Source organism: Ensifer sp. NM-2 (genome assembly GCF_003024455.1).
Classification (GTDB): domain Bacteria; phylum Pseudomonadota; class Alphaproteobacteria; order Rhizobiales; family Rhizobiaceae; genus Ensifer; species Ensifer canadensis.
On record NZ_PVZR01000001.1, the window covers coordinates 619477 to 677147 of the forward strand.

50 protein-coding genes and 1 tRNA gene (2 of these 51 only partly in view) are annotated in these 57671 nt (G+C 61.4%); 30 read left to right on the forward strand and 21 right to left on the reverse strand.

What is annotated here, in order from left to right; all coding sequences use genetic code 11:
* The 3 genes from C6558_RS03080 to C6558_RS03090 form a co-directional block, all read left to right on the forward strand.
* Positions 1-1038: the 3' portion of an ABC transporter ATP-binding protein gene (locus tag C6558_RS03080; protein WP_025425964.1), read on the forward strand. It extends 51 nt beyond the left edge of the window; 1038 of the gene's 1089 nt are visible here — the last part of the coding sequence; its start codon lies off the left edge, out of view; it ends in the stop codon at positions 1036-1038.
* A gap of 133 nt (positions 1039-1171) precedes the next feature.
* Positions 1172-1582 (forward strand): hypothetical protein, encoded by a 411-nt coding sequence (locus C6558_RS03085; protein WP_057212490.1) that lies wholly within the window; start codon positions 1172-1174, stop codon positions 1580-1582.
* 166 nt (positions 1583-1748) lie between these two features.
* The gene (locus tag C6558_RS03090; protein WP_025425966.1) at positions 1749-2114 is read left to right on the forward strand and encodes a GFA family protein; all 366 of its coding nucleotides are present in this window, start codon (positions 1749-1751) and stop codon (positions 2112-2114) included.
* Positions 2115-2211: 97 nt separating this feature from the next.
* Here the strand turns inward: C6558_RS03090 and edd are convergent, their stop codons facing one another.
* The 5 genes from edd to C6558_RS03115 form a co-directional block, all read right to left on the reverse strand.
* On the reverse strand, positions 2212-4032 hold the full coding sequence (edd, locus tag C6558_RS03095) for a phosphogluconate dehydratase (protein WP_025425967.1): 1821 nt from the start codon (positions 4030-4032) through the stop codon (positions 2212-2214).
* A gap of 177 nt (positions 4033-4209) precedes the next feature.
* The gene (pgl, locus tag C6558_RS03100) at positions 4210-4908 is read right to left on the reverse strand and encodes a 6-phosphogluconolactonase (RefSeq protein ID WP_025425968.1); all 699 of its coding nucleotides are present in this window, start codon (positions 4906-4908) and stop codon (positions 4210-4212) included.
* 8 nt (positions 4909-4916) lie between these two features.
* Positions 4917-6392, reverse strand: a complete 1476-nt coding sequence (gene zwf, locus C6558_RS03105; protein WP_025425969.1) for a glucose-6-phosphate dehydrogenase — start codon at positions 6390-6392, stop codon at positions 4917-4919.
* A gap of 202 nt (positions 6393-6594) precedes the next feature.
* Positions 6595-7881 carry an FAD-binding oxidoreductase gene (locus C6558_RS03110; RefSeq protein ID WP_107026831.1) on the reverse strand — a complete coding sequence of 429 codons (1287 nt, stop codon included), beginning with the start codon at positions 7879-7881 and terminating at the stop codon, positions 6595-6597.
* 16 nt (positions 7882-7897) lie between these two features.
* Entirely contained in the window at positions 7898-9334 is a 1437-nt protein-coding gene (locus C6558_RS03115) for a glutamine synthetase family protein (RefSeq protein ID WP_025425971.1), read from the reverse strand.
* A gap of 123 nt (positions 9335-9457) precedes the next feature.
* Here C6558_RS03115 and C6558_RS03120 point away from each other — a divergent pair, with 123 nt between their 5' ends.
* Both C6558_RS03120 and C6558_RS40255 read left to right on the forward strand, forming a co-directional pair.
* On the forward strand, positions 9458-10642 hold the full coding sequence (locus C6558_RS03120) for an NAD(P)/FAD-dependent oxidoreductase (protein WP_025425972.1): 1185 nt from the start codon (positions 9458-9460) through the stop codon (positions 10640-10642).
* A gap of 230 nt (positions 10643-10872) precedes the next feature.
* On the forward strand, positions 10873-11019 hold the full coding sequence (locus C6558_RS40255) for a hypothetical protein (RefSeq protein WP_164474899.1): 147 nt from the start codon (positions 10873-10875) through the stop codon (positions 11017-11019).
* A 104-nt stretch (positions 11020-11123) separates the two neighbouring features.
* On the opposite strand, the gene C6558_RS39560 is transcribed toward C6558_RS40255, so the two are convergent.
* Positions 11124-11375, reverse strand: coding sequence for a hypothetical protein (locus tag C6558_RS39560; RefSeq protein ID WP_146160867.1), 252 nt, complete (start codon positions 11373-11375; stop codon positions 11124-11126).
* On the opposite strand from C6558_RS39560, the gene C6558_RS03125 reads away from it, so the two are divergent.
* On the forward strand, positions 11368-13893 hold the full coding sequence (locus C6558_RS03125) for a methyl-accepting chemotaxis protein (RefSeq protein WP_025425973.1): 2526 nt from the start codon (positions 11368-11370) through the stop codon (positions 13891-13893). The genes C6558_RS39560 and C6558_RS03125 overlap by 8 nt on opposite strands.
* A 27-nt stretch (positions 13894-13920) precedes the next feature.
* Here the strand turns inward: C6558_RS03125 and C6558_RS03130 are convergent, their stop codons facing one another.
* Positions 13921-14133 (reverse strand): hypothetical protein, encoded by a 213-nt coding sequence (locus C6558_RS03130; RefSeq protein ID WP_057211550.1) that lies wholly within the window; start codon positions 14131-14133, stop codon positions 13921-13923.
* Between the two features lie 88 nt (positions 14134-14221).
* Here C6558_RS03130 and C6558_RS03135 point away from each other — a divergent pair, with 88 nt between their 5' ends.
* Positions 14222-15091, forward strand: a complete 870-nt coding sequence (locus C6558_RS03135; protein ID WP_025425975.1) for a LysR family transcriptional regulator — start codon at positions 14222-14224, stop codon at positions 15089-15091.
* A gap of 5 nt (positions 15092-15096) precedes the next feature.
* Here the strand turns inward: C6558_RS03135 and C6558_RS03140 are convergent, their stop codons facing one another.
* From C6558_RS03140 to aceA, 3 genes are all read right to left on the reverse strand, one after another.
* On the reverse strand, positions 15097-16203 hold the full coding sequence (locus C6558_RS03140) for a helix-turn-helix transcriptional regulator (RefSeq protein ID WP_025425976.1): 1107 nt from the start codon (positions 16201-16203) through the stop codon (positions 15097-15099).
* Between the two features lie 255 nt (positions 16204-16458).
* Positions 16459-16698, reverse strand: coding sequence for a hypothetical protein (locus tag C6558_RS03145; RefSeq protein ID WP_025425977.1), 240 nt, complete (start codon positions 16696-16698; stop codon positions 16459-16461).
* Positions 16699-16780: 82 nt separating this feature from the next.
* The gene (gene aceA, locus C6558_RS03150; protein WP_025425978.1) at positions 16781-18070 is read right to left on the reverse strand and encodes an isocitrate lyase; all 1290 of its coding nucleotides are present in this window, start codon (positions 18068-18070) and stop codon (positions 16781-16783) included.
* Positions 18071-18298: 228 nt separating this feature from the next.
* On the opposite strand from aceA, the gene C6558_RS03155 reads away from it, so the two are divergent.
* Positions 18299-19708 carry a short-chain fatty acyl-CoA regulator family protein gene (locus C6558_RS03155; RefSeq protein WP_025425979.1) on the forward strand — a complete coding sequence of 470 codons (1410 nt, stop codon included), beginning with the start codon at positions 18299-18301 and terminating at the stop codon, positions 19706-19708.
* 12 nt (positions 19709-19720) lie between these two features.
* Here C6558_RS03155 and C6558_RS03160 read toward each other — a convergent pair whose 3' ends face one another.
* Positions 19721-20674 (reverse strand): fatty acid desaturase family protein, encoded by a 954-nt coding sequence (locus C6558_RS03160; RefSeq protein ID WP_158071690.1) that lies wholly within the window; start codon positions 20672-20674, stop codon positions 19721-19723.
* A gap of 60 nt (positions 20675-20734) precedes the next feature.
* Entirely contained in the window at positions 20735-20923 is a 189-nt protein-coding gene (locus C6558_RS39565; RefSeq protein WP_128090405.1) for a hypothetical protein, read from the reverse strand.
* 89 nt (positions 20924-21012) lie between these two features.
* On the opposite strand from C6558_RS39565, the gene C6558_RS03165 reads away from it, so the two are divergent.
* The 4 genes from C6558_RS03165 to C6558_RS03180 all read left to right on the forward strand — a co-directional run bounded on the left by C6558_RS03165 (position 21013) and on the right by C6558_RS03180 (position 25088).
* Positions 21013-22107, forward strand: a complete 1095-nt coding sequence (locus C6558_RS03165) for a polyamine ABC transporter substrate-binding protein (protein WP_025425981.1) — start codon at positions 21013-21015, stop codon at positions 22105-22107.
* Positions 22108-22210: 103 nt separating this feature from the next.
* The gene (locus C6558_RS03170) at positions 22211-23353 is read left to right on the forward strand and encodes an ABC transporter ATP-binding protein (protein ID WP_025425982.1); all 1143 of its coding nucleotides are present in this window, start codon (positions 22211-22213) and stop codon (positions 23351-23353) included.
* A gap of 4 nt (positions 23354-23357) precedes the next feature.
* On the forward strand, positions 23358-24269 hold the full coding sequence (locus C6558_RS03175) for an ABC transporter permease subunit (RefSeq protein ID WP_025425983.1): 912 nt from the start codon (positions 23358-23360) through the stop codon (positions 24267-24269).
* 3 nt (positions 24270-24272) lie between these two features.
* A complete protein-coding gene (locus C6558_RS03180; protein WP_107026833.1) occupies positions 24273-25088 on the forward strand; it encodes an ABC transporter permease in 816 nt (271 codons plus the stop codon).
* Positions 25089-25141: 53 nt separating this feature from the next.
* Here the strand turns inward: C6558_RS03180 and C6558_RS03185 are convergent, their stop codons facing one another.
* A complete protein-coding gene (locus tag C6558_RS03185) occupies positions 25142-26965 on the reverse strand; it encodes an AsmA-like C-terminal region-containing protein (protein ID WP_025425985.1) in 1824 nt (607 codons plus the stop codon).
* A 176-nt stretch (positions 26966-27141) separates the two neighbouring features.
* On the opposite strand from C6558_RS03185, the gene C6558_RS03190 reads away from it, so the two are divergent.
* On the forward strand, positions 27142-29094 hold the full coding sequence (locus tag C6558_RS03190; protein ID WP_025425986.1) for an acetoacetate--CoA ligase: 1953 nt from the start codon (positions 27142-27144) through the stop codon (positions 29092-29094).
* Positions 29095-29556: 462 nt separating this feature from the next.
* Here the strand turns inward: C6558_RS03190 and C6558_RS03200 are convergent, their stop codons facing one another.
* Both C6558_RS03200 and C6558_RS03205 read right to left on the reverse strand, forming a co-directional pair.
* On the reverse strand, positions 29557-31131 hold the full coding sequence (locus C6558_RS03200; protein ID WP_371412232.1) for an ABC transporter permease: 1575 nt from the start codon (positions 31129-31131) through the stop codon (positions 29557-29559).
* Positions 31132-31441: 310 nt separating this feature from the next.
* On the reverse strand, positions 31442-35080 hold the full coding sequence (locus C6558_RS03205; protein WP_057211559.1) for a PAS domain S-box protein: 3639 nt from the start codon (positions 35078-35080) through the stop codon (positions 31442-31444).
* A 230-nt stretch (positions 35081-35310) separates the two neighbouring features.
* Here C6558_RS03205 and C6558_RS03210 point away from each other — a divergent pair, with 230 nt between their 5' ends.
* From C6558_RS03210 to C6558_RS03230, 4 genes are all read left to right on the forward strand, one after another.
* Positions 35311-35760 (forward strand): phasin, encoded by a 450-nt coding sequence (locus C6558_RS03210; RefSeq protein ID WP_025425989.1) that lies wholly within the window; start codon positions 35311-35313, stop codon positions 35758-35760.
* Positions 35761-35908: 148 nt separating this feature from the next.
* Positions 35909-35985: transfer RNA gene (locus tag C6558_RS03215), tRNA-His, on the forward strand.
* Between the two features lie 388 nt (positions 35986-36373).
* The gene (locus C6558_RS03220) at positions 36374-38137 is read left to right on the forward strand and encodes an adenylate/guanylate cyclase domain-containing protein (protein WP_057221819.1); all 1764 of its coding nucleotides are present in this window, start codon (positions 36374-36376) and stop codon (positions 38135-38137) included.
* A gap of 403 nt (positions 38138-38540) precedes the next feature.
* Positions 38541-39221, forward strand: coding sequence for a peroxiredoxin-like family protein (locus tag C6558_RS03230; protein WP_107026836.1), 681 nt, complete (start codon positions 38541-38543; stop codon positions 39219-39221).
* Between the two features lie 199 nt (positions 39222-39420).
* On the opposite strand, the gene C6558_RS03240 is transcribed toward C6558_RS03230, so the two are convergent.
* On the reverse strand, positions 39421-40302 hold the full coding sequence (locus C6558_RS03240; protein WP_025425993.1) for a LysR family transcriptional regulator: 882 nt from the start codon (positions 40300-40302) through the stop codon (positions 39421-39423).
* 116 nt (positions 40303-40418) lie between these two features.
* Between C6558_RS03240 and C6558_RS03245 the strand changes: the two genes are divergently transcribed.
* The 3 genes from C6558_RS03245 to C6558_RS03255 all read left to right on the forward strand — a co-directional run bounded on the left by C6558_RS03245 (position 40419) and on the right by C6558_RS03255 (position 44421).
* Entirely contained in the window at positions 40419-41915 is a 1497-nt protein-coding gene (locus tag C6558_RS03245) for a CoA-acylating methylmalonate-semialdehyde dehydrogenase (RefSeq protein ID WP_025425994.1), read from the forward strand.
* Between the two features lie 354 nt (positions 41916-42269).
* The gene (locus C6558_RS03250) at positions 42270-43376 is read left to right on the forward strand and encodes a YjgN family protein (RefSeq protein ID WP_025425995.1); all 1107 of its coding nucleotides are present in this window, start codon (positions 42270-42272) and stop codon (positions 43374-43376) included.
* The gene (locus C6558_RS03255; protein ID WP_025425996.1) at positions 43366-44421 is read left to right on the forward strand and encodes a M48 family metallopeptidase; all 1056 of its coding nucleotides are present in this window, start codon (positions 43366-43368) and stop codon (positions 44419-44421) included. Before C6558_RS03250 ends, C6558_RS03255 begins: the two co-directional genes overlap by 11 nt.
* 210 nt (positions 44422-44631) lie before the next feature.
* Here C6558_RS03255 and C6558_RS03260 read toward each other — a convergent pair whose 3' ends face one another.
* Positions 44632-45672, reverse strand: a complete 1041-nt coding sequence (locus C6558_RS03260; RefSeq protein ID WP_025425997.1) for a Fe(3+) ABC transporter substrate-binding protein — start codon at positions 45670-45672, stop codon at positions 44632-44634.
* 193 nt (positions 45673-45865) lie between these two features.
* On the opposite strand from C6558_RS03260, the gene rirA reads away from it, so the two are divergent.
* On the forward strand, positions 45866-46339 hold the full coding sequence (gene rirA, locus C6558_RS03265; RefSeq protein WP_025425998.1) for an iron-responsive transcriptional regulator RirA: 474 nt from the start codon (positions 45866-45868) through the stop codon (positions 46337-46339).
* 95 nt (positions 46340-46434) lie between these two features.
* On the opposite strand, the gene C6558_RS03270 is transcribed toward rirA, so the two are convergent.
* Entirely contained in the window at positions 46435-46824 is a 390-nt protein-coding gene (locus C6558_RS03270; protein ID WP_025425999.1) for a response regulator, read from the reverse strand.
* Positions 46825-46982: 158 nt separating this feature from the next.
* Positions 46983-47696: a helix-turn-helix transcriptional regulator gene (locus C6558_RS03275; RefSeq protein WP_057221820.1), complete on the reverse strand. Its 714-nt coding sequence runs from the start codon at positions 47694-47696 to the stop codon at positions 46983-46985.
* 657 nt (positions 47697-48353) lie between these two features.
* Between C6558_RS03275 and C6558_RS03280 the strand changes: the two genes are divergently transcribed.
* The 8 genes from C6558_RS03280 (at position 48354) to C6558_RS03315 (ending at position 56131) form a co-directional block, all read left to right on the forward strand.
* Positions 48354-49949: an ABC transporter substrate-binding protein gene (locus tag C6558_RS03280; protein WP_025426001.1), complete on the forward strand. Its 1596-nt coding sequence runs from the start codon at positions 48354-48356 to the stop codon at positions 49947-49949.
* 214 nt (positions 49950-50163) lie between these two features.
* Complete coding sequence (locus tag C6558_RS03290) at positions 50164-51168, forward strand: ABC transporter permease subunit (protein WP_025426002.1); 1005 nt, start codon at positions 50164-50166, stop codon at positions 51166-51168.
* A 10-nt stretch (positions 51169-51178) separates the two neighbouring features.
* Positions 51179-52087, forward strand: a complete 909-nt coding sequence (locus C6558_RS03295) for an ABC transporter permease subunit (protein WP_025426003.1) — start codon at positions 51179-51181, stop codon at positions 52085-52087.
* Between the two features lie 2 nt (positions 52088-52089).
* Positions 52090-52944, forward strand: coding sequence for an ABC transporter ATP-binding protein (locus C6558_RS03300; protein ID WP_025426004.1), 855 nt, complete (start codon positions 52090-52092; stop codon positions 52942-52944).
* On the forward strand, positions 52941-53768 hold the full coding sequence (locus C6558_RS03305; RefSeq protein WP_025426005.1) for a dipeptide ABC transporter ATP-binding protein: 828 nt from the start codon (positions 52941-52943) through the stop codon (positions 53766-53768). Before C6558_RS03300 ends, C6558_RS03305 begins: the two co-directional genes overlap by 4 nt.
* Positions 53769-54039: 271 nt before the next feature.
* A complete protein-coding gene (locus tag C6558_RS03310) occupies positions 54040-54387 on the forward strand; it encodes a RidA family protein (RefSeq protein ID WP_025426006.1) in 348 nt (115 codons plus the stop codon).
* A gap of 91 nt (positions 54388-54478) precedes the next feature.
* Positions 54479-54793 (forward strand): hypothetical protein, encoded by a 315-nt coding sequence (locus C6558_RS39570; RefSeq protein ID WP_144239133.1) that lies wholly within the window; start codon positions 54479-54481, stop codon positions 54791-54793.
* Positions 54794-55000: 207 nt separating this feature from the next.
* Complete coding sequence (locus tag C6558_RS03315) at positions 55001-56131, forward strand: AI-2E family transporter (protein WP_025426007.1); 1131 nt, start codon at positions 55001-55003, stop codon at positions 56129-56131.
* Between the two features lie 11 nt (positions 56132-56142).
* Here C6558_RS03315 and C6558_RS03320 read toward each other — a convergent pair whose 3' ends face one another.
* On the reverse strand, positions 56143-56940 hold the full coding sequence (locus C6558_RS03320; protein ID WP_025426008.1) for a response regulator: 798 nt from the start codon (positions 56938-56940) through the stop codon (positions 56143-56145).
* 164 nt (positions 56941-57104) lie between these two features.
* Here C6558_RS03320 and C6558_RS03325 point away from each other — a divergent pair, with 164 nt between their 5' ends.
* Positions 57105-57329, forward strand: coding sequence for a NepR family anti-sigma factor (locus C6558_RS03325; RefSeq protein WP_025426009.1), 225 nt, complete (start codon positions 57105-57107; stop codon positions 57327-57329).
* 123 nt (positions 57330-57452) lie between these two features.
* On the opposite strand, the gene C6558_RS03330 is transcribed toward C6558_RS03325, so the two are convergent.
* A protein-coding gene (locus C6558_RS03330; protein ID WP_025426010.1) for a glycine zipper domain-containing protein crosses the window boundary here: on the reverse strand, positions 57453-57671 show its 3' portion. The gene runs 30 nt beyond the window's last position; 219 of the gene's 249 nt are visible here — the last part of the coding sequence; the start codon falls outside the window, past its right edge — the gene reads right to left on this strand; the stop codon is at positions 57453-57455.

The following is a 57671-nucleotide window of genomic DNA, read 5'->3' on the forward strand; positions in this document are numbered from 1 at the left end:
GTCATTCACGGCATCAATCTCGACATCAAGCAGGGCGAGTTCGTCGTGTTTGTCGGTCCGTCCGGCTGCGGCAAGTCGACATTGCTGCGCATGATCGCGGGTCTGGAGGAGATTACCGGCGGCGACATGTTCATCGATGGCGAGCGCGTCAACGACGTGCCGCCGTCCAAGCGCGGGATCGCCATGGTGTTCCAGTCCTATGCGCTCTATCCGCATATGACCGTCTACGACAACATGGCCTTCGGCATGCGGATCGCCAAGGAGACGAAGGAGGAGATCGACCGGCGCGTGCGCGCGGCAGCCGATATCCTGCAGCTCACCAAGTACCTCGATCGTCTGCCGAAGGCGCTTTCGGGCGGCCAGCGCCAGCGCGTGGCGATCGGCCGGGCGATCTGCCGCGATCCCAAGGTCTTCCTGTTCGACGAGCCTTTGTCGAACCTCGACGCGGCGCTTCGCGTTGCCACCCGCATCGAGATCGCCAAGCTCAACGAGCAGATGGCGGACACGACGATGATCTACGTTACCCACGACCAGGTCGAGGCGATGACGCTTGCCGATCGTATCGTCGTGCTGTCGGCCGGCCATATCGAGCAGGTCGGCCCGCCGCTCGAGCTTTACGAGCGCCCGGCGAACCTGTTCGTCGCCCGCTTCATCGGTTCGCCAGCGATGAACGTCATCCCCGCGACGATCACCGCCACCGGCCCGCAGACGACGGTGAAGCTTTCTGGCGGCAAGTCGGTGACACTCGATATCGCCACGAACGCGTCGGAAAACGGCAAGACGGCGAGCTTCGGCGTGCGTCCTGAAGATCTCCAGACGGCCAGCGGCGAGGACTTCCTGTTCGAAGGAACGGTCGCCATCGTCGAGGCGCTCGGCGAGGTGACGCTGCTCTATATCGAGGGACTGGTGGAGAAGGAGCCGATCATCGCCAAGATCCCGGGCATCCTGCCCGTTCATCGCGGCGAAAAAGTCCGGTTCACGGCCGATAAGAACAAGCTGCATCTGTTCGACGCCGGCGGCAAGAGCTACCGCGTCTGACAAAGACCACCATCGTTTGTCTTCAACCCGTCCGATTTTCGGACGGGTTTTTCTTTGCGAAGGCCCTCAATCTACCCTCTGTTAAATTTCTTCCTCTAGCCTGACGGGCAGGGGATACTAAGGGGCCTGTAGAATGACGACCGCGGCACCGGTGATGCGGCAACACTTCCTGAACAAGGAAGAATCTTTCATGTACGATCGCGAAACCACGTTCCCGATGGAGGACACGAGGAACGAGGCGCGGATCGAATATACCGAAAAGGGCATGACGCAGCTGAGCTCCCGCCGCTGCGAAATCATCAAGCTGTCGAAAAGCGGCGCGGTTCTGGGTATCCTGACCAAGTACCAGCTGCCGCAGAATTTCTACCTCGACATTCCAAGCGCCCGCATCCAGATGGTCGGCTGCCTGCTCAAGCGCGTGCACGCCAACAACATCGTCGAAGCGCGCTTCCTGCGGCTCCTGACCGATCGCGACCTCAATCGCATCTTCGTCTACAGCACCCATCCGAACCACCGGAACCGCACACTCGACATCTACCGCTGAACCGGCAAGCGTTCGTGCGGGTGCCCCGTCCGGCCGAGACGGACTGGCGGGCGATGCGCCTTTGCGGCCAGGGACACCGTATTTCGAGGCCTCCAAACTATGCTTGACATGGAGTGTGGGCGTTGGATTGTTGTCGCCTGCACGCCAGAAGCGAGGCAACCGATCGATGAAACGACCCTACCGCCTTTCCTGCCACTGCGGCGATATCTGCATCGAAGTCGATGAGGAGCTCTCGGGGCTGGTCGAGTGCAACTGCTCGACATGCCGGCGCACCGGCTTCCTCCACTGGAAGATTGACGGCAGCAAGATCCGGTTGATCACCGAGAAGCGTCGCCTTTCCACCTATGTCTGGCGCGGCGTGACTGAAGGTCATCACTTCTGCCCGACCTGCAGTGTGGCGATCATGCGCAGCGGCTACCCGAACAATCGCGTCTCGCTCAATGCGCGCTGCATCGAGGATATCGACATCTTCACGCTGGAGGTCGAGCGTTACGACGGTCGAAACGACATGTATCCGGGGCCGCTGAAGTAGCGCTCGTCTTCGCAAGCGCGGCCCGCTACCGGCGGCGAGGGCCGGCAGCGATAGCTCGATGGAAGACAAATCCTCCGCGGTGACGCCGAGGTTCGGCTCAGTTGAACAGCACGCTTGCTCCGTGGTCGGCCGAGCCGGCAATGGCGCGGAACGGTGCGAACAGCTCGCGCCCCATGCCGAACTCGTTGTCCGAGAGATCGGCATGGGCGGGAATGCGCGTCTTGAGCGCGATATCCTCGACAAGCACTTCGATCGTGCCGGTGACGGCATCGATGCGCACGATGTCGCCTTCCTGAATGCGGGCGATCGGCCCGCCATCCTTGGCTTCCGGCGTAACGTGGATGGCGGCAGGCACCTTGCCCGAGGCGCCCGACATGCGGCCGTCGGTGAGGATCGCCACGCGCTGGCCGCGGTCCTGCAGGATGCCGAGCACGGTCGTCAGCTTGTGCAGTTCCGGCATGCCGTTCGCCTTCGGGCCCTGGAAGCGCACGACGGCGACGAAGTCGCCTTCGAGTTTGCCGGCCTTGAAGGCGGCGTTCAACTCGCCCTGGTCATGAAAGATCTTTGCCGGTGCCTCGATGACGTGGCGGTCCGGCTTGACGGCGGAAATCTTGATGACCGCCTTGCCGAGATTGCCGGTCAGCATCTTGAGGCCGCCCGAGTGCTGGAACGGCTGGTCGATGGTGGAGAGTACCTTCGGATCGGCGCTTTCGGCCGGCGTCGGCCGGCGCTCGACACCGCCGTCGGCACCGAGGCGGACGTCGATCTTGTAGGCCTCCAGGCCCTGGCCGACGACGGTGCGCACATCGTCGTGCAGCAGGCCGCCCCGAAGCAACTGGCTGATCAGAAAGCCCATGCCGCCGGCGGCATGGAAGTGGTTCACGTCGGCAAGGCCGTTCGGGTAGACGCGCGCAAGCAGCGGCACGATGTCCGAAAGTTCGGAAATATCCTGCCAGGTGAGCAGGATGCCGGCGGCGCGCGCCATGGCGACGAGATGCATGGTGTGGTTGGTCGAGCCACCGGTGGCGTGCAGCCCGACGACACCGTTGACGATCGAGCGCTCGTCGATCATTTCACCTGATGGCGTGAACTCGTTGCCCATGGCGGTGATCGCCAGCGCCCGCTTCGTCGCTTCCTTCGTCAGCGCGTCGCGCAGCGGCGTGCCGGGATTGATGAAGGAGGCGCCGGGCAGGTGGAAGCCCATGATCTCCATCAGCATCTGGTTGGAATTGGCGGTGCCATAGAAGGTGCAGGTGCCGGGTCCGTGATAGGACTTGGATTCCGCTTCGAGCAACTCTTCGCGGCCAACCTTGCCTTCGGCGAAGAGCTGGCGCACGCGCGCCTTCTCGTCGTTCGGCAGGCCCGTCGTCATCGGCCCGGCCGGCACGAAGACTGCCGGCAGGTGACCGAAGGTCAGGGCCGCGATGACAAGGCCCGGCACGATCTTGTCGCAGACGCCGAGATAGACGGTGGAATCGAACATGTTGTGCGACAGGCCGACACCGGCGGCCATGGCGATCAGGTCGCGCGAAAACAGCGACAGTTCCATGCCCGGCTGGCCCTGGGTGACGCCGTCGCACATGGCGGGCACGCCGCCGGCAACCTGGGCGACGCCGCCTGCCTCGTGCGCGGCTTCGCGGATCAGCGCCGGATAGGTTTCGAACGGCTGATGCGCCGAAAGCATGTCGTTATAGGAGGTAATGATGCCTAGGTTGGCGACGCGATCCCCGGCGAGCGCCACCTTCTCGGCGGGGGAACAGACGGCAAACCCGTGCGCGAGGTTGCCGCAGCCAAGAACGCTGCGATGTGGGCCGCTGGACGCCGCACGACGCACCCGATCGAGATAAGGCTCTCGGTGCGGCTTCGAGCGCTCGACGATGCGGGCGGTGATTGCGGCAATGCGGGAATCGGCGGACATGGCAAATCCTGTTCCGGAGTCTTGAGACTCCTCATCTTCATCCAGTCATCGATCCGGAGCGTTGCCTGCTTGGGAGAACGTGCAGGCCACGCCCCGGTATGAGCTCTTTCAACGCCTTCGCGTTCCGGTGGGGCGCCACCGGTTGAAAGCGTCCTGAACCGGCCGGTGATCCGGCCGTTATGGCGCCCAGTATATTTGCAGCGGCGAGGCCGCACGGCGCAGCATGGTGCGGATCGGCATCTCGGCTTCGTCGCCGGGACCTTCCGCCTTGGCAAGCACCACCTTCTTGCCCTCGCCTTCGATGTGCAGGACCAGCAGCCTGGCATCGTGAAGGCTGGAGAAGGTAAAGGTCAGGCGCGGTTCGCCAGCACCTTCGGCTTCCATGGTGATCACGCCGCGCGGCGTCGTCGCGTCGATCGCCCTTGAAAGTTGCGTGCCGCCCGGGAAGAACGACGCGGTATGGCCATCCGTTCCCATGCCGAGCACGACGACGTCGAAGGGCGTGCCGATCTTTGCCGTCGCCTTGCTGGAGAGCCCGGCCGCATCTTCTGCCGAAGCGGCGGCGTGGTAAAGCGGTAGGAAATGCGCTTTCGCCGCAGGGCCTTGCAGCAAATTGGCCGTGACCAACGCGTGGTTGGAGCGATCGCTCTCCGGTGGAACGAAGCGTTCGTCCACCAGCGTGACCGTCACCTTGTCCCAGGCGATATCCTTCCTGGCGAGCGCCTGGAAGAATGCCTTGGGCGTCGAGCCGCCGGAAACGGCGATGCTTGCTGTGCCACGGGTGGCAATGCCGGTGGCAAGTGCGGCGCTGACGGCGTCCGCCAAGCCCTCTGCCAGGGCGGCGCCATTGTCGAATGTGTGAAGCGTCGTGCTCATTGCCTTACCTATATCGCATCGTGCCAGGTGCGGCCGTCACGCTCGATGAGTGCGATCGACTGGCTCGGACCCCAGGTGCCGGCGGTGTAGCCCTGCACCTGCTGTCCGGTCTCTTCCCAGGCTTTCAGGATCGGATCGACCCACTTCCATGCGGCCTCGACCTCGTCGCGGCGTACGAACAGCGTCTGGTTGTTGCGCACGACGTCGAACAGCAGCCGCTCGTAGGCGTCGGCATTGCGCACGTCGAAAGCCTCGGCGAAGCTCATGTCGAGCGAAACGTTGCGAAGGCGCATGCCGCCTGGACCGGGGTCCTTGATCATCAGCGACTGTTTGACGCCTTCGTTCGGCTGCAGGCGGATGACGAGCTGGTTGGCGGAAATGCGACCGGCACTGTTGTCGAAGATCGAGTGCGGGATCTGCTTGAAGGTAATGACGATTTCCGACATGCGGCCAGCAAGCCGCTTGCCGGTGCGGATGTAGAACGGCACGCCGGCCCAGCGCCAGTTGCTGACTTCGGCCTTGATCGCTACGAAGGTCTCTGTGTTCGAAACGCCACCTTCGAGCTCTTCCAGGTAGCCCTTGACCGGGCCGCCGGCAGAGGCGCCCGCGCGGTACTGGCCGCGCACCGTCACCTGCTCGACATTGGATGCATTGACCGGCTTCAGCGCGCGCAGAACTTTAAGCTTTTCATCGCGCACGGCTTCCGCGTCCATTGAGGTCGGGGCTTCCATTGCGACAAAGCAGACGAGCTGCAGGATGTGGTTCTGCACCATGTCGCGCAGCGCACCGGCCTTGTCGTAGTAGCCGGCCCGGTTTTCGAGGCCTACGGCTTCCGAAACGGTGATCTGCACGTGGTCGATATGGGCGGAGTTCCACAGCGGCTCGTAGAGCGCATTGGCGAAACGCAGCGCCATCAGGTTCTGCACCGTCTCCTTGCCGAGATAGTGGTCGATGCGGAAGATCTGCTCTTCGCGGAAGACCTTGCCGATCGTGTCGTTGAGCTCGGTCGCCGACGCCAGATCGCGGCCGATCGGCTTTTCGACGACGATGCGGGTGGTCTTGGTGATCAGCTTGTGATCGCGGATCTTCTCGGAAATATCGCCGAAGATCGCCGGTCCGACGGCGAGATAGAAGGCGCGGATACGGTCTTTGCCTTCTTCCAGGATCTTCTTCAGCGTATCCCAGCCCTGGTCGGACTTGGCATCGACGGAAACGTAAAAGAGGCGGGCGGTAAACTTCGCCACTTCCTCTTCATTGTATTCCGCCGGCCTCAGGTGTTCCTTCAGCGCATCGGCGGCGAACTTGCGATATTCTTCATGCGTCAACGCGGCGCGCGAGGCGCCGATGATGCGGGTCGGCTCGGTAATCTGGCCTTCCATCTGGCGGTGATAGAGCGCTGGCAGCAGCTTGCGCTCCGCGAGATCGCCGGTGCCGCCGAACACGACATAATCAAATGGTTCGACGGGAATGATCTGGCTGCTCATGGGATAATCTCGATCTTGTTCAGGTCAGGGACACATATAATCTAATCGATTTAAACGCGCTAGGGTGCGACGCAATAAAATGCTGTCGCACACGCTTTCTCATGCATGTCGCCCGAAAATATGCCGCGGTTTCGGGGCGACGACATGCACGGAAACAAAGATCTAATGCACATAGTGTGACACCATCCTGACACAACGTGCCTTAGAGCCTGTCGCGCAGCGCATACCAGCTGAGCGCCAGGAACAGAAGCGCCGATCGGAAGCGTGTTCCGCCCGGAAAAGCCGGTATTTTCAAGGCTTTCAACAGCTCGAGTTCCGTCGGTTTGCCCAGCACAAGGTCAGCGTAGAGCTTGCCACAATAGTTGGAAAGCATGACCCCGTGGCCGGAATAGCCGCCGATCGAGGTGACGCCCGGCATCACCTCGCGACAGAAGGGCGTCCGCGGCAAGGTGATGCCAACGGAACCGCCCCAGGCGTGGGTGATCTCGACATTGCCGAGTTCCGGATAGATCTCGCTGATCTGCCGGCGGATATGGGTGGAAATGTCGCGCGGATTGTCGGCGGTGTAGGCTTCGCGCCCGCCGAATAGCAGCCGCCCGTCTTTCGATTTGCGGAAGTAGCGCACGACAAAGCGCGAATCGTCGACCGATTCACCGCCGGGAAGCACGTTGGGGTGAGCGGAAAGAACTTCGGTCGCGCCGATGAAGGAGCGGATGGGCATCACATGGCTGGCGCTGACCGGCTCGAGATTGCCGATATAGGCATTGCACGCGACAAGCACCCGCTCAGTGGTGATCGTGCCGCGATCGGTAGTGATGACAACAGCCGTTCCCTTGCGCTCGATCTTCTGCGCCTTGGTCTGCTCGAACAGATTGGCGCCGGCAAGGGCCGCCTGCTTCGCCAGTCCGAGCAGCAGCTTCATCGGATGGATATGTCCGGTGCCGACATCGCGGATGCCGAAGTGATAGCGAGACGATCCGAGCCGGCTCGCCGTCTCCTCCCGTTCCATGAACGAGAGATGCGGATAGCCGAAGCGGGTCGCCATCGCCTCGACGTGGTCGCGATAATCCTTCTCCAGGCTCTTCTTGTGGCCGACGGAGAGCTGCCCCGGCATGAACTCGATATCGATGTCGTGTTGGCTGGCGAAGTCGAGCACGTGCCGCTTGGCGTTCTCTGCCATATCGAACAGCAGTTGTGCCCGTTCCTGGCCAAGCGTTTCCTCGGTCTCGTCGGCCCAGGCGCGCTGGCCGGTGCCGAACTGGCCACCGTTGCGCCCCGACGCGCCGTCGCCGAAGCGGCAGGCGTCGATGAGCGTGACATCGACGCCTTGCCGAGCAAGGTTGTAGGCCGCCTGAAGCCCGGTATAGCCGCCGCCGATAATGGCGACATCCGCCTTCCTCGATCCCGGCATCTGCGGATATTCGGGTCGATCGGGAACGGTTGCCTCATACCAGGAGAAACCGGGCGAGATCGGGCTTTGCCAGGGCATTGGACTGCCTTTCAGGTCAGACGTTCAGCAGCAGGAACTCGCGTTCCCACGGGCTGATAACCTGCATAAAGGTTTCGAACTCGCCACGTTTCACGCCGGCATAGATGGCGATGAATTCGGGGCTCAGCACCTCGGCAAGCGACGGCGCCGACTCGAGCAGGGCGACGGCCTCGAGCAGCCCGCGCGGCAGATCGATTTCGCCTTCGTTGGCCGTGTCTTCCGTCGGTGCCGTCGGATCGCGGCCTTCGATGATGCCGAGATAGCCGCAGGCAAGCGAGGCGGCGAGCGCCAGATAGGGGTTGGCATCCGAACTCGGCAGCCGGTTCTCGATCCGCCGGGCAACCGGTTCGGAAACCGGAATGCGGAACGCGGTCGTGCGGTTGTCGTAGCCCCAAGCCGTATTCACCGGCGCCGACATATCGGGCGTCAGCCGGCGGAAGGAGTTCACGTAGGGCGCCATCATCACCAACGTGCGCGGCACATAGTGTTGCATGCCGCCGATGAAGTTGAAGAACTCCTTGGAGGCAGAGCCGTCCGGATTGGAGAACAGATTGCGGCCGGTGTTGATCTCGATCACCGACTGGTGGATGTGCATGGCCGAACCCGGCTGACCCTGCATCGGCTTGGCCATGAAGGTCGCGTAGATGCCGTGCTTCAGCGCCGCCTCGCGGATGGTGCGCTTGAACAGGAACACCTGGTCGGCAAGCTCGATCGGATCGCCGTGACGAAGGTTGATTTCGAGCTGCGCTGGTCCCTCCTCGTGGATCAGCGTGTCAATCTCCAGACCCTGCTTCTCGGAGAAGTGATAGATGTCGTCAATCAGCTCGTCGAATTCGTTGATGCCGGCGATCGAATAGCCCTGGCCGCCAAGGATCGACCGGCCGGAGCGGCCCTTCGGCGGATGCAGCGGATAGTCGGGATCGTCATTGGTGGCGACGAGGTAGAACTCGATTTCGGGCGCAACGACCGGCTTCCAGCCCTTCTGGCGATAGAGGTCGACCACGCGCTTCAAGACGTTGCGCGGCGTGTAGCTGATCTGTTCGCCTTCGGAGCCGACGATGTCGCAGATCACCTGCGCCGTTGGGTCGGTTTCCCAGGGGACGACCGAAAGCGTCGAAAGATCAGGGACGAGCTTGATGTCGCTGTCGCGCGAATCGTAGCGGAATTGTCCGGTCTCGTCAGGATATTCGCCTGAGATCGTGTGGCGGTAGACGGCGGAAGGCAGTGCAAGCGAGGTGTTGGAGGTGAACTTGGAGGTGGGCATCATCTTGCCGCGGGGAACGCCGGCAAGGTCGGGCGTGATGCATTCGATGTCTTCGATCCCGCGGATCTTCAGCCAATCCGTTGCTTCCTTCCAGGTCTTGACGCCTCGGAGGGAATGCAGGGCGGCGGGTATTTTCGAGGTTTTGCTGATTTTCGTTGTTTGTTGGGCAGCACTTCTCTTGGAGGGCATAAATCACCGGTTTTGGCTTCGGATAGCGCATCATAACCAGAGATTGGCAATTGGCTAGAGCGTGACGATTGACTTTCGCCGCCGTGACCGGAATGGAATGCGCAAAGAGCTCAAAGGTGTTTCGTGGCTGAGAAGAAGGATGTGGTGATCATTGGCGCCGGTGCGGCCGGCATGATGTGCGCCATCGAGGCCGGCAAGCGCGGCCGGCGGGTGCTGGTCATCGACCATGCAAAGGCGCCGGGCGAGAAGATCCGCATCTCCGGCGGCGGCCGCTGCAACTTCACCAACATCCATGCCGGGCCGAAGAACTTCCTCTCGGCCAATCCGCATTTCTGCAAATCGGCGCTCGCGCGCTACGGCGCGCGAGACTTCCTGGCGCTGGTCGAAAAACACGGCATCGCCTGGCACGAGAAGACTTTGGGGCAATTGTTCTGCGATCATTCGGCCAAGGACATCATCAGGATGTTGCTCGCCGAGATGCGCGATGCGGCCGCCGAGCTTCGGCTTGAGACGACGGTCGCGAGTGTCGAGCGCCATGGTGCCGGCTTCCGGGTGATGACCGGCGACGGACCGGTCGATGCCCAGTCGCTGGTGGTGGCCAGCGGCGGCAAGTCGATCCCGAAAATGGGCGCAACGGGGCTTGCCTATAAAATCGCAGAGCAGTTCGGATTGGCCCTGGTCGAAACCCGTCCCGGGCTTGTGCCGCTGACGCTCGATCCGGTGCAGCTTGAGACGATCGGCGAACTAGCCGGCGTCGCCGCCGACGCCGAGGCGCGCTCCGGTAAGACGGCGTTTCGCGAGGCGGTGCTGATCACCCATCGCGGCCTCAGTGGCCCGGCGATCCTGCAGATATCGTCCTACTGGCGCGAGGGGCAGGACATCGTTCTGAGGTTGATGCCCGATATCGACATCGCCTCGATCCTAAAAGGTTTGCGCCGCACCAATGGCAAGCAGGCCGTCCAGACGGCGCTCGGCGATATTCTGCCACGCCGGCTTGCGCAATTCTTTGCCGATGGCGCCAAGCTGACGGGACGGCAGCTCGCCGACCTCTCGGACAAGACCATCGATGCGCTATCGGCATCGATCCAGGCTTGGGCGATCAAGCCCGCCGGTTCCGAAGGCTATCGCACTGCCGAGGTGACGCTCGGCGGCGTCGACACCAATGGTCTCGATTCAAAGACGATGCAGGCGAAGGCTGTTCCCGGTCTCTATTTCGTCGGCGAATGCGTCGACGTGACCGGCTGGCTCGGCGGCTACAATTTCCAATGGGCCTGGGCATCGGGCTTCGCAGCCGGCCAGGACGTCTGATCCCTGGTTTTGCGGCATTTGGCTTCAGCCATTGTTAACGGATATGCCGGAACCTCTTTGGTGTCGGCACAGCCGGCGGTTGGTCAGAAAGAACTGTTCCGCAAACGGAAATCACACTGTTTCCATTTTTAGGGCTTTTCTCTGCCACGGCATGGCTGCAATATGGTCTGGACTGGCAAGCCGGTTTATCCGGGCCGAACGTTGCCGGTCAGTGAGAAGGACAGGATGTCATGAACCAGCCACGCCGTCGTCCCCGCGCCATCGCGATCGCTCGCACCGACGAGAGCCGCGTCCAGAGAGTAGCGTTGACCCGCATTGCTCTGATCGCGTTCTTTGCCGTTGCTGCCCTCGCAACGCTGCCGGCTTATTGGCTCTGATGCTGCCAGCCGGCCGCTAACGGCCGGACCTCGAGCGCCTCATGAGCCCAACGCCTTCGGAAATTCGTTGGCGAGTGCTCCGCGCTTATACAATTTTTAATCGTTCAAAATGAATATTGCGACGAAGTGAGTTCCGTCAGGACTTCGCTACCGGGGAGGTGGCGCGGTCCCGCAATGATTGCTGACGGACTGGCGGTGTGCGCCGCATGATTTTTCCGAAAAACATCAGCCTGTTTGCGCATCGGGTGGCTCTCGATCGTTTCGTCCTTTTCGCGGTTACGCGGAAGGCGGGACATGTTTCGAGCCGCCGGGGGAGGCGAATGCGAGCTGCGAGCCAAGGTGTTTTCCATGTTCATCGATAGAATTCTTGCCCGTTTCAAGATCCAGACGAAGGTGCTGTTCTTCATTCTGCCCTTCGTCGTCAGCATCTGTGCCGTCGGCATTACCGGCCTTTATGCGTCCGGCCTGCTTCAGGGCCGGATGGAGATTTCGAACAGCGTCCTGCAGACGCTGAGCGGCTTCAAGGATGTCTATGCGGGGATGAACAACTTCCTGCACTCGACCACCGAGGAAACCCGCGACGCCGTGCAGGGCAAGATCACTGCGCAGAAGGAAATTCTCGCCGAGACCGCCGCACAGGTTGCCGGCCAGAGCGGCCAGGACGAGTTGACGGCCGCTATCGCCGCGACCGCCGACATCGAAGCCCGCATCGACGGGCTCTGGAAGCTGCATGTCGGCGAGCAGGAGATGCGCGCAACGATGACGGCGAACCTCGATGCTCTCTTGGTCGAACGCGCCAAGATCAACGACGAGTCGAACCGGCTGCAATATGCCGTGCGCAAGAACGAGAATGCCGCCAAGACCATGCTGCGCGAAGCCGAAAAGCTGATGCGCGCCAGCCGCTTCTTCAACGAGTTCGGCACCGAAGTCAGCAAGGCGACGACGGTCGAGGATAAGCTCAAGGCCGTCAAGGAACGCTTCCCGATGATCGGCCGCACCGAGCGCGACATCTTCCGGCTGTTGCCGAAAGACGAGAAGTCGCTGACCGAGACGATCACCTCCGCATCGAGCGAGATCGGTGCGCTTTTGAAGGCGCCCGCCGGTCCTGAAACGCTTGCCGGTATCTCGAAGTATGTCGACCGTTTCCGCACCGCGAGCTTCCGTCTCGAAGCGGCTTCTGTCGGCAAGATGCGCGATGCCACCCGGATTTTCGCCGAACTCGATCAGCTTATCGTCAGCACCGAATCCGTTCTGACGGCCACGCGCCGGCTTTCGAGCTCGATCACCGACATCCAGATCTCCGCCGCAACCTTCATGGGGTCGACGACGGAAAGCAACCGCCAGAAGCTGCTCGACAAGTTCCTTGCAGTTCAGCAGAACATGGCAACGCTGCGCGGTGTTGCAAGCGAAGGTGCCTCCTTCGACGCCATTGCCGACACGCTGATGCCGATCATCACCGTAATGAAAAAGGACGCCGCGTCTCTGGTTGAAATCACCGTGAAGCGGACCGCCGATTTCGACGCCGCCGGCCAGTCGATCAACCAGATCTGGAGCGACCTGACCGGTTTTGCCGAACAGCAGAAGGTTGCCGCCGGCACCGAGCGCCAGGAAGCAAACCAGATCTCCGTGGCCGCGACTGTTGCAGGCGTCGTCATCGCCCTGCTTGCCGGCATCGCCCTGACGCTGACGCTGAAGAAGCCGATCGGTCAGATCACCGCCGCCATGCGTCGCCTGGCAGACGGCCGCCTCGATACCTCCATTGACGGCGACGCCCGTCAGGACGAGATCGGCGACATGGCCCGCGCCTTGGGCGTCTTCAAGGAAAACGCGCTTTCCAAGGTGCGCATCGAGGCAGAAAGCGAAGAACAGCGCGCCCGCGCCGAGATCGAGCGAAGCCGCAACGACGCCGAGAAGCGCGAGCTCGATCGCCAGATCGATCTTGCCGTCAGCGAACTCGCCGCCGGCCTCGGCCGTCTGGCGCAGGGCGACCTGTCGCGCCAGATCGACATTCCGTTCCATGGCCGCCTCGAACAGCTGCGCACGGACTTCAACGGCTCGCTGATCCGCCTGCAGGATACGCTGGCCCAGATCCGCGCCAATGCACAGGCGATCCAGCAGAGCGGCTCGGACATGCATCATGCCGCTGACTCGCTGTCGAAGCGGACGGAGGCCCAGGCAGCCTCGCTCGAAGAGACGGCCGCTGCGGTCGACCAGATCACCGTGACGGTCCGCTCGTCGGCGGAGCGCGCGAACGAGGCTAACGTCGCCGTCACGCAGACGAAGAAGAGCGCCGACAGCTCGGCAACCGTCGTCACCAATGCGATCGCCGCCATGGGCCGCATCGAAGAGGCCTCACGCCAGATCGAGCAGATCATCGAGGTGATCGACGACATTGCGTTCCAGACCAACCTCTTGGCGCTGAATGCCGGCATCGAGGCGGCACGTGCCGGCGAAGCCGGCAAGGGCTTCGCGGTGGTGGCACAGGAGGTTCGCGAACTGGCGCAACGCTCAGCCGAAGCTGCCCGCGAGATCAAGGGCCTCATCAACAAGTCGACCAACGAGGTCAATTCCGGTTCGCACCTGGTCAAGGAGACCGGCGCGGTGCTGGCCTCGATCAGCGCCCAGATCGTTACTGTCAGCCAGCATGTCGAAATGATCGCGACCGCCAGCCGTGACCAGGCGGTGGCGCTCAACGAGGTCAACGGATCGGTCAACCAGATGGACCAGATGACCCAGCAGAACGCCTCGATGGTCGAAGAGGCAACGGCAACGAGCCTGGCGCTCTCCAACCAGGCCGACACGCTGATGATGCTGGTCGAGCAGTTCCGGCTCGAGCCGGAAGCCGCCGATATCCACGCTTACCGCGCCGCCTGATTGGCCAAGGCCACAGCGGCTTCGTCCTCAGCATCGCGCCGCGCGACCCACCGGTTGCGCGGCGCAAGTCGTTTGTAGGCTATTCTTGCCGGCTTGTATCTCTTGATGCGCCGCAAACGCAGCGATGCAGCGGCGAAACATCCGCCTCACCAACCCCGGCGGCTTGGGGTCGAAATGTTCGTCCCAGCGGCGGCTTTTCATCGTCATATCGGCCAGATAGGCCATTGCCAGTATTTCCATGGTGATGCTCCTCATTGGATGGCATCCCCTCTTCTATGCAGCAAAGGCTATTTTACATACACAAGATATCGGCCTATGTTTTTCACCGATGAAAGACATGGATTGGGACATTTATCGCTGCTTCATGAGTGTCGCGCGCACCGGCGGACTGACGGGCGCCGCGCAGGCGCTGGGCTCCAGCCCGGCGACCTTGGGCCGGCGCATGCTCGAGATCGAGGAACGCACCGGCCGCACGCTGTTCGTGCGCAGCCAGACCGGCTACCAGCTGACCGGCGACGGGCAGGTTCTGTTCGAGCAGCTCGAGGAGATGGAGGCGGCGGCCCGCCGCGTCGAGAGCTGGCGACGGGAGGGCGAGGGGGCGGTCGTTCGCATCACCGCCGGAACCTGGGTGTCCTGGCTGCTTGCCGAAAATTTCCCGGCGCTCTGCACCGAGCGCGATGGCTTCAGCCTTGCGATCACCATAGGCGAGACCCGCGCCAACCTTGCCTATCGCGAGAGCGATATCGGCATCCGCGCTTTCGAGCCGGAAGAGAGCTATCTGGCAGCCCGCCCGGTGGGAGAAGTTGCCTATGCCGTCTACCGGCAGAAGAATGCAACGCCGGCGGCAAACGGCCGATGGGTCGCCGTCGGCGACGAGGATGCAATCTCGTCCTATCTGCGTTGGCCGCATGAGAACGCGACGGGACGTATCGTAGCGACCGTAACGCGCCCTCGTTCGTTGCTCGATCTCGCCCGGGCGGGAGCCGGTTGTGCCGTGCTGCCCTGTTTCGTCGGCGACCTCGACCCTCTGCTGGAGCGGGCGGGCGAGGAGATCCCTGCGCTTATGCATCGGCAATGGATCGTGATGAACAACGAGGACCGCCATCGCACGGAAATCCGCACGGTCGTCGATCGCATGACAAAATTACTGAAAAGCCACGCCGACATCTTCGCCGGCAAACGACCCCGCCGCAGCTGAAGCGGTCAGCGCATCAAGAGGCTGACGAGTGCCGCCTGCGAGTTCACCTGGGTCTTGGAATAGATGCTCTTCAGCTGGGTGCGGATCGTTTCGTAGCTGACGCTGTTCGCCAGGGCGATTTCCCTTAACGACAGTCCTGCAGCGAGGCCGGAGGCGATTCTGATTTCGGCGGGAGTCAATCCGTAGATGTCCTCCAAGTGCCTGCTCCGCACTTCCGGAAGCAGCGACGTGGTCGGTTCAATGACGACAGCAACGGTTGGGCCGCTAAGGAGTTCGGTGAAGGCATCGGAATTCAACTTCAAGAGCGTGATGCGATATGCCGTCCCACCGGCGCCCTTGACAATGGAGACATGTGGGCGCGTATCCGTGCAGCCACGCAATGTCAGCGCTTCCAGCGCTGCGCTTGTCTGCGGACAGCTTAACGTCAAGCGCCCGCCTGTAGCGATACGAATTGGCGCGCCTGTCGCCGATATGCGTTGCGCGTGTTCATTCATGGAGCGGACACGGAGATTCTCGCCGACATACATCAGGCCAACGCCGATCGAATCGAGCAAAGATTGCCCTTGCTGGCGCTCGACCGTCATCACATCGCGCTTCCGGACAAACTCGAACGCGCGTTTGAGATGCGGTGCAAGGCTCGTATATTGATCGGCGGCGTGATGGTTGAACTCTGCGTCGGTTGATGTCGTACATGTCGATAGAATGAATGTGCGTGTCGCATCTCTTATGATCGTCACGCCGACGCTGGTCTCGCATCCGGTTTGTCGCTTTAGCCAGTCGTTGTAGAATTCGGATTTGACCAGATCTTCCCGCGAAACGATATGCTCGCCACATAGGCCCCGGCCGACGGGTACCAGAACGGTTCTCGGGATCCACGGGTTCACTGCGGCGAAATGGTTGTTGAATTGATCGAGGTCGTCGGCCGTAAATCCGGAGACATAGGGGACATGCGACGCGGGTGCCGCGAGGTCATGATAGTGGAGCGCGGACTTACCGTTTGGCACAGTGCCCGCCAACCGGCTCAGAAAATCCTCCCAGCTGCATTCGCCGAACGCAGCGCCATAGATCAGATCGATCAGTTCTTCCGTATTCGCCGTTCCTGTCCGGAACATGCGTGCCCCCGCTCGCACTAGACCGAGTTAGTATAGGCAGGAGCCTCGGCAATAAGCAACTTGAAATGGTATATCTGCTTGCAAGACCGGCGTGAAACGCGGCAGGCCGGCGTTGCTGCCGGCCGTTTTCGCGTCAGGGTTGTCGGTCTGTGGGGTGCTAAACGGGGCGGCGGACGGTCGCGGTTGCCGTCTGTGGTTTGGGTATGCTCGACCAAGCCGCCAGAAGCAGCAAGGCTGCGGCCGTCAGCACCGTCATCACGCGCGTCCCTGAGTGACGATAACAGGGATCAACAGGTCGCCCCAGTTGCCTTCGCCGCCATGATGGCGGGCCGAACGTACCAGCTCGACCGATACGCCGGCGTCGACGGCTTTCATGACGGCCTGGTTAAGGCGGTGCAGGTCGTTGGCGACCATGCGGATCGCCGCCTGCTGATCCGGGGTCATGGCCGAAGACTGTTCCTCGGCCCTTTCCTTGACGCGTGTCTGAACTGTCATTGGAGTTCTCCTTGGTGTCAGCGGTTTCTCGTCGATTGCATGGGGAGCGCGGCGGGCAGGGATTGCCACGCTCCCCGGTCCTTCACTCTGCGGCCGGGCGGAACTGGTCGTGCTCGGTCGATTCCTTCATGGCTGTCGTCGATGACTGGCCGCCGGTGATGGCCAGCGACACGGCGTCGAAATAGCCGGTGCCGACTTCGCGCTGGTGCTTGGTCGCGGTGTAGCCATTGACCTCGGCGGCGAACTCCGCCTCCTGAAGCTCCGAATAGGCCGCCATCTGCCGGGCCTTGTAGCCGCGCGCCAACTCGAACATGCCGAAGTTCAGCTGGTGGAAGCCGGCAAGCGTGATGAACTGGAACTTGTAGCCCATCGCACCGAGTTCCCGCTGGAACTTGGCGATCGTCGCGTCGTCGAGGTTTTTCTTCCAGTTGAACGACGGCGAGCAGTTGTAGGCGAGCAGCTTGCCCGGATGCGCCTTGTGCACGCCCTCGGCAAACTTGCGGGCCTGCTCCAGGTCCGGCTTGGAGGTTTCGCACCAGATCAGGTCGCAATGCGGCGCATAGGCGATGGCGCGCGCGATGCACGGCTCGATGCCGTTCTTCACCTGGTAGAAGCCTTCGACCGTGCGTCCGGCGTCATAATCGACGAAGGGGCGATCGCGTTCGTCGATATCCGACGTCAACAGCTTGGCCGCTTCCGCATCGGTGCGGGCGATGACGAGCGTCGGCGTACCCATGACGTCGGCTGCAAGCCGTGCCGCGTTGAGATTGCGGATATGCGCGGCCGTCGGGATCAGGACCTTGCCGCCGAGATGGCCGCACTTCTTTTCGGACGCCAGCTGGTCCTCGTAGTGAACGCCCGCAGCTCCGGCCTCGATGAAGGCCTTCATGATCTCGAAGGCATTGAGCGGGCCGCCGAAACCGGCTTCGGCGTCGGCAACGATCGGTGCGAACCAGGTGTCGACCGATAGCCCCTTGCCTTCCGAGGTCTCGATCTGGTCGGCGCGCTGGAGCGTGCGGTTGATGCGCTTTGCCAGCTCCGGAGCGGCATTTGCCGGATAGAGCGATTGGTCCGGATACATCGCTGATGCGGTGTTGGCGTCGGCCGCGACCTGCCAGCCGGAGAGGTAGATTGCTTTCAGGCCGGCGCGAACCATCTGCATGGCCTGATTGCCCGAGAGCGCGCCGAGCGCGTTGACGAAGTCCTCTTCGTGAATGAGCTTCCACAAGCGGTTGGCACCCATTTCGGCCAGGGAGTAACGGATCTCGACCGAACCACGCAGCCGCTTCACGGTTTCAGCGGTGTAGGGGCGTTCGATGCCATCAAAGCGGCCTTGCTGGGCACTGGGAACAAGCTTGTAAAAATCAGTCATCATTTCCTCCTGCTGGAACTCATCCACCATTCGACTTTTGTCGTATGGCTTTCCTCGTCTCTAGTTGATGTGACAGTTTTTACATTGCGCTGCGCAATAGGGCTATGGAAATCGAAGTTCATGGCCTTTCAAAAGGGTTATCTTGTCTTGCCTTTGACAGGCGTGCACGGTAAATTTGTAAATTATGTAAATGTGTGGTCGTCGTCAGAGTTGTAAAGGTAGTGACAAATGGCTGAGAACAAGATCTTTGCCGGTCCTCGTGTCCGGCGGATCCGCAACGGGCTCTCGCTGACGCAGACGGCGATGGCCGAAGCGCTTGGCATCTCGCCGTCCTACCTCAACCTGATCGAGCGCAATCAGCGTCCGCTGACCGTCCAGCTGCTTCTGAAACTCGCATCGGTCTACAAGGTCGACCTCGAGGAACTGCAGGGTGAAACTGGCGGTGGACTGGCGCAATTGCGCGAGGTCTTTGCCGATCCGCTGCTGGCGGCGGAACTGCCGGGGGATCAGGAATTGATCGAAGTTGCCGAAGCGGCGCCCAATGCCGCCGGCGGCGTCGTCAAGCTTTACCGCGCCTATCGCGAGCAGGCGGCGCGGCTAAAGGACCTTGCCGACCTCCTGGCGGGGCAGGGGCACATGGAGGCGCTGTCGGGCACCCGCCTACCGATGGACGAGGTGCGCGAGACGCTGGAGGCGAGACCCAATCATTTCGCCCGGATCGAAGAAATGGCGGAGGCCTTTCACGAGGCGCTTTCGCCGGGCGATGATCTGATCGGCGCACTGAAAGCCTGGCTGAAGAAGGAACACGGCCTGGTCGTGCGCAATCTGCCCGTTCATGCCATGCCCAATCTGCGTCGCCGCTTCGATCGCCATTCCATGCGGCTCTTCATCTCCGAGCGCCTATCGCCCTATGACCAGTTGCGCGAGATCGCCATGGAGGTTGCCTCGATTGCCTGTCACGAAGCGATCGTCCGGGAGTTGGAGACGCTGCGCCTGTCGACCGCCGAAGCGCGCCGCATCGGCCGCTTCGAACTCGCCCGCTATGCCGCCCACGCATTGATGATGCCCTATGCGGCATTTCATGCGGCAGCCGTCCGGGCGAGATACGATATCGACGTGCTCAGGGCGCGTTTCCAAGTGTCGTTCGAGCAGGTCGCCAACCGGCTGACCATGCTGCAGCGGCCCGGCGCGACCGGCGTTCCGTTTTTCCTGATGGAGATCGACAATGCCGGGCATCGGCTCCGTCGTTCCGGCGCATCGGGTTTCCCGCAAGCGAGGTTCGGCGGCGGCTGTCCGAAGCTCAATATCCATGCCGCCTTCTCGGTGCCGGGGCAAATCCTGGTGGACCGCGTAGAGACAACAGAGGGACTGGCGTTCCTTACCGTGTCGCGCACGCTCGATGGTCCGCAGGCGGGCTTTGAAGAGCGGGTTCGCCGCACCGCGTTGCTGATCAGTTGTGAGGCCTCTTTTGCCGATGAGGTGGTCTATGGCACGCTACGCTCGCCCGCGGTTGCGATCGGGGCGGCCTGTCGGCTCTGCGAGCGGCAGGGCTGTCTTGCGCGCGCCGAGCCTCCGGTGACGCGCCCGCTTGGGCTCGACGAGATGGCAACAGGCCTCAGCGTCTTCGATTTTCAGTAGGCGCTGGGACTTTCAGTAGCTGACGGGGTGATGGCTCGGCAGCAGCGGCGCACTGGCGGCGAAGCATTCGGCCGGTAGTCCGGTCGTATAGCCGCGGGTAATGTGCGCCTTGTCCGCATAGGCTTTGTCGCGCATCAGGATCGCGTGCAGTTCGGGCAGGTTATAGAACGGCACGCCGGGATAGAGGTGGTGCTCCAGATGATAGTTGATGTGGTGCGGAGCAAAGAACAGTCTTTCCCAGGCATGCGGATAGACCGTGCGTGAACTCGTCAGCTCGTCGCTATAGTCCATGTTGCCGAAATGCTCCGCAACGCTGCGCACGTAAAGGAACAGGCAGAAGAAGGTGAAGAACGGCACGAGCCAGTAGAGCGCGAATTCGCGCCAGATGCCGAGAAGGCTGAAAATGGCGGCGGCAGCGATATAGAAGCAAAGGCGCAGCATCTTGTAGCTCCGCGTCGACCGGTCGTTCTTCGACATGCGCTTGGCCATGTGCACCATGTCGCGGATCGAGTTGACGGCGACGAGATAGCCGAGCAGTTGCATCACGCCACGCGCGATCTTCTGCGGAAAGGTGAACTGCGCCATGCCGAGCTTTGCCGTCCAGTCCGGGTCGTCGTCGGTGTTGGCATGCTGGTGGTGTGCCAGGTGGTTCTGCCGGTAGCCATCGACGGTCGCCAGCATCGGCCAGGCGAGCAACAGGTCGCTCATCCAGTCGCTGAGCTTGCGGTTCTTGATGATGCGGTAGTGCGCCGCCTCATGAACGAGACAACCGAACGCATGCATGCGACCGGCAATCACGATCACGGTCATGAGGTAGACGAGGATATTGCCGGTATATTCGCTGACGGCGATGGCGGTGGCGATGATCGCCCAGTCGACCGCGATCGCCGCAAGGGATTTCTGTGGCTCGAGTATCGAAAGGCGCTTCAACTCTCTCGGATCGATCCTGCGGTTCCGTCCACTCATGACACTACCCAGACGCTGATACACAACCGAGGGGAAAAATCGCATGCGCCTTATGGTTAATCAATCGTAAACGAACGCGTGTTCTGGCTGGTTGCCGCCATGGTTAACGTCGGCCGCTTGGTACCTGCCGATGGCGGGATCGCGCCCTTCGCCATAAGTGCCCGATTTTCCTTGGCTTGCGAAAACTGGGGTGGCTGAAGAGGTCCGCCTCTTTCCGGCACAAAACCGCTTGAGGTTGTCGAGAAACATGCCTAACCTCGCCCCGGAGCGATCCAGAATGGGCCTGGATCCGTGTCACGGGGCGGCCTTGTCCGGACCGATAATAACGAGGGAACTGCATGTCCAAATTCATCGTTACAACCATGGCGACGGTCATACTGGCCGGTTCGACCATGCTCGCTTCGGCGCAGGAGCGGGTGGTCAACGTCTATAACTGGTCGGATTATATCGACAGCAGCATTCTGGAAGACTTCACCAAGGAAACGGGCATCAAGGTCGTCTACGACGTCTTCGATTCCAACGAGATCCTCGAAACCAAATTGCTCGCAGGCGGCTCGGGCTACGACGTCGTCGTCCCGACGGCGACCTTCCTGCAGCGCCAGATCGCGGCCGGCGTGTTCCAGAAGCTCGACAAGTCCAAGCTCCCGAACCTCACCAATATGTGGGACGTGATCATGGAGCGTACGGCCAAGTACGATCCGGGCAACGAATACGCCATCGACTACATGTGGGGCACCACCGGCATCGGCTACAACGTCGACAAGATGAAGGAAATTCTCGGCACCGACGAGAAGCCCAACTGGGACGTCATCTTCAAGCCGGAACTAGCCGCCAAGTTCAAGGATTGCGGCATCCATGTTCTCGATTCCCCGACGGATGTGATGCCGTCGGCGCTCGCCTATCTCGGCCTCAATCCTGATAGCCACGAAGCGGCCGATCTTGAAAAGGCTGCCGAACTGCTTGCCAGCGTTCGTCCGAATATCCGCAAGTTTCACTCGTCGGAATACATCAACGCGCTTGCCAATGGCGATATCTGCCTCGCGGTCGGCTTTTCCGGCGATGTCTTTCAGGCCCGTGACCGCGCCGCCGAAGCCAAGGCTGGCGTAACCGTCGATTATGCGATCCCGTCGCAGGGCGCGCAGATGTGGTTCGACATGCTCGCCATTCCGGCGGACGCTCCGCATGTCGCCGAAGCGCATGAATTCCTCAACTACATGATGAAGCCGGAGGTCGTCGCCAAGGCGTCGAACTATGTCTTCTACGCCAACGGCAACAAGGCCTCGCAGCAGTTCCTGGACAAGGCGGTTCTCGAAGACACCGCCATCTACCCCACCGATGATGTGATGCAGAAACTGTTCACGGTCACGCCGTTCGAGGCGAAGGAGCAGCGGGTATTGACCCGGCTCTGGACAAAGGTCGTCACCGGCCAGTAAGAGCAAAACGAATTGCCCGGACCTCAAAATCCGGGCAATTTTCTTAAAGGGGGCACCGGGGAAAACGAGAGTGCCCATCGGCTGTATCATTCGGGGATAGATGATGAAGTCACTCGGCAGTATCAGGCGCTCTTTCGCCCCCTGGGCGGATCCCGCTTCCAAGCCATTCATTTCCGTCAAGAACGTCACCAAGAAGTTCGGCGATTTCACCGCCGTCGACGATCTTTCGCTCAACATCTACACGCGCGAGTTCTTTGCACTCTTGGGTGCGTCGGGCTGCGGAAAGTCGACGCTCCTGCGCATGCTGGCCGGTTTCGAGCAGCCGACCTCGGGGGAGATCATTCTCGACGGCCAGAACCTTGCCGGCATTCCGCCCTACCGGCGGCCCGTCAACATGATGTTCCAGTCCTACGCGCTGTTTCCGCATATGACCGTTGAGACCAACATCGCCTTCGGCCTGAAGCAGGACGGCATGCCCAAGGCCGACATCGCCGAGCGCGTCGGCCAGATGCTCAAGCTGGTGAAGCTCGAGAAGTTTGCCAAGCGCAAGCCGCACCAGCTTTCCGGCGGCCAGCGCCAACGTGTCGCGCTGGCACGCTCACTCGCCAAGCGCCCGAAGGTGCTGCTGCTCGACGAGCCGCTCGGCGCACTCGACAAGAAGCTGCGCGAGGAAACCCAGTTCGAACTGATGGACCTGCAGCAGGAACTCGGCCTTACCTTCGTCGTGGTCACGCACGACCAGGAGGAAGCGATGACGATGGCGGACCGCATCGCCGTCATGAGCCACGGCAAGGTCGCGCAGGTGGCAACGCCAGCGGAAATCTACGAGGCGCCCAATTCGCGCTTCGTCGCCGACTTCATCGGCGATGTGAACATCTTCGACGGAACAGCCACAACCGCGGAAAACGGCTACCTCAGCATTGAAACCGGCAACGGCTTTCCCATTCGCATGGCATCGCCGGAGAGGCCTGCCGCCGGCGCCAAGGCCGCGGTCGCCATTCGCCCGGAAAAGATCCGTGTCACCCGCCAGCCGCCGGCGCACGCGCCGGTCAACGCGGTCGAGGGTGAGATCTGGGACGTCGGCTATCTCGGCGACATGACCGTCTTCCATATCAGATTGAAGGATGGCAGGGTCGTGAAGGCGTCGTCCTTGAACGCGGTGCGCGCCGTGGAAGATCCCTTCGGCTACGACCAGCAGGTCTGGATCTCGTTCGGCGAAGACGCCGGCGTCGTCTTGAAGGATTGAAGCCATGGCGCGCGTTGCATCAGCCGTCTTCAGCCGCCTGGTCATCATCATCCCCTATGCCTGGCTACTGTTCTTCTTCCTGATTCCCTTCTTCATCGTCTTCCGTATCTCGTTGTCGCAGACGGCGGTGGCGATGCCACCCTATACGCCGGTCTTCGATCTCCTCGGTGGCCTTTCCGGCATTATGGAAAAGGCACGGGAGTTCTCGCTCGACAACTATGTCTGGCTGACCGAGGACGTTCTCTACTTCAACGCCTATGTGTCGAGTGTCATCATCGCCGGAATCTCGACGGTGCTGACGTTGATGATCGCCTATCCCGTCGCCTACGGGATGGCGAAGGCGCCGAAATCGATCCGCCCGACGCTGTTGATGTTGGTGATCCTGCCGTTTTGGACCAGCTTCCTGATCCGCGTTTACGCCTGGATCGCCATCCTGAAGCCGGAAGGACTGCTCAACCAGTTCCTGATGAGCATCAATGTCATCGACCAGCCGCTGATCATCCTCAACACCAACTGGGCGATCTATATCGGTATCGTCTATTCCTACCTGCCGTTCATGGTCCTGCCGATCTATTCGTCGCTGGAGAAGATGGACCACACGCTGACGGAAGCGGCGCTGGATCTCGGCTGCACGCCATTCTCCGCCTTCTGGCGCGTCACGTTCCCGCTGTCACTGGCCGGCGTCGTTGCCGGTTGCCTGCTCGTCTTCATTCCGGCTGTCGGCGAGTTCGTCATCCCCGATCTGCTCGGCGGATCGGAAACGCTGATGATCGGCAAGACGCTGTGGAACGAGTTCAACGCCAACCGCGACTGGCCGGTCTCTTCGGCGGTTGCCACGATCCTGCTTTTGATCCTGGTGATACCGATCGTGTTCTTCCAGAACGCGCAGGCCAAAGCCGACGGCGAGGGGAAGTAGGTCATGGGCAACTGGTCACGCTTCAACATTGCCTCGATCGTGCTCGGCTTCGGCTTTCTCTATCTGCCGATCGTGCTTTTGGTGATCTTCTCGTTCAACGAATCGAAGCTGGTCACGGTATGGGCCGGGTTTTCGACCAAATGGTACGCGCAGCTCTGGCACAATCAGGCGCTTCTCGACGCCGCCTGGGTCACCATCCGCGTGGCATTGATCTCGGCCACCTGCGCAACCGTGCTCGGGACCTTGGCGGCCCTCGCGCTGGTGCGCTACACGCGCTTTCGCGGCCGCATGCTGTTTTCCGGCATGGTCTATGCGCCGCTGGTCATGCCTGAGGTGATCACCGGCCTGTCGCTGCTGTTGCTGTTCGTTGCCATCGGGCTCGACCGTGGCTTCTGGACGATCACCCTTGCGCACATCACCTTCACCATGTGCTTCGTTGCCGTTGTCGTGCAGTCGCGGCTCCTGAGCTTCGACCAGTCGATCGAGGAGGCGGCGCTGGATCTGGGCGCGACCCCGGTCAGGACCTTCTTTGCGATCACTCTGCCGGTGATCGCGCCGGCCGTCTTTTCCGGCTGGGTGCTGGCCTTCACGCTGTCGCTCGACGATCTCGTGATCTCGAGCTTCACCACAGGCCCCGGTGCCACCACGCTGCCGATGAAGATCTACAGCCAGGTTCGTCTCGGGGTGACGCCTGAAATCAACGCGATCTGCACGATCCTGATCGGCATTGTCGCGATCGGTGTCGTCGTTGCCTCTGTTGTGACCAAACAGCGTGAAGCGCTACGCGAGAAGGACGAGCGCGCCGCTTTCGCGCAGTAGAGTTCAGCTCCGTTTTCAAGAGGACGGCTGGTGCATTTAAAGCGCCGGCCGTTTCAGTTGGGCTCGCCGAGAACCGAGAGCGGCGAGATCACCGCATTCGGCCAGGAGCCGCCGACGAAGAACCGCAATCGCTGGGCGGCATTGGTAGCGTCGGTAAAGGTTCCGGCAAGAGCCAGGCTGCCGCTGCGATAGGGTATGACGCCGTTGACCGACAGGCTGCCCGTCGGCCCGATAAAGGTAGCGCGGTTCAACCGGGCCGATCCGTCGCTGAAGCGCGCCTCGATGTCGGCCCGCTGAAAATCGAACGTGCCGCTGCCTGCCTGCGACAGCGAGAAGAACTCACCCCTGCGGACCAGGTCCGAGAAGGCGTCGGAGTCGAATTCGGATAGTCTGCCGTTGGCAAGCGACAAGGTCAGGCGCCCGGATGCGTCGGCTGCGCGTGGCGTCCAGAACGGGTGATCGGTCGCCAGGTCCAGGTTGACGTTGCCGCGTCCCGTCGGCACCGGGCCGGTGAAGCCGAAGTCGGCGACGGCGGCCGCAAGATCCGCATCCTTGAGAGCCAGCTCTAGCTTGCCGCCACGGGTCAAGCCCGCTTCCGACAGCACGAGGCGGCCGCTGAGCCTGCCATTGGCATAGGTGCTGTCGCCGATATCAAGCGACGCCCGCCCGTGATCGACCATGACGCCGGCCGCCACGTCGGTCAGCCGCAACGGGCCGATCGCTGCCTCCTGCGTCGAAAGGCGCACGTCGACGCGCCAGGTGCGGGCGAAAGCCTCGGTCATATGTCTGGCGAGTTCTTCTGGATCGACCGGAAGCTGCGCAAAAAGTGGTTGCAGTCCGTTGAGGTCGATCCTGTCGAACGCGAGCGTGCCCTCGACGCGCGGTGTGTCGTTGGCAGGAGCGACAACGTCGAGCACCCCGGTTGCCGTCGCGCCGCCGATCGCCAGGCGCAAGTCATCCAGCTTCAGCGTCGCGTCTCCGGTCGTGACGTTGGCACTGAGATCGAAGCTGCTCTCGGGCAGCCCCTCATGCGAGGCCCCCTCAAACCACGCGGCAAGCGCCGGCAGCGAGGCGGTGGAAACCTGGAGCCGCCCCGAGGCGAATGGTTTCATCGACAGATTGCCGACGCCCTCGAAGGAGAAATTGAGGGGGGCCGAGGTCAGCGATGTCTTCAGCGTCGTGTTGCGGCCGGCCAGCAGCGTCAGCGGCTCGTCGCAGGCCAGCGCCCAGCTCACGGCCTGCCCGCCGATCATGCTCGACAGTTGCGCATTCAGGCGCCCGGCAAAGGAGGGCCACTTCACGGTGCCGGATATGCCGGGAAACTCCCGCGCATAATTGGTCGCCCGGTCGAATACCTGCAGGCGGCCATTCTCGATCGTGATGTCGCCGAAGGGGGTGTCGTCGTTGTCCGCTTTCGCCTCGCGCGGCGCAAGCCAGCGCGGCCGCTCCCAGTTGAGCGTGCCGTCGATGCCACGCTCCAGCGTTACCACAGGCTCGATGAGGCGGATGTCTTCGAGTGCCGGTTCGCCGCGAAGCGCAGAAACCAGGCTGAAGGCTGCGGTGATGCTGCCGATCCGGGCGAGTGTGCGGGGGGTACCGTCGGTCGTCTCGATCGTGGCGCCGTACAATGTCAGCGTCGGGTTCGGCCAGAAACGGATGTTCGGCTCGCCGGTTATCCTGCTCTTGCCACCCGACCAGGCGTCGAGCATGCGCTCCATCGTCGGCCGCACGTCCGTCGTCGAGATCACGAGCGGCAGGGCCGCGTTGTATCCGACGGCCAGCACGATGCCGATCGCCGCCGGCCAGAGGAAATGGCGACGACGAAGCCGCGACCAAAGGCGTGATTCACCCATCATATGCAGGATTTTTCTTGTCATTTCCGCCTGGTTGCCCATCGCTTGGGATCACGCTGCTTGGATAGGCTTTCAGCCCGCATAAATCAAATGCGCCCGACATGGAAATGTCGCCAATGCGACGCCGGAGCGGGTTCTCCTGCTGTTTATTTTGCGTTGCAGCATGGTATAGAGGGCATGGAGTAGGAGTGGAGGAAAGCATGCAGTCTGAGCAACCTTTGTGGGTTCCCGGTCCAGAGATCCGCGAGCACAGCCCGATGGCGCAATTTATCGCCTGGTGCAGCGAGCGCTTCGGCAAAGACTTTGCCGATTACGACGCGTTTCACGCGTGGTCGGTTGCCGAACGCGGCGATTTCTGGACGGCGGTCTGGGAGCATTGCGAAGTCATCGGCGATCGTGGCGCGACGGCTCTGGTCAATGGTAACAGCATGCTCGACGCTCGGTTCTTTCCCGAGGCGTCGCTGAATTTCGCCGAGAACCTGCTGCGGCGCGCCGGCGGCGACGATGCGCTCATTTTCCGCGGCGAGGATAAGGTCAGCTACCGGCTTTCCTGGGATGATCTGCGCACGCTGGTCTCGCGGCTGCAGCAGGCGCTGAAAGCGCGCAGCATCGGCAAGGGTGACCGCGTCGCCGCGATGATGCCCAATATGCCCGAAACGATCGCTCTCATGCTGGCGACCGCGTCGATCGGTGCGATCTGGTCGTCCTGTTCTCCCGATTTTGGCGAGCAGGGCGTTCTCGATCGCTTTGGCCAGATCACCCCGAAACTGTTCATCGCCTGCGACGGCTATTGGTACAACGGCAAACGACAGGACGTCGACGCCAAGGTTCGTGCGGTCTCCATGGCTCTCGACGTTCCAGCCCTCATCGTTCCCTATGCGGGCGAGGCGAGGGCGCTGGCGGCCTCAATTGCCGATGGCGTGACGCTCGAGGACTTCATCGCTCCGTTTAAAGCCGAGGCGCTCGCCTTCGAGCGTTTGCCGTTCAGCCACCCGCTCTATGTGCTCTTCTCCTCCGGCACCACGGGCGTCCCGAAGTGCATCGTTCATTCGGCCGGCGGCACGCTGCTGCAGCATTTGAAGGAACATCGCTTCCACTGCGGGCTCGGCGACGGGGAGAAGCTCTTCTATTTCACCACCTGCGGCTGGATGATGTGGAACTGGCTCGCCTCCGGCCTGGCGGTCGGCGCGACGCTGTGCCTGTTCGACGGCTCGCCGTTCTATCCTGATGGAAACGTCCTGTTCGATTATGCGGCGGACGAAACGTTTGCCGTCTTCGGTACGTCGGCAAAATACATCGACGCGGTCCGCAAGGGCGGATTTGAGCCGGCCAAGACCCACGACCTTTCAAGCCTGCGGCTCTTGACCTCGACTGGCTCGCCGCTGTCGCCCGAAGGCTTCTCCTTCGTCTATGAAGGCATCAAACAGGACGTCCAGCTTGCGTCGATCTCCGGCGGCACCGACATCGTTTCGTGCTTCGTGCTCGGCAATCCGCTGAAGCCGGTCTGGCGTGGCGAGATCCAGGGTCCTGGCCTCGGACTGGCGATCGATGTCTGGGACGACGAGGGGCGCTCCGTGCGCGGCGAAAAGGGTGAACTCGTCTGCACCAAGGCATTCCCGTCGATGCCGGTGATGTTCTGGAACGATCCCGAAGGCGTCAAATACCGCGCCGCCTATTTCGAACGTTTCGACAACGTCTGGTGCCATGGCGACTTTGCCGAATGGACGTCGCATGGCGGCATCGTCATCCATGGTCGCTCCGACGCGACACTCAATCCCGGCGGTGTGCGCATCGGCACGGCGGAGATCTACAATCAGGTCGAGCAGATGGAAGAGGTGGCCGAAGCGCTCTGCATCGGACAGGACTGGGAAGACGACGTGCGCGTCGTGCTGTTCGTGCGCATGGCATCCGGCGCCTCGCTCGATGAGCAATTGGAGAAGGCGATCAGGAACCGTATCCGCACCGGCGCATCGCCCCGCCATGTGCCGGCGAAGATCATCGCCGTTGCCGATATTCCGCGCACGAAGTCGGGCAAGATCGTCGAATTGGCGGTCCGCGACGTTGTGCATGGACGCCCGGTCAAGAACAAGGAGGCGCTCGCCAACCCGGAAGCGCTCGATCTTTTCGCCGGGCTCGATGCCCTCAAAAATTGAGGGGCCGTTAACTTGTTCGCGCTTTCGGAATTAACCAAGGCTTCAGACTTGCTGATAAATCCCTAAAATTGTCGGATCGGCTGGTAAGGTCTTGTTAACGATTGGGGGCGCATGGTCATGTCAACTTGAGGCCGGCCGATGAGTGGTCGGCGCCTGGCAGCGATGCCGCCGCAGACATGATGTCATTACTTCTCGAGCATTTGTTGGTTTAGCATTGAATTATCGAGGTGGCCTCCCAGCCACCTCTTTTTTTGCCTTCGGGACAGAGCGTTTTGGGCGGAGGTGCGGAAACGCTCTATCTCTTTGTTTTCCCGTATTTCCAGACGGAAAACCGCTTCGCACTTTTCCTGGAAATGCTGTTAAGCGCGTTGCGATTTCCAGGATTCCCTTGTTGCGCTTTAAGCTCTTTTCTTAACGCATGTCCTTATCGCAAAACCGCTGCGCACTTTTGCGCGACCTGCGTTAGGGCCGACGCTCCATCGATCTCGAAACCAGGATCACGGGGATCATGCCGGCAACGACGATGATCATCGCAGCCACCGATGCATCCTCGACCTTGGCACGCGATGCGTCCTCGTAAACAAGCGTCGCAAGCGTGTTGAAGTTGAACGGGCGCAGCATGATCGTCGCCGACAGTTCCTTCATGGTCTCGATGAAGACGAGAAGTGCTGCGGTCAACACGGCGGGGCGCATCATCGGCAGAAGCACGGTTCGCAGCGTCTGCCCTCCGGTGCGGCCAAGCGCACGTGCAGCCATGTCGAGGTGCGGCGACAGCTTCTGGAAACCCGCCTCCAGCGTGCCTTCGGCCATGGTGAGGAACCGGACGGTGCAGGCGTAGATGATGGCAAAGCCCGTTCCCGTCATCAGTAGCCCGGTGGATATGCCGAAGGTGCTGCGAAAGCCGGCGTCGACCAGATTGTCTAGCGCTGCCAGCGGGAAGAGCACGCCGATCGCCAGAACCGTGCCGGGCACGCCATAGCCGAAGGAGGCGAGGCGGCCGGCGGTATCGGTGAAACGCGAGCGTCCGGTACGCGCGGCATAGGCAAGCACGAAACCGAGCAGCACCGTGACCAGCGCGGTTGCACCGGAAACCAGGATGCTGTGGAAGAGTGCGTTCAGCAACCGCGGTTCGATGAATTGATCGAGGCGCTTCAGCGCGTAATTGCCGAGGATCAGGAACGGGACCGCGAAGCCGGAGAGCACCGGAAGCAGGCACGCAATCGTCGCGGCCCACTTCTTCCAGCCGGAAAGCGGAAGCCTGGTCGCATCATGGACTGCCGACGTCGTCTTCTGGCTGGAGAAGCGCTGCCTTCGCCGGGCAGCCCGCTCGATCATCATCAGCCCGATGACGAAGACGAGCATGATGCAGGCGATCTGCGCCGCGCCGGCAAGGCTGCCGCGGTTGAGCCAGGTGTCGAAGATCGAGAAGGTCAGTGTCTGCACGCCGAGGAATTCGACGGCACCGATGTCGTTCAGCGTCTCCATCGCCACCAGCGTCAGACCGATCATGATCGCCGGTCGCGCCATCGGGATCTGGATGCGGAAGAACACCTTGAGCGGCCCGGCGCCGAGCGTGCGGGCAACATCGGCCGCCGCGCGCCCTTGCATCAGAAACATCGAGCGACAGGCGAGATAGATATAGGGATAGAGCACGGAACTCAGCACCAGGACGGCGCCGCCGAGCGAGCGGATATCGGGAAACCAGTAGTCGCGGCTGGTCTTGAAGCCGAAGATAGCGCGGATCAGCCCCTGCACCGGCCCGGTGAAGGTGAACAGCTCACCGAAGGCGTAGGCGGCGAGATAGGCGGGAATGGCAAGCGGCAACACCAGCGCGGCGGACAGAAACCGGCGCAAGGGAAACTCGCAACTCGCCACCAGCCACGCGGTCACGATGCCGACGACGGCCGTCGTCATCCCGGTGAACGCGATCAGCAGCAACGTGCGGATGGTGGCGCGCGGGATGACGTTTTGCATGAGATGCGGCCAGTCGGAACCGCCGCCGGAAATCGCCAGCCATGCAATGGCGAGGATCGGCATCAGCACGATCAGCGATGCGCCCCCGGCCCATACGGCGAGCAGCGGATGCGAAAGACCGGTTTTCGCGCCGGTTGGGCGCCGCTTGAGGATTTGTGACGTGGACTGCAATCGATCTGATCCGGAGCGAAACGGCCACAGCGCCGCGCGTCTGACATGACGCTCTAAGGATGCTGTAACGCTTTAAACTCGCTGCATAATCTTCCCCTTGGATCGCCTCCGATTTCAAGAAGAGGATTATGCAGCAGGAATTGCCGTGAGGATGCCAACAAACTGGTTTCCCCAAGTCAACATTTCCTTACAGCATCTGTCGTCAGTTCGCCAAGACGCGTTGTGACGGGAAGGAGATTTCCACCAGCGTGCCCTCGTTCGGTGCCGAGGTGATGGCGAACTGCGCACGGTTGGCTTCGGCCATGGCTTTGGTCAGCGGCAGCCCGAGGCCGGTGCCGTCGCCACGCTTGCGGCCACCGGTCGTCACCTGCCGGAAGGGCTTCATCGCCTGGTCGAGTTCGCTGCGCGTCATGCCGACGCCGGTGTCGCGGATACGCAGGATCACGCTGCCGTTCGGCTCATAGGAGGTCGACACCACGATCTGTCCGCCCGATGGCGTGAAGCGGATGGCGTTCGCCAGGATGTTGAGTGCGATCTGCTTGATCGAGCGGCTGTCGGCAACCACGTTCGGCACAGCTGTCGAAAGCGACGTGCGGATGATGACGCGCTGGCTGTTTGCCTGCGGCTGCACCAGCGACACCGCTTCGGAAACCGCATCGTTGATTTCGACCGAGCCGAAGTCGAGATCCATCTCGCCCGCCTCGATCTTCGAGATATCGAGCAAGTCGTTGACGATATCGAGCACATGGCGGCCGGAGCGGCCGATGTCGCCGGCGTATTCGATATAGCGCGGATGGCCAACCGGGCCGAAATGCTCGCTCGCCATCATGTCGGAAAAGCCGATGATCGCATTGAGAGGCGTGCGGATTTCGTGGCTGACGCGCGCCAGGAACTCCGTCTTGTGGGCATTTGCCGTCTCGGCCGCGCGCTTGGCGTTGCGCAACTCCTCTTCGGTCCGCTTCCACTGGGTGATGTCGCGGATGACGGCGCAATAGCCGTTGGAGGCGGACAGGCGGCCGATGGTCATGAACAGCGGCAGGAAGCCGCCTGCGGCCTCGCGGCCGATCACTTCGCGGCCGTCGTTGAGTACGCTGGCAACCCCATGGCCGGACAGGCCTTGCAGATAATCGATGACCGCCTTCTGGCTCTCATGGGCAAAGAGCGCTGCAAACGGCTTGCCGCGGATTTCGCTCTCATCGTAGTTGAAGAGCGCGCTCGCTGAGCGGTTGATCGAGCGGATATCGCCGTCGTGTCCGAGAATGACGACACCATCGGTCGCCGTCTCGAGGATCGAGCGCAGCTCGTCGATTTCGGTCTTGAGCTTGCCGACCTGTTCGTCGGCGACGGGAGCCGGAGCGGTTTCGACCGGGCTCGCTTCGCTCTCTTGGGGCTGCGCGACTTCCGTCGATGCCAGGGCCAGCATCAGCGCGCTCTTTCCGTCCCAGCGGATCGAGTGCAAGTGGGCCGTTACCGGAAGCAACTGCCCGGTCTTGCGGATCAGCGTCATCGTGCCGTCCGGCTCCGTGTCGCCGACCTCCTCGTCATTGGCAAAGAGCGCGTCGATGCCGCCTTCCTCTTTGAAATCATCGAGCGTGTCGTAGCCCGTCAGTCGCAGGAATTCCGGATTGGCGTGCAGCAGGTCGTCGCCGAGATGCACGAGCAGGCCGACAGGCAGGCTATCGAGGATCTCGCCGCTGAAACCGACGGTCGCGATCGTCGCCGGGTCCATGCTCGCCTCGGCCAGGTCGTCGGATCGAGGTTCGGCTGCGGCCACCTCGCTCGAAGCTTCTGGCGTCTCGAACTCAGACTCGCTGGTCGCGGTCGGCGCGGCCTCAAGAGCTGCTTCGTCCAGGGTTTCAGATACCGGTTGTTCCGCTTCGCCTTGGATGGCGTCGTCTGAAGCCTCGTCCGACCGGGTCTCGTGCGCCTCTGGGCGTCCCACAAAATTTTCGCCGAGCTGCCGCGCGATTTCGCGAAAAGCCGCCTGCTCGCCGCGGGTGAGCGCGCTTGAACCGGCCGGGCGGTGTAGCTCGAGTTCGATGATCTTGTCGGAAGCCCGGCGTCCGGGCGTCTCGACGATGCGAAGTGCTGGGCGCTCACCAAGGAAGGGATCGGCCGGCACCGCGGGCTGGTCGGTCGTTACTGCCTCGGTCGGCTGCGGCTCGTCGGAAAAAAGTGCAGGTTCGTCGGCTTCATTCGCGCCGGCGGTCGCGATCTCGTGGGTCGCCTCTTCAACGGCTGCCACGCCATTCGGCGAAGTTGGCGCCGTCAGATCGTTGGCCTCTATCGCATCCTCGTCACGATCGAGCGAAAGGCCGTTGGCGTTGTGATCTTCGACGGCATCTGCAACGCGCACGATGCCGAAGCCGCGGAAACCGTCGAACTCCCGCGAGCGCGAGTAGGTGGGCAGGGCGGCGAGGTCGACCGGGACCTTAAGGCTCGTGCCTTCGACCGGCCAGAAAATCGTCTTGCCGGACCAGGTGTCGCGGCGGTGCAGGAGCTCGTTGATCTTGTTGTCGGGGTCGAGACCATAGCGCGCCGCAAGCGAGGCGAAGCTGACACCGATCACGTCGGCGGCCTTCGGCCCGACCGCCGAGGCAAACTCCTCCGAGATTTCGCTGAACTGTCCTTCCGCGTCGATTTTCCAGACGAACCGCACCGCCCGCCCGCCGATCGCAAAGGCGAAGTCGGACTGAGCGCCGACAGGGGCGTCTTTGTGTTCGCGCGGTTCAACCGATGTAGCATCGGGGACAGGCGCTGCCTCGGCGACAATTGCCGTCTCGGCGGACGGCAACTGCTCCGCGCCTTCTGGTGCGGCGTCCGTCTGTTCCTGGGCCGCATCTGATGTTTCGGCGGTCGCTGTTTCCAGCGGCGTTTCGGTATCGGTGTCGACGGCGAGGTCGGGTTCCTCTGCTTCGACTGCGGCGACGACGTCGTCGGCTTCCGCAAGCGGCTGCTCGATTTCACGTTCGGCGACGATCCGCTGATCCGCCGAAGCCAGCTCGTCGGGAGCCGATTGCTCGACGACCGTTTCCACCGCGCCAGTAGCCATCGCCGCTTCCGTTTCGACGACAGCGGGTGCGACGTCGGTCACAACATCGGCCTCGACGACCTCCGCGACGGCTGTCGGCGGCAAGACAGCCTCGGCCGGTGCTTCATCCGGGTCGAGGTTGCCGAGGATGGTTTCCACCGCAAAGAGAAGATGAAGCGCCGGTTCGTCGGCGATCTTACCGATGGCGGCGGGCAGGTGTCCCTTTGCCGTGGCGACCGGGCGCTTGATCAGCCAGTCATGGTCGCGGGCAACGGCGGCGACGAGTTGGCGGCGCGTCTCGTCGGACATGCCGAGATTGGCAAAGCCAGGCGACTGGGCGACGATCGTACCGTCGGCATCCAGCACGGCCATGTGCGTGTCCGGGCCGTCGAGCCCGGCGATCATGCGCGCCGCGCGATCTTCCGTCGAAAGCGGCTTGCCGGAATGGGGTGCGGTGAACAGCACGCCCAATTCGTCCAGCCGGACGCGGATCAGTTCCACCGTCGTATTGAGCGGCACGCTTCGAAAGCCCGCGGCAATGCGCATCAAGAGCTGGCGACGATCGCCGACCGAAACCAGCTGCGTCGCGGCGGCCTTCAACTGCCGCGCCGACAGGTCGTTCGCATTGGGGCCCGTGTCGATGAAGTCGTAGATCGAGTCTGCGCCGAAGAAGGCGGCACCCTGATCGTTGGCCCACAGAACGCGGTTAAGGTCCCTCGAAAACAGGATCGCCGCATCGCCGCGCGCAAAATGTTCGCGCACCCGCTCATGCACGGCAATGTCGATGAAGGGGTACTGTCTTGCGGGCATGGACGGGCCTATTGACGGGTCGCTGGTACGTTAACACTCTATTAATACCCGCCACGCGGCTGAGGGTCCAGCAATCGGCGTCTTTCGCTCACCCCTTTCATCGCGAAGGGTTAACGCAGGCGAATTTGTGCACTGCACAATTTTATTGCAATGCACAATAGGATCGGTTATATAGTGTGCATCAATCAACGGCGCCTCAAAAGAGGGCCCTGACACCAAGGAGCGCATTCATGGCTACCAAGAAGATCGACGACGCATTTTCCTTCTCCTCTTTCGACCCGGCAAAGGTTGCCGACAGCTTCCGCGACTTCGCGGAAAAGGGCGCTGCCCAGTCGAAGGACGCTTATTCCAAGATGAAGACCGCTGCCGAGGAAGCAAGCAAGACCGTCGAAGCGACGCTTGAAAGCGCCCAGACCGGTAGCGTTGAACTCGGCCTCAAGGCCATCGACGCCCTGCGCACCAATGCCGAAAACTCGCTTTCGCACATGGAAGCGCTGCTCGGTGTGAAGTCGCTGTCCGAATTCGTCGAGCTGCAGACCTCTTTCTTCCGCAAGCAGGCTGAACTTGCCGTCGAACAGACCAAGTCGATGCAGGAAGCAACCAAGAAGGTTGCTGAGAATGTTACCAAGCCTGGCAAGGAAGCCGCTGAAAAGGCGATGTCTTCTTTCAAGAAGGTCTGATCCGCGCCGGCCCCTGGCCGCGCTGGGCATGAATGGGACCGGGTGGCTTGCCATCCGGTCTTTTTGCAGGATAATCTCAAGTTTAGGCTTGCAAAGCGGCGGAAGTCTCCGTATGTGAGCCGCCAAGCGACTGATGTCGCTCGTTTGTGCGGTTGTAGCTCAGTTGGTTAGAGCGCAGGTTTGTGGCACCTGAGGTCGGAGGTTCGAGACCCCCCAACCGTACCATTCTCTTTATATCTATCTGATATTAAGCGCTTTTCGCGCACCTGCTTCCGTCTCTATCGACGTTCTCCGGATATTTGGACGACAAATGCACCACAATCGACGGTGCGGGTTGGTGTTCCAACGCTTAAATCCGCTTAAGGCAGGAACGGAATTCCAAACGTCGCTGTGTCCATCTCCGCCATCGACCCGAACCGGTCGTTCCTGAGGCCCGGATCGCACCCTGAAGCTGACATTTTTTGGAACCGCCACACAAGTGGAGGTTGGCGCGCCCTGCCACGATGTTGGATATCGACCAATCGGCTTCAAGCCGAATGGACATGGGAGCAAGACGCCAGTAAAATTTCGCCAATGGGCGCCAGGAAGGCGCCCCAGGAAGGCGCCATTGTCCATGGCCAACGAACCCATCACACGGCGGCTCGCTGCCATTTTGGCGGCTGACGTAGTCGGCTACAGCCGGCTCATGGAGCGTGACGAGAAAAGCACCTACACGCAGCTCATGGCGCGATGGAAAGAGGTGTTGGAGCCACTCGTCGCCACACATCAGGGCCGCGTCTTCAAGAGGACCGGCGACGGCGTGCTCGTCGAGTTCTCCAGCGCCGTCAACGCCGTCGAATGCGCCGCGGCACTTCAGCGGGCCATGGCAGCCGCCAACAAGGACGTGCCGGCAGACCTGGCGATCGTGCTTCGCGTCGGCGTCAACCTGGGCGACATCATGGTCGCCGACAGCGATCTCTACGGCGATGGGGTCAATGTGGCGGCGCGTATCGAGGCGCTTGCCAGGCCTGGCAGCGTAGCCATTGCGGATGGTGTTCATGAATATGTGCATGGTCGCATCGACCTCGACTTCGTCGACAGCGGTCATCACGAGGTCAAGAACATCGAACGCCCGGTGCATATCTGGACGTGGTCGCCGGACGACCGCACAAACGATCCCGTCAAGATTGCCACCGAAGCCCCGCCGCAGCTTCCAAAGAAGCCATCGATAGCCGTTCTGCCGTTCGACAACATGTCCGGCGACCCGGAGCAGGGGTATTTCGCCGACGGCATCACCGAGGACATCATCACGGATCTCTCAAAGGTTTCCGGCCTCTTCGTGATCGCCCGCAACTCCTCTTTCGCCTACAAGGGCAAGGCGCCAGATATCCGCAAGGTGAGCCGGGAACTTGGCGTCCGCTATGTCCTGGAAGGCAGCGTACGCCGGGCCGCTGATCGAATCCGCATCAATGCCCAGATGATCGACGGCACGACCGGCGGTCATCTATGGGCCGAGCGCTACGATCGGGGAATTGAAGATATCTTTGCGGTTCAGGACGAAGTGACCCGCACCATCGTCACCGCGCTCAAGGTGAAGCTAACAACCGGCGAGGAAGAGCGACGCGGGAGCCTCGGCAAGGTCGATCCAGAAGCCTATGATCTGCTCGTCCGTTCCCGCCAGGCGATTCTGCAGTTCAACGCCGTATCGTCCGCGGAGGCGCGCAGCATGCTCGAGCGTGCCATCGCCATCGATCCGGGGCTTGCGGCTGCCTACGCTTCTCTCGCGATCATCGCCTTGACCGATTTCATCAATCGGTGGAACGGCGGGACGGCCGACGATCTTGAACGCGCTTTGGAGCTGGCACAAAGGGCCGTCGATATCGACGATAACGAGCCGCATGGCCATCACGCTCTCTCGCTCGCGCACTGTTGGATGCGGCACTTCGACGAAGCGGAGCATGCCGCTCAAAGGGCGATCGAACTCGATCCCAATTCCGCGAGCTGCCATACTGCACTTGGCACGATACGGGATTTCCAAGGTCGGTACGAAGACGCGCTGCCATTCTACACACGGGCCCATCGGCTCGATCCGCAATTCGACCTGTCGCTGCATTTCCTGGGTCGGACGTTGTTGAACCTCGGCCGTTTCGGCGAGGCCGAGATCGCCTTCAAGCGCCGCCTGGCGCTTGCGCCGCGATCGGACATGACGCGCTTTTATCTCGCCTGCCTCTATGGTCGCACCGGGCGCCACGAGGAGGCGCGCCGCTACTGGCGCGAAGTGTTCGAGGTTAACCCGAACTTTTCCATCAACCACCTCAAGCGGGCCTTGCCTTACCGGGATCCCACTGTGCTCGATCGACTGGCGGACGGACTCCGCGAGGCCGGAGTGTCTATCTAACCAGGGAAGGCGCGTGTCAGGAGGTCCATTCGACCTCGCCGCCGTGCCGTCCCGTGGCACGGATGACGATTCGCTGTTTACTGCTTGCTCGTGGGCCAATGTGAGGCCATTCTCAGGTCGATCCTGGCTGTACGCTACTGCATGTTTCCTTAAATCCTATTCGATTTAAGGAAAAAACATGCAGCAATTCAAAGTGCGACAGCGACCTTTGCGCGTCTAATAAGACGCGCGGCGCTGTATGGCGAGAGGTCAGGCCCTGCGGCGCTTGATTTCGACCTCGGCAACATGGCGGAGGCCGAGAGCTCTCTGCGTTGGAGCAGGACGTTTGCGCCCAGTACGGGCTCTTTGAAGTACGTCTTGTGCTGCCTCTTCTTCATTGGTCCTTCGGGCGAGGAGGTTGACCATGTCTGCACATTATCTGGATCATCCGTTACAACCGGGCGACCAGGCTCCGAACTTTGTGCTGGATGCGATCTCACGCGAGGGGAAGATCGCACTTGATGATTTTCGCGGCCGTCGCCCGTTGTTGGTCGGTTTGTTTCGAGGCCTGCTGTGTCCGTTCTGCCGACGCCATGTCGCGGCGATGGCACAGTTCAACACGGCTCTGCGCGAAAAAGGCGTCGAATCTCTGGCGGTGGTCAACACCCCGGTCGAGCGCGCGCGACTCTATTTCCGCTATCATCCGATACCCGGTCTTCTTGCTGCATCGGACCCGGAGCGAGCTTCACACCGCGCCTTCGGCTTACCCCTCCTCGAGTTTACGGAGAATGAGACCGAGTGGCCACGCAAGGTTGGAATGGACGTGGTCATGACGATGCGGGTCGATCGGCCGGGTGAATTGCCTGAACCGATGGATCCGGCGACCGCGGGCGACCTTCTCAGCGAGAAGGATGGGTACGAAATCACAGAAGCCGATCAGCAGGTGAGGGTACCCGGCCATATGCAACTCATTGGCCAGTTCCTGCTCGATCGAGAAGGTGTGGTGCGTTGGAGCTTCACGGAAGTTGATGGCCAGGGCCAAAATATGTGCCGGGCGCTGAATCCCGAAGAATTGATGTCGGCAGTTTCACAAGTCGCACATTGACAGCGAAAAACGCGCCAGACCGCCGCGTTGGATTCTGTGGGTAGAGACATTCGCCGGCGCGCAATCGTCCGGGATCGCTCCACTGCATGTTTCCTAAAATCGTTTTCGATGTAAGGATAAAAACATGCAGCCATTCAAAGTGCTACAGCGACCTTTGCGCGTCTAACAAGACGCGCGGCGCTGTAGCTCTGGAGCGCGGTCAGGCAAACATCTGGTGCTCCGCGGTCACCAGCTCCTGCAGGAAGGCCGCCACGGTGCGCACGCGCACCAGGTCGCGGGCGCTTTCGTGGTAGGTGGTCCAGTAGGCACGCCGGATTGTGGTTTCAGGCAGGATGCGCTCGAGTTCCGGCGTGTGCCGGGCGATGTAGTTGTGCAGGATGCCGATGCCGGCGCTGGAGCGCACCGCCTCCGTCTGCCCGGTGGCGCTCGAGATTTCGAAGGCGGCATCCCAGCTGCGCATGATCTCGGCCGAAAAATTCAGCGACGGCGTGAAGATCAGGTCCTCGACATAGCCGATGCGGCGATGGTGCTTGAGGTCGTCGATCGTTTGCGGCGTGCCGTGCTGCGCAAGATAGGTCGAGGAGGCGTAGAGACCGAGCGTGTAGTCGGTAAGCTTCGATGAGACCAGGCGTCCCTGTTCCGGCCTTTCGATGGTGATGGCGATATCGGCTTCACGCTGCGACAGCGAGAAGGAGCGGGGCACCGGCACGAGCTGCAGCTTCAGTTCCGGATAGCGCGCCGTCAGCCGCCCGAGGCGCGGCGCGAGGAAGGAGACACCAAATCCATCCGGCGCGCCGATGCGTACCGTCCCGGCGATCGCCGTGTCGATGCGGCCGATCTGCGACTGTGCTGCCAGCATCTCCGTTTCCATGCGTTCGGCCGCCGCCAGGAAGATCTCGCCTTCGGCCGTCAGTTCGCAGCCGTTCGGCCTGCGCACCAGGAGACGGGTCTTCAGCGTTTCCTCAAGCGAGGTCACCCGCCGGCTGAGCGTGGCATGGTTGAGGCCGAGCCGCTTGGAGGCGGCAAGGATCTGCCCGGTGCGCGCGACCGCCAGAAACATTCTCACGTCGTCCCAATTCATGTTTCTGATCCCTATGGACTTCAATTTGCGCACAACGGTTGCTGAATATCGGAAATTGCTTTGTTCAAATCGTAGTGCGATCATGCCGCCACAATCAAGATCAGGAGGAGACATCCATGTACGAACTCGGTCATTTCATCGATGGCAAGCGCGTCGCCGGCACCAGCGGGCGCACGAGCAACATCTTCAACCCGGCAACGGGCGAAGTGCAGGGCACCGTGGCGCTGGCAAGCGACGCGGAACTCGGCGCTGCCGTCGCCAGCGCCAAGGCCGCGCAGCCGAAGTGGGCAGCCACCAACCCGCAGCGCCGCGCCCGCGTGTTCATGAAGTTCGTCGAACTTCTCAACACCCACATGAACGAGCTGGCCGAGATCCTCTCGCGCGAGCACGGCAAGACGATTGAAGACGCCAAGGGCGATCTCGTGCGCGGCCTGGAAGTCTGCGAATTCGTCATCGGCATTCCGCATCTGCAGAAGAGCGAGTTCACCGAAGGTGCCGGCCCCGGCATCGACATGTACTCGATCCGCCAGGCCGTCGGCATCGGCGCCGGCATCACGCCGTTCAACTTCCCCGCCATGATCCCGATGTGGATGTTCGCCCCGGCGATCGCCTGCGGCAACGCCTTCATCCTGAAGCCGTCCGAGCGTGATCCGTCCGTGCCGGTCCGCCTGGCCGAACTGATGATCGAGGCAGGTCTGCCGGCCGGCATCCTCAACGTCGTCAATGGCGACAAGGGCGCGGTCGACGCGATCCTCACCAACCCCGACATTTCGGCCGTATCCTTCGTCGGCTCGACCCCGATCGCCCGCTACGTCTACGGCACGGCTGCCATGAACGGCAAGCGCGCCCAGTGCTTCGGCGGCGCCAAGAACCACATGATCATCATGCCGGACGCCGATTTGGACCAGGCCGCCAACGCGCTGATGGGCGCCGGCTACGGCTCGGCCGGCGAGCGCTGCATGGCTATCTCGGTTGCCGTTCCCGTTGGCGAGGACACTGCCAACCGCCTGATCGCCAAGCTGACGCCGATGGTCGAAAGCCTGCGCATCGGCCCCTATACCGACGAGAAGGCCGACATGGGCCCTGTTGTCACCAAGGAAGCGGAGAAGCGCATCAGAAGCCTGATCGACAGCGGCCTCGAGCAGGGTGCGAAACTCGTGGTCGACGGCCGCGACTTCAAGCTCCAGGGCTATGAGGACGGCTACTTCGTCGGCGGTTGCCTGTTCGACCACGTCACCCCGGATATGGATATCTACAAGACCGAAATCTTCGGACCGGTCCTTTCGGTTGTTCGCGCCAAGAACTACGAGGAAGCCCTCGACCTGCCGATGAAGCACGAATACGGCAATGGCGTCGCGATCTATACCCGCGATGGCGATGCTGCCCGTGACTTCGCCTCGCGCATCAACATCGGCATGGTCGGCGTCAACGTTCCGATCCCGGTTCCGCTCGCCTACCACTCCTTCGGCGGCTGGAAGTCCTCGTCCTTCGGCGACCTCAACCAGCACGGCACGGACTCGATCAAGTTCTGGACCAAGACCAAGACGATCACTGAGCGTTGGCCGTCAGGCATCAAGGACGGTGCCGAGTTCGTCATGCCGACGATGAAGTAATGACGGGATAAAGATCCTCCCGCCTCCAGGGCCTCCTTCGGGAGGCCCTTTTTTGTTGCGTGCCCGAGGCCTCCTTCGAGAGGCCTTTTTTTGCATGCCGGGGCCCCTTCGAAAGACCCTTTTCTGTTGCATGTCATGTTGCACTGCAACTAATTTGATATGCCCGAGGCGGCGGAAAATTGATTCGCGCCTTGGTCGAATATTGCAGGCATTTCGACCGTTCATTTGCATGGAAGGCTCATCCGGGGGATAGCCACAGTTCGCTGGGTTCACAATTGACGTCAATCTGTCGCAACGCGGCGCCTGTGTGATGGCGGGCTGCCGCAAGCTGATTTCATTGAGAGAGGTTTTATCATGGTCGTGGCCGAAACGGCGTCGATGCAAGGGACGTTGACGCAGAGGGTACCGGACAATTTCCACCGTCTGTCGTTTACCGGTAGCGGAAAAGAGTATTTTGGCATCTGGATCGTCAACGTGCTGCTGACGATCATCACGCTCGGCATCTATTCCGCCTGGGCGAAGGTCCGCCGCAACCGCTATTTCTACGGTAACACGGTGCTTCTCGGGCGCGCCTTCGAATATCACGCAAAGGGTAAGCAGATCCTGATCGGTCGGGTGATCGTTTTCGCTTACCTGATCTTCTACAACGTCATGCTGAACGTCGTGCCGATCGCCGGCATCATTCTTGCCCTGTTGCTGGTGGCCTTCGTGCCATGGCTGGTCGTCAGGGGCCTGCGCTTCAGTGCCCGCGTGACCAGCTATCGCAATGTGCGGTTCGATTTCGTCGGCGGCGTCGGCGGTGCGTTTCTCGCCTTCATCGTCGGTCCGGTTATTTCGGTCCTCACACTTGGCATCCTGGTGCCGCTCGCCAGCCGCTGGTCCTATCGCTACATCGGCAGCAACCTGCGTTATGGGCAACGGGCATTCGCGACCGATCCTTCCGTCGGTGCGATCTACAAGTCGTGGTTCCTGTCGGCGGCCATCATCGTCGCTGGCCTGCTGATCATTGCCTTTATTGGTTTCCTCAATCTGGCCGTGATCATGTCGTTGTTCGACGGCTCCATTGAGGCAACGCTGGGAATGCACGTTTCGATGATTGCCTTGTTCGTCATCGCCTACATTGCATTCCTCTCGATCTTCGGGGTCGCGGCGCTGTTCTACCGTGCCGGCGTGCGCAACGTCGCCTGGTCGGCAACGACCTTCGACGGCAAGCATCAGTTGACGAGCGACCTGTCGCGGGGCCGTTACGCCTGGATCGCGATTACCAACATGATCGTCACCATCTTCACGCTGGGCCTTATGCGTCCCTGGGCAGCCGTGCGCATGGCGCGTTATGTCAATGAACACACGGGCGTCCATTTCGAAGGCAATGTCGGCGAGATGTTCGACCGGATCGCCCAGGAAGGTTCGGCCGTCGGTTCGGAGTTCATGGACTTCGAAGGGTTCGACTTTGGCTTCTAACGGCACGGAGATTGCTGTTGGCGAGTGGCATCCGGCCGGTTCCAGCCGGTCGGTGCCCTCGCGGCTGATCGAAGATGGCGGTGGCCTCAAGGCTTTGGATGAGGCCGGCGCCGAACTTGCAGGTGGAGCACTTGCTGCCGTCGATATTTCTGCGCGCGTCGGCGCCATTCCGCGTCGCATCGAGTTTCCCGATGGTTCTCTGTTCGAGACGACCGACAACGACGCCGTCGATCGTTTCCTGAAACGCAAGGGAAAAACCAATCTCGTCCACGAATGGGAGCGTTTTCACCCGCGCCTGATCGCGGTCGTCCTGGCGACCGTGCTCAGCGGCGTGGCCATCTATCGTTATGCCGTACCGGCGCTGGTCGAAATCGCCGTGCTGGTGACGCCGCCGATCGTGCCGAAGATCATGTCGGCAAGCACCATGGAGACGATGGATCGCACGCTGCTCGACACGTCGGCGCTTGCAATTGAGCGCCAGGACAAGATCCGTGAGGGGTTCAACGCGATCGCACGGCTGTCCGATCGCGGCGAGGGTGGCTACACCCTCAACTTCCGCATGGGCGGGACCATCGGCCCGAATGCTTTCGCGCTGCCCGACGGCACGCTGATCGTTACCGATGAGCTGATCGAGCTTGCCGGCGACGATACCGAAATGATCGTCGGCGTGCTGGCGCACGAGATCGGTCATGTCGAACTCGAGCATAGCCTGCGCCAGATCTACCGCGCCGCGGGCGTCGCTGGGCTGGTCATGATGATCGGTGGCGACATCGGCTCCGGTGCTGAGGACATTCTGGTGCAGGGTGCCGGTCTCCTTACGCTCTCCTTTTCGCGTAGCGCGGAAGCGGCAGCAGATCGGCATTCGGTGGAACTGATGCTGAAAGCCAGGCGGGATCCGACGGCAATCGCACGGTTCTTCGACCTGCTCGAAAAGGAGCTTGGCGACAGTTCCGACACCAGCATCCTTGCGACCCATCCCGGCACACCGGAACGGCGCAAGGCGATCCTCGATTATGCCGGCGAACTGAGGGCGCAGGCTCAGTAGCCCTCTGGTCCGTCGAGCGGCTTCCCCACACAAGGCGCGACGCTGTCATCAAAACGAAAACAGCGGGCACACGGCCCGCTGTTTCCAATTCACGCGATGGCTACAGCGCCGCGCGTCTTAATTTGACGCGCAAAGGTCGCTGTAGCACTTTGAATTGCTGCATGTTTTGATCCTTAAATCGAATCGGATTTAAGGAAACATGCAGTAGGATCAGTCCTGCGGGCCGTCGTTGTAGCCGACCTTGTCGACCAGTTCCGATGCCTTCTTGCGGTTGGCTGCAATGTCGGCCAACGGCAGTTCGTCGGGCTTGATCGTGCCGAACGACTTGACCACGTCGGAGGGCTCGGCACCCGGCAGCACCGGATATTCGTATACCTGCTCGGCGTAGATCTTCTGCGCTTCGCCTTCCGACAGGAATTCCATCAGCTTCAACGCATTGTCCTTGTTCGGGGCGTTCTTGGCGAGTGCCATGCCCGAAATGTTCACATGCGTGCCGCGGTCCTTGGCGTTCGGGAAGAGCACCTTGATAGCCGCCGCCCATTCCTTCTGTTCCGGCTCCTTCTCGTTGGTCAGCATCAGACCGACATAGTAGGTGTTGCCAAGCGCCAGATCGCATTCGCCGGCAAGGATCGCCTTTGCCTGGTCGCGGTCGCCGCCATCGGGCTTCTTCGCCAGATTGTTCTTCAGGCCAGTCAGCCACTTCTCGGTCTCGGCTTCGCCGTTGTGGGCGATCATCGAGGCGAACAGGCCGATATTGTAGGAGTGCTGGCCATCACGGGTGCAGATCTTGCCCTTCCACTTGGGATCGGCGAGTTCCTCATAGGTGATGTCGTTTTCGGCGACGCGGTCCTTGGAGGCGTAGACAACGCGTCCGCGGGTCGTCAGGCCGAACCAGTTGCCATCGGGGTCGCGGAAGTGCGCCGGGATGTCCTTGTTGATCGTCTCGTTGGCGACCGGCTGCGTCACGCCCGCATCCTTGGCTTCAGTGAGGCGGCTGATGTCGACGGTGAGGATCACGTCCGCAGGCGAGTTGGCGCCTTCGGCCTGGATGCGCTCGACGAGGCCCTTGTCGAGGAAGAGCACGTTCGTCGTGATGCCGGTTTCCTTGGTAAAGGCATCAAGCAATGGCTTGATCAGATCGGGCTGACGATAGGAATAGATGTTGACCTCGCCATCGGCCCAGGCAGCAGTGGACGCGAACAGGCTGGCGGTGAGGGACAATACGCCCATTGCAGCTCTTGAAACGGACATGGTTTCCTCCATTTTTTTGGTTTGAGCTAAGTTAACAAAATCGCTCATCTTTTTGATCGGCAGCCACCAAACAGTCAACTGGGAAACCGTTAACGATCAAGCAGATGTGACTTTTTTGGTATTTTGGAATTGTTCCAAACTACGATCCGTCCTATATGAAGGTTTGATAAACCTCTCGATTTCGGAGTGAATGATGCGACTGACGAAACAAACGAACTACGCGGTTCGCATGTTGATGTACTGCGCTGCAAACGGCGAGAAGCTCAGCCGCATTCCTGAAATCGCCAGGGCCTATGGCGTCTCAGAGCTGTTTCTGTTCAAGATTCTCCAGCCGCTGACCCGCGCTGGCCTGGTCGAGACTGTTCGTGGCCGCAACGGCGGCGTACGGCTGCCGAGGCCCGCTTCCGCAATCACCCTGTTCGACGTGGTCAAGGTCACGGAAGACAGCTTCGCGATGGCCGAGTGCTTCGAAGCCGGTGAAATCGATTGCCCGCTGGTTGACAGCTGCGGCCTCAATACCGCTCTGCGCAAGGCTTTGAACGCTTTCTTCGAGGTGCTTCAGGGCTACACCATCGACGATCTGGTCAAGGCGCGTCCCCAGATCAACTTCCTGCTCGGCCTGGAAGAGACCAAGCGTCCGCAGGCCCCGCAGACGACTGCGGCCTGATCCGACGTTTGCGGCGCCGCGTATCAGTCATGACCTCGGCGCCGTAGCTCTACCGCTCATGATTTAGCCGCTCAAAGCGGCCGCCGGCCGCCCCTTCAGTTCGGTGCCAGATATTCCCTCAGGATGAACTCTATTGCCGTCGGATCGATCTCGGACTTGTCGATCCGGAAATCCGCGCCGTACTCTTCCAGACTCTGGAAATAGGGCTCGACGAGCGACCCCGATATCACGCCGATCGGGCCGATGAAGCCCTGGTACCGGAGTGCCGGCACGGTTTCGCGAAAGTCGCGCTGCGGCTGAAGGCGATTGTCCATCAACACCATCGACACCGGTTTGCCCGAACGAAGGAATTCGAGGGCGCTTTCGATCGTCTGGCAATAATGCAGTTCGATCTCGATGGTGCTGACCTTCTTGATCAGCCCGCGCAGAATGAGGTTCTCCGCAGGGTCGTCGTCAACGAGCAGGATATGGGCTTTTTGTGTCATGATCGTCCAAGTACCTGAGTGACCGGGAGCCATTCTGCTGCGCGCGCCTGTCATCGGCAAGCGGGTGGGGTGGCGAGTTTGCATCGTTTCTGCGGCGCCTGCTGTCAGCGGGGCCGCCTTGCGACGCCGCCAGGTTCAGATCGCCCCGTCGATCGGCTTCACTGAATGATCTGTTCGCGTATCGCCTTCGCCACCATTTGGGTCCGATTGACGACATCCAGCTTCTTCAGGATTGTCGCCGTATGCGAATTCACGGTGTGTTCGGACACCGATACGATCAGCGCGATCTCGCTTGCCGTCTTGCCATGGGAGATCCACTTGAGGATCTCCGTCTCGCGCGGCGTCAGGCCCATGCCGGCCTTGTTGGAAAGCGCGATGCGATAGAAATAGTCGAAGGCGCAGACGGCGTCATAGGTCAGCTCGAAATGCTCGGAGCGGCCGATGTCGTTGCCGTCGCCCAGAAACAGGACGGCGTATCGCGCGCCGGTCGCTGCCGCGTGCACCGGCACGCTCAAGAGCAGCTCGAAGCCGAGCTGGACCAGCAGGTTCTGGCCATTGGCGCAGCCGCGATCGCCTGACCTCCAGACGGAGGAAATGATCGATGTGTGCAGGGTTTTGTAGAAAAGCGAATCGCCGAAGCGGTGGCGCTTGTCGTATTCTTCCGCGAGGCCCGACGGAAGATCGTGCAGGACGAGCCGGGTGGACAACATGCAGGCGTCGTTCTCGTTGCCGAGCTGCAGAATGCCGAAATGGTTGAAGCCGAACCGCAATGCCATCGTGTGAAAGATGCGGAAGAAGTCGACGCGGTTGAGCGCTTTCTCCAGATCGTCGCGGAGATCGTAACGCCTGTGATTTTCCAGCAAACGTGCCACGCGTGCGCTACCCTTTTGTCGCGAGGCGGCAGTCTACTCGCAAGGCCGGCTCAATCAACGGCATGAAGCCGGTGACGAAATTGCGGATCGGCATCATCATGGTCGTCTCGCGGTCGCGTCGCCGCGATGTTGAAAGCGCCGAGTGGCGGATGCCGCCCCCTCCCAAGGACGTTTTGGCACGTCGATTGTCTCCCCCGAGATTTTGTCCAGGTTCTATTGCACGATCACATAGGGGATTTCTACCCAACTATCTTGGGATTGACCGTTTCTTGCGATTTTCGTCGAATCGCCGATCGCCCGGCCGGAGCGACACACGCAAGGCGGGTGCACGATGGATGCGGTCGGCACATGTGACCTGCTCCACACTCCCGCCTGTCACCGTCGCACTTCGGTCACGCCGTCACCGATAAGCCGGATCGGGATGTTGCACGCCGGCCGAGCAGCGGCCGAAAAAGCCCCTGGAAATGTCAGGGTATTCTAAAACAGTGGACAGATTTCCGGCTCCGCCATAGGAGGAATTTTTCGCATAGACAAATTTGTTTGGCGACTTATTGCAATGCGACGCCAAATGTCGTTCCATCCGGCCTTGACCGGGGGCAAACGTCATTCCGCGTCAGGAAAATACGAGAACAAGAACAAATCTGGGAAGCAAAGCTCATGAAAAAGCTCACTACACTCTTCGCAGCGACGGCGCTTGCCACGCTGATGGCCGGCTCCGCCTGGTCGAAAACGTTCGTTTACTGCTCGGAAGGTTCGCCTGAGGGTTTTGATCCGGGCCTCTACACCGCCGGCACGACGTTCGACGCAGCGGCGCACACGGTCTACAACCGCCTGCTCGAGTTCAAGAAGGGCACGACCGAAACCGAGCCGGGCCTCGCTGAGAGCTGGACCATTTCCGATGACGGCCTTGAATACACGTTCAAGCTGCGTCCGGGCGTGAAGTTCCAGACGACGGAGTTCTTCACTCCCACTCGCGAGCTGAACGCCGACGACGTCGTGTTCTCGTATGAGCGCCAGCTCAAGGCCGACAATCCCTGGAACAAATACGTGACCGGCGCTTCGTGGGAATACGCAGCCGGCATGGGCTTCCCGGAAGTCATCAAGTCGGTCGAGAAGGTCGATGACCTGACGGTCAAGTTCACCCTGACGCGCAAGGAAGCACCGTTCCTCGCCAACATCGCCATGCCGTTCGCTTCGATCCTGTCGAAGGAATATGCCGACAAGCTGCAGGCCGAAGGCAAGATGAACCAGATGAACCAGATGCCGCTCGGCACCGGTCCGTTCGCGTTCGTCGCCTACCAGCAGGATGCCGTCATCCGCTACAAGGCAAACCCCGACTACTGGGGTGGCAAGCAGAAGATCGACGACCTCGTCTTCGCGATCACCACCGACGCTTCGGTTCGCTTCCAGAAGCTGCAGGCCGGCGAATGCCACCTGATGCCGTACCCGAACTCGGCCGACGTACAGGCCATGAAGGCCGATCCGAACCTGAAGGTCATGGAACAGGCCGGTCTGAACGTTGCTTACCTCGCCTACAACACGACGCAGGCTCCGTTCGACAAGCCGGAAGTCCGCAAGGCGCTGAACAAGGCGATCAACAAGCAGGCGATCGTCGATGCCGTATTCCAGGGCGCTGCCCAGCCGGCAACGAACCCGATCCCGCCGACGATGTGGTCGTACAACGACACGCTCCAGGACGACACCTACGATCTCGACGCAGCCAAGAAGATGCTCGAAGACGCAGGCGTCAAGGATCTGTCGATGAAGCTGTGGGCGATGCCGGTTTCGCGCCCGTACATGCTCAACGCCCGCCGCGCTGCCGAATTGATGCAGGCTGACTTCGCCAAGATCGGTGTCAAGGTCGAGATCGTGTCCTACGAATGGGCCGAATACCTCGACAAGTCGAAGGCAAAGGACCGTGACGGTGCCGTCATCCTCGGCTGGACCGGCGACAACGGCGACCCGGACAACTTCCTCGACACCCTTCTCGGCTGCAACGCTGTCGGCGGCAACAACCGCGCTCAGTGGTGCAACCAGGAATTCGACACCCTGGTCAAGAAGGCCAAGGAAACGTCCGACCTGGCAGAGCGCACCAAGCTCTACGAAGAGGCGCAGGTCGTCTTCAAGCGCGAAGCGCCCTGGGCAACGCTCGACCACTCGCTGTCGGTCGTTCCGATGCGCAAGAATGTCGAAGGTTTCGTCCAGAGCCCACTCGGCGATTTTGCCTTCGACGGCGTGGATATTGTCGAGTAAGCTAATGAACTGATCCGAAAGGGGGCGTTTGCCACGGGCAAACGCCCCTCTTTGCATCTACTACAGTGGCGCGCGTCCTGTCAGACGCGCAAAGGTCGCTGTAGCAATTTGAGTTGCTGCATGTTTTTGCCCTCGAATCCGAAGGGTTCAAGGAAACATGCAGTGGTGCCAGCGCCGGGAGACAACGGCGCGGCAACGTGGCGCGGGGTAAAACATGTTTCGATTTCTCTTGGGGCGTTTGGCGGTCCTGATCCCGACTTTCATCGGGGTCTCCATCATTGCCTTCTCCTTCATTCGCATGCTTCCGGGCGATCCTGTCGCCCTGCTTTCGGGCGAGCGTGTCATGTCGCCGGAGCGGCATGCGGAAATTTCACACGCGCTCGGTTTCGACCGGCCGATCGTGATCCAATACTTCGATTATCTCTTGGGCGTCGTCCAGGGCGACTTCGGCACGTCGATCGTGACGAAGAAGCCGGTGATCGACCAGTTCTTCGAACTGTTCCCGGCGACGCTGGAGCTTTCGCTCTGCGCGATCATCTTCGCGATCGTGCTCGGCATTCCCGCCGGCGTCATCGCGGCGATCAAGCGCGGCTCCTTCGTCGACCAGACGATCATGGGCACCGCACTCGTCGGTTTCTCCATGCCGATCTTCTGGTGGGGCCTGCTGTTGATCATGCTGGTCTCCGGCATCCTGCAGTGGACGCCGGTTTCGGGCCGCATCTCGCTGATGTACTTCTTCCCGCCGGTTACAGGCTTCATGCTGATCGACTCGTTGTTGTCGGGGCAGGCGGGTGCGTTCAAGTCTGCGGTGAGCCATCTCATCCTGCCGACGATCGTGCTTGGCACCATCCCGCTGGCGGTGATTGCGCGCCAGACCCGATCGGCGATGCTTGAAGTGCTTTCGGAAGACTATGTGCGCACGGCGCGCGCCAAGGGCCTCTCGACCTTCCGTGTCGTCGGTGTCCACGCGCTTCGAAACGCGATGATCCCGGTCATCACGACGATCGGCCTGCAGGTGGGCGTCATGCTCGCCGGCGCGATCCTGACCGAGACGATCTTCTCCTGGCCGGGCATCGGCAAGTGGATGGTCGATTCCGTCTTCCGGCGCGACTACGCCGTCATTCAGGGTGGCCTCTTGGTCATTGCTGGCATCATCATGCTGGTGAACCTTGCCGTCGACCTGCTCTACGGTCTCATCAACCCCCGCATCCGGCACTAAGGAGGGCGATATGTCTCAAGCTGCTGCAACGAGCGCCGTTTCGACAGATCCGTCCCGCCGGGCGCGACTGGCCGAATTCTGGTACTATTTCTCCGAGAACCGCGGTGCCGTCATCGGCCTTGTGTTCTTCCTGTTCCTCGTCCTGCTCGCGATCTTCGCGCCGATCATCGCGCCGCATGACCCGACCGCCCAGTACCGCGATGCGGTGCTGATCCCGCCAGTGTGGCAGGAAGGCGGCCGTGCCGAATTCCTGCTCGGGACCGACGCCGTTGGTCGCGACATGCTCTCGCGCCTGATCTACGGCACCCAGTTCTCGCTGTTCGTCGGCGTCATCGTCACCACGCTCTCGCTGGTCGGCGGTATTTTCGTCGGCGTGATCGCGGGTTACTTCCGTGGATGGGTCGATACCGTCATCATGCGTGTGATGGACATCATCCTGGCCTTCCCGTCGCTGCTGCTGGCCCTCGTGCTGGTCGCCGTTCTCGGACCGGGCCTGACCAATGCGATGATCGCCATCGCACTGGTCTTCCAGCCGCACTTCGTGCGCCTGACGCGTGCTGCCGTCATGAGCGAGAAGAGCCGTGACTACGTCATTGCCGCGAAGGTGGCGGGTGCCGGCCACGGCCGCCTGATGTTCAAGACGATCCTGCCGAACTGCATGGCGCCGCTGATCGTCCAGGCGACGCTGTCGTTCTCGAGCGCGATCCTCGACGCCGCCGCTCTCGGCTTCCTCGGTATGGGTGCACAGCCTCCGACACCGGAGTGGGGCACGATGCTCGCCGAAGCGCGTGAGTTCATCCAGAGCAAGTGGTGGGTAGTGACGCTTCCGGGCGTTGCAATTTTGGTCACGGTGCTGGCGATCAACCTGATGGGTGACGGCCTGCGCGATGCTCTCGATCCCAAGCTGAAGAGGTCCTGATCATGGCGCTTCTCGAAATTGAAAACCTGGTCGTCGAATTCCAGACGGCCACCGGTCCCTTCCGCGCCGTCGACGGCGTGTCGATGAAGGTTCATGAAAAGGAAGTGCTGGCGATCGTCGGCGAGTCCGGCTCGGGCAAATCCGTGTCTATGTTGGCGGCCATGGGTCTCCTGCCCTGGACGGCCAACGTTACGGCCGACAAGCTGACGTTCAACGGACGCGACCTGCTCGGCATGTCGTCGTCCGAGCGCAAGAAGATCATCGGCAAGGATATCTCGATGATCTTCCAGGAGCCGGTCGCAAGCCTCAATCCGTGCTTCACGGTCGGCTTCCAGATCGAGGAAGTGCTGCGCATTCACCTCGGTCTCGACAAGGCTCAGCGGCGCAAGCGCGCCATCGAACTGTTCGAGGCGGTCGGCATTCCCGATCCGGCCGAACGGCTTGGGCACTATCCTCACCAGATGTCGGGCGGTCAGTGCCAGCGCGTGATGATCGCGATTGCCATTGCCTGCAACCCGAAGCTCTTGATCGCCGACGAGCCGACGACCGCGCTCGACGTGACGATCCAGAAGCAGATCCTCGACCTCCTGATGCGGCTTCAGGCCGAGCATGGCATGGGCCTGATCATGATCACGCACAATATGGGCGTGGTCGCCGAGACGGCCGACCGCGTCGTCGTGCAGTACAAGGGTCGCAAGATGGAAGAAGCCGACGTCCTGTCGCTGTTCGAATCGCCGAAGAGTAACTACACGCGCGCGCTTCTGGCAGCCCTGCCGGACAATGCGACCGGTGACCGGCTGCCGACCATCTCCGAACTTTTCGTCGATGAGCCGAGCCTTCAAGGAGCCGCCCGATGACCGTCGTTCTCGAAGCGCGCAATCTGGTGCGCGACTACCATATCCCCGGCGGCCTGATAAAAAAGGCCAAGACCGTGCATGCGCTCAAGGGCGTGAGCTTCTCGGTCGAACAGGGCAAGACGCTGGCGATCGTCGGCGAAAGCGGCTGCGGCAAGTCAACGCTTGGCCGCATCCTGACGCTGATCGATCCGGCGACATCAGGCGACCTGCTGATCGATGGCAACAAGATCGACATCACCAAGGGTGACCTGACGCCGGAGATGCGCCGCAAGGTGCAGATCGTCTTCCAGAACCCCTATGGCTCGCTCAACCCGCGCCAGAAGATCGGCGACATCCTCACCGAACCGCTGATCATCAACACCAAGACGCCCGCCGACGAACGTCGCGAGCGAGCGATGGCGATGCTGAAGAAGGTCGGTCTCGACGAGCGGCACTACAATCGTTACCCGCACATGTTCTCCGGCGGCCAGCGCCAGCGTATCGCCATTGCGCGCGCGCTGATGCTCAACCCGAAGCTTCTGGTGCTGGACGAGCCGGTCTCGGCGCTCGACCTGTCGGTTCAGGCGCAAGTGCTGAACCTGCTCGCGGACCTGCAGGACGAGTTCCAACTGACCTACGTCTTCATCAGCCACGACCTCTCGGTGGTGCGCTATATCGCCGACGACGTGATGGTGATGTATTTCGGTGAGGCCGTCGAATACGGCAGCCGCGACGAAGTCTTCGCTGATCCCAAGCACAGCTACACCAAGACGCTGTTTGCCGCGACGCCGCGCGCCGACGTTGCCAGCATCAAGGCACGGCTCGCCAAGAAACAGGCGGCCTGAGCCTTTCGGCGCCGTGTAACAAGAGCATTTCCAGGAAAAGTGCGGAGCGGTTTTCCGTCCGGAAGTGCGTAGGAGATGGAGCGTTTCCATGACTCTATCTAAAGTGGAAGCGCTCTAATAGGAGGCCGGGGAAAGAACGCCCCGGCTTCTTGGCCTTGCCGGGCCGATGGTGTAGAGCTTTCGCGCCGCCATTCACTTCTCGCCTTCCGGCGGCGGGCAGCCGCTTTTCGGTCGAACCATCAGCGTTCGACCCAACTTCAGGAACACGATCATGGAAATCAAGCGTTTCGAAACCGGCCCCCGGATGAGCCAGGCCGTGGTTTACAACAACACCGTCTACCTCGCCGGCCAGGTCGGCAATGCCGGTGACGATGTCGTGACCCAGACGAAGCAGGCGCTTGCCGAAGTCGACCGTCTTCTGGCGCTCGCCGGCACCGACAAGACCCGCATTCTCTCGGCCACCATCTGGCTCGCGGACATGGCCGACTTCCCGAAGATGAACTCGGTCTGGGACGCCTGGGCACCGCAGGGCAACACCCCGGCACGCGCCACCGGCGAAGCCAAGCTTGCAACGCCGGAATACCTCGTCGAAGTAATCGTCGTCGCGGCCGCTGCCTAAAGCATCTCTCGCAAAAATTGCGCGGCGCTGTTACGGTTCCGTCTAAACCGGAAACGCTTTAAGGCGCTTGGCGAAGCCGAGAAGGCTTTGCGTGATGTTATCTTTCCGCCGCCGTGCCCAACGCACGGCGGCGTTTTCTTTTGTCGCGACCGCCCCACCTGCGGCTCCCAGGCAGGAACCATTCGCCAGTCCGCACGTTTACCTGTGGTTCCATAAAAAAACGGGAGGGCTGTCGATGCTCTACTGGCTACCGCGGGTCTGCGTGGTTGCTTTTGCAGGTCTGTTGATCGGTTTTGGGTTCATCCCGCATACAGCCGTCGGCGTGGCGCACACATTGCTCATCATCGTCCTCGGCCTGGGGCTTCTGTCGCTGACCCTGCATGTGTTTCCGCCTGAACGGCACTGAGTGATCCGGTCCGCAATTCAAAGTGCTACAGCGACCTTTGCGCGTCTAATAAGACGCGCGGCGCTGTAGAGCGTTTCCAGTTTGGACGGAGCCGCAGACGCACTCTATCTCTTTCCTTTTACGTATTTCCTGACGGAAAACCGTTTCGCACTTTTCCTGGAAAATGCTCTAGGCGTGACGCATGACAAACAACGGCGAGGGACGGCATTGGACACATCCGGGCACACGGCTGCTTACTACAAGCTGAAGCGCATCGCCGAGGAGGAAAAGGCCTCGGTCGAGGCGGCACTTCCCGCCGAGCCGAAGCGGGACGGCATCGACCTGATGGTGGCCTGGAGCATCATCGGCCTCTTCGTGATCGCCGGCTCAGCCGCCGTCTACTCGATGGAAACGATCCTGATGCCGATCACGCTCGCCGTCGTCGTCGGCATCGTGCTCGGACGCGCGGCCGACAGCCTGGCAAAGTTCGGCCTGCCGCCGATCATGGGTGGGCTGCTGCTGGCACTGTTCTTCGTGCTTGGGCTCGCCTCGGTGGTCAGCGCCCTGCTCGGACCAATGACGGACTTGGCGCAAAAGGCACCGGCCCTGGCGGAGGGGGTCGTCGAACGTGTGTTACCCTTCATCGAGCGTTTCGAATGGCTGCGCCTGGCGGTGGCGCGAGGAACCGGCAACGGAGCCCTTGCCGACACCGTCATGAAGAACGCTGGTCCGGTTCTCGGCGTTGTCGCCGCCGGGCTGACGCCGGCCCTGGTCCAGACGCTGATTTTCCTTGCAGCACTCGGGCTCTTCCTGCTAGGTCGCCTGCATCTGCGCAGGACCATCATCCTTGCCTTCAACAGCCGGGAGCGACGTCTGAGCACGATCCGGATCATGAACGCGATCGAAACCGCACTGGCGCAGTATTTTTCGATCGCGAGCCTAATCTATCTGGCGCTCGGCGTCGTCACCATGCTCATCGCGCTGGTCGGCGGCCTGGCCATGCCACCGCTCTGGGGGTTGTTTGCCTTCGTCTCCAGCTTCATACCCTATCTCGGCGTGACCATGATGACGCTGGCCCTGCTCGTCGGCGGGCTGATGACGCACGAAGCCATCCTCCTGGCGCTGGCGCCGGCGGCCGTCTTTTTCGTCGTGCATCTGGTCATGGAAAATCTGGTGATCCCGTCGATCCTGGGCAACAGGCTCGAAGTCAACCCGTTCCTCGTCTTCGTCGCCATCATCTTCTGGACATGGATGTGGGGCGCGGTCGGCGCGATGCTGGCGCTGCCGTTGTCGCTGATCGCCATGACGATCTTCGAGGAGGTGCGCGAGCAGCAGCCGGAACGGCAGCTGCCGGCCTAAGGCGTGTGCGCTTATCCGCGTGTCGAGCGGGCGTGTTCGTCGAAGAACAGGGCCTGGCTGATCAGCGCCTTGACCATGTCCGGGTTGAACGGCTTGGTCACGAGGAAGGCGGGCTCCGGCCGCTTGCCTGTCAGCAGCCGCTCGGGGAAGGCGGTGATGAAGATGACCGGTACCGCCGCATCCTTCAGGATCTCGTTGACTGCGTCGATACCGGAGCTGCCGTCGGCCAGCTGTATGTCGGCGAGAACCATCTTCGGCGCCGTCTTGCGGTAAAGATCCAGCGCTTCCTTATGCGTGCGGGCAATGCCGGTCACGCGATGGCCGAGGCTCGTCACCATATCTTCGATATCGAGCGCAATCAGCGGCTCATCCTCGATGATCAGGACTTCGGTTGCCACCTGGCGCGAAATGTCTTCCGAGGCCACCGTCAGCAGCTTGGAAAACGCCGCCTGGCTCTGCCCCATGATCTCGGCGGCATCGGCAATCGAGAAACCTTCGACCGAAACGAGCAGAAAGGCCTGCCGTGCCGCGGGCGCGATCAGCGAAAGATTGGCGGCAGCCTGCTGTTCCCAGGCGAATGGAGAGACGTTCTCCGTCCGGTCGACGGAGACTTTCTCGAACAGCGAGCAGAACAGCTTGTAGAGGGAAATGCGGTCGTTGGAACCCTCCGGGAAAAGGCTGATGTCCTCGATCAATGCTTCCAGAATTGCAGCCACATAACCGTCTCCGGCCGCCTGCGAACCGGTCACGGCGCGGGAGTAACGGCGGAGAAAGGGAAGGTGTGGTGCAATACGGGTCGAAAGTGACATCAAGTACTTCCTTGGGTCTGATGTGATTCGCTTGTTTTCTGAGGACAATGAGCATCCTGCGAAAGACGTGAATGTTTTGAACACGTTTTTCGGCCTATGGGAAGCTGGCAACAGCGATGCGTGCTCGAGGTGTTTCGAGCGCTGTCTGGCTTAGGGGTTGTGGGATGGAGCATCCTGTGGACGAGCGTGGCGTAGGGGAAGAGGAAACGGCGAAGGCTGCGAGAGGCTCAGATCCGAACGGCTTGATCGGCTCGAAGCTGAAGGCGCTCTACCGCGCGATCGAGCAGGAGCCGGTGCCTGACCTTTTCATCGACCTTCTGCAAAAGCTGGATGACGCCGAGGCGCTTGCAGCGCCGCGCGTCAAACAGGACGCACAAACGACGCGGTAACACATTAAACCTGCTGCAATTATGCAGTAGCCGTGCCGACGAAAAAGTTCTCCCCGAGTTGTAAGCGCAAGACATGAGAAACGGGCCGAAGCCCGCTTCCCTGGACCTCTTGACGTTTGCGCCTTAGCAGGCGGCCTCGTAGCGGCGGCCGTAGCGGTCGCGATAGATGCAACGTCCCGGCTCATTGGCATTGCCAACGAGCGCGCCGGCGACACCGCCGATGGCGGCACCGACCGCAGCACCTCTGACATTGCCCGTGGCTGCACCGCCGATGATTGCGCCGCCGGTCGCGCCGATCGCCGCGCCCTTCTCCGTTTGCGTGCATGCCGCCAAGGGGAGGAT

What these genes read in the sequence shown, in the direction of transcription:
- C6558_RS03085 (WP_057212490.1), top strand. Translation starts at nt 1,172, where the DNA reads ATGACGACCGCGGCACCGGTGATGCGGCAACACTTCCTGAACAAGGAA.
- C6558_RS03090 (WP_025425966.1), top strand. Translation starts at nt 1,749, where the DNA reads ATGAAACGACCCTACCGCCTTTCCTGCCACTGCGGCGATATCTGCATC.
- edd (WP_025425967.1), bottom strand. Translation starts at nt 4,032, where the DNA reads ATGTCCGCCGATTCCCGCATTGCCGCAATCACCGCCCGCATCGTCGAG.
- pgl (WP_025425968.1), bottom strand. Translation starts at nt 4,908, where the DNA reads ATGAGCACGACGCTTCACACATTCGACAATGGCGCCGCCCTGGCAGAG.
- zwf (WP_025425969.1), bottom strand. Translation starts at nt 6,392, where the DNA reads ATGAGCAGCCAGATCATTCCCGTCGAACCATTTGATTATGTCGTGTTC.
- C6558_RS03110 (WP_107026831.1), bottom strand. Translation starts at nt 7,881, where the DNA reads ATGCCCTGGCAAAGCCCGATCTCGCCCGGTTTCTCCTGGTATGAGGCA.
- C6558_RS03115 (WP_025425971.1), bottom strand. Translation starts at nt 9,334, where the DNA reads ATGCCCTCCAAGAGAAGTGCTGCCCAACAAACAACGAAAATCAGCAAA.
- C6558_RS40255 (WP_164474899.1), top strand. Translation starts at nt 10,873, where the DNA reads ATGAACCAGCCACGCCGTCGTCCCCGCGCCATCGCGATCGCTCGCACC.
- C6558_RS03125 (WP_025425973.1), top strand. Translation starts at nt 11,368, where the DNA reads ATGTTCATCGATAGAATTCTTGCCCGTTTCAAGATCCAGACGAAGGTG.
- C6558_RS39560 (WP_146160867.1), bottom strand. Translation starts at nt 11,375, where the DNA reads ATGAACATGGAAAACACCTTGGCTCGCAGCTCGCATTCGCCTCCCCCG.
- C6558_RS03130 (WP_057211550.1), bottom strand. Translation starts at nt 14,133, where the DNA reads ATGGAAATACTGGCAATGGCCTATCTGGCCGATATGACGATGAAAAGC.
- C6558_RS03135 (WP_025425975.1), top strand. Translation starts at nt 14,222, where the DNA reads ATGAAAGACATGGATTGGGACATTTATCGCTGCTTCATGAGTGTCGCG.
- C6558_RS03140 (WP_025425976.1), bottom strand. Translation starts at nt 16,203, where the DNA reads ATGTTCCGGACAGGAACGGCGAATACGGAAGAACTGATCGATCTGATC.
- C6558_RS03145 (WP_025425977.1), bottom strand. Translation starts at nt 16,698, where the DNA reads ATGACAGTTCAGACACGCGTCAAGGAAAGGGCCGAGGAACAGTCTTCG.
- aceA (WP_025425978.1), bottom strand. Translation starts at nt 18,070, where the DNA reads ATGACTGATTTTTACAAGCTTGTTCCCAGTGCCCAGCAAGGCCGCTTT.
- C6558_RS03155 (WP_025425979.1), top strand. Translation starts at nt 18,299, where the DNA reads ATGGCTGAGAACAAGATCTTTGCCGGTCCTCGTGTCCGGCGGATCCGC.
- C6558_RS03160 (WP_158071690.1), bottom strand. Translation starts at nt 20,674, where the DNA reads ATGAGTGGACGGAACCGCAGGATCGATCCGAGAGAGTTGAAGCGCCTT.
- C6558_RS39565 (WP_128090405.1), bottom strand. Translation starts at nt 20,923, where the DNA reads ATGTTTCTCGACAACCTCAAGCGGTTTTGTGCCGGAAAGAGGCGGACC.
- C6558_RS03165 (WP_025425981.1), top strand. Translation starts at nt 21,013, where the DNA reads ATGTCCAAATTCATCGTTACAACCATGGCGACGGTCATACTGGCCGGT.
- C6558_RS03170 (WP_025425982.1), top strand. Translation starts at nt 22,211, where the DNA reads ATGAAGTCACTCGGCAGTATCAGGCGCTCTTTCGCCCCCTGGGCGGAT.
- C6558_RS03175 (WP_025425983.1), top strand. Translation starts at nt 23,358, where the DNA reads ATGGCGCGCGTTGCATCAGCCGTCTTCAGCCGCCTGGTCATCATCATC.
- C6558_RS03180 (WP_107026833.1), top strand. Translation starts at nt 24,273, where the DNA reads ATGGGCAACTGGTCACGCTTCAACATTGCCTCGATCGTGCTCGGCTTC.
- C6558_RS03185 (WP_025425985.1), bottom strand. Translation starts at nt 26,965, where the DNA reads ATGACAAGAAAAATCCTGCATATGATGGGTGAATCACGCCTTTGGTCG.
- C6558_RS03190 (WP_025425986.1), top strand. Translation starts at nt 27,142, where the DNA reads ATGCAGTCTGAGCAACCTTTGTGGGTTCCCGGTCCAGAGATCCGCGAG.
- C6558_RS03200 (WP_371412232.1), bottom strand. Translation starts at nt 31,131, where the DNA reads ATGCCGATCCTCGCCATTGCATGGCTGGCGATTTCCGGCGGCGGTTCC.
- C6558_RS03205 (WP_057211559.1), bottom strand. Translation starts at nt 35,080, where the DNA reads ATGCCCGCAAGACAGTACCCCTTCATCGACATTGCCGTGCATGAGCGG.
- C6558_RS03210 (WP_025425989.1), top strand. Translation starts at nt 35,311, where the DNA reads ATGGCTACCAAGAAGATCGACGACGCATTTTCCTTCTCCTCTTTCGAC.
- C6558_RS03220 (WP_057221819.1), top strand. Translation starts at nt 36,374, where the DNA reads ATGGCCAACGAACCCATCACACGGCGGCTCGCTGCCATTTTGGCGGCT.
- C6558_RS03230 (WP_107026836.1), top strand. Translation starts at nt 38,541, where the DNA reads ATGTCTGCACATTATCTGGATCATCCGTTACAACCGGGCGACCAGGCT.
- C6558_RS03240 (WP_025425993.1), bottom strand. Translation starts at nt 40,302, where the DNA reads ATGAATTGGGACGACGTGAGAATGTTTCTGGCGGTCGCGCGCACCGGG.
- C6558_RS03245 (WP_025425994.1), top strand. Translation starts at nt 40,419, where the DNA reads ATGTACGAACTCGGTCATTTCATCGATGGCAAGCGCGTCGCCGGCACC.
- C6558_RS03250 (WP_025425995.1), top strand. Translation starts at nt 42,270, where the DNA reads ATGGTCGTGGCCGAAACGGCGTCGATGCAAGGGACGTTGACGCAGAGG.
- C6558_RS03260 (WP_025425997.1), bottom strand. Translation starts at nt 45,672, where the DNA reads ATGTCCGTTTCAAGAGCTGCAATGGGCGTATTGTCCCTCACCGCCAGC.
- rirA (WP_025425998.1), top strand. Translation starts at nt 45,866, where the DNA reads ATGCGACTGACGAAACAAACGAACTACGCGGTTCGCATGTTGATGTAC.
- C6558_RS03270 (WP_025425999.1), bottom strand. Translation starts at nt 46,824, where the DNA reads ATGACACAAAAAGCCCATATCCTGCTCGTTGACGACGACCCTGCGGAG.
- C6558_RS03280 (WP_025426001.1), top strand. Translation starts at nt 48,354, where the DNA reads ATGAAAAAGCTCACTACACTCTTCGCAGCGACGGCGCTTGCCACGCTG.
- C6558_RS03290 (WP_025426002.1), top strand. Translation starts at nt 50,164, where the DNA reads ATGTTTCGATTTCTCTTGGGGCGTTTGGCGGTCCTGATCCCGACTTTC.
- C6558_RS03295 (WP_025426003.1), top strand. Translation starts at nt 51,179, where the DNA reads ATGTCTCAAGCTGCTGCAACGAGCGCCGTTTCGACAGATCCGTCCCGC.
- C6558_RS03300 (WP_025426004.1), top strand. Translation starts at nt 52,090, where the DNA reads ATGGCGCTTCTCGAAATTGAAAACCTGGTCGTCGAATTCCAGACGGCC.
- C6558_RS03305 (WP_025426005.1), top strand. Translation starts at nt 52,941, where the DNA reads ATGACCGTCGTTCTCGAAGCGCGCAATCTGGTGCGCGACTACCATATC.
- C6558_RS03310 (WP_025426006.1), top strand. Translation starts at nt 54,040, where the DNA reads ATGGAAATCAAGCGTTTCGAAACCGGCCCCCGGATGAGCCAGGCCGTG.
- C6558_RS03320 (WP_025426008.1), bottom strand. Translation starts at nt 56,940, where the DNA reads ATGTCACTTTCGACCCGTATTGCACCACACCTTCCCTTTCTCCGCCGT.
- C6558_RS03325 (WP_025426009.1), top strand. Translation starts at nt 57,105, where the DNA reads ATGGAGCATCCTGTGGACGAGCGTGGCGTAGGGGAAGAGGAAACGGCG.